At 71.5% G+C, this 57671-nt stretch carries 51 protein-coding genes, 2 pseudogenes and 1 riboswitch (1 of these 54 running past the window's edge); of the genes and pseudogenes, 38 read left to right on the forward strand and 15 right to left on the reverse strand.

The features are described from left to right. Positions 1-123 precede the first annotated feature (123 nt). On the reverse strand, positions 124-1914 hold the full coding sequence (locus ABGB21_RS22675) for a 5'-nucleotidase C-terminal domain-containing protein (protein ID WP_347679413.1): 1791 nt from the start codon (positions 1912-1914) through the stop codon (positions 124-126). Positions 1915-2077: 163 nt separating this feature from the next. On the opposite strand from ABGB21_RS22675, the gene ABGB21_RS22680 reads away from it, so the two are divergent. After that, on the forward strand, positions 2078-2968 hold the full coding sequence (locus ABGB21_RS22680; protein ID WP_347657185.1) for an isocitrate lyase/phosphoenolpyruvate mutase family protein: 891 nt from the start codon (positions 2078-2080) through the stop codon (positions 2966-2968). 121 nt (positions 2969-3089) lie between these two features. Then, positions 3090-4277 carry a M20 family metallopeptidase gene (locus ABGB21_RS22685; RefSeq protein WP_347657186.1) on the forward strand — a complete coding sequence of 396 codons (1188 nt, stop codon included), beginning with the start codon at positions 3090-3092 and terminating at the stop codon, positions 4275-4277. On the opposite strand, the gene ABGB21_RS22690 is transcribed toward ABGB21_RS22685, so the two are convergent. Next, positions 4267-5019 (reverse strand): hypothetical protein, encoded by a 753-nt coding sequence (locus ABGB21_RS22690; protein WP_347657187.1) that lies wholly within the window; start codon positions 5017-5019, stop codon positions 4267-4269. The two genes, ABGB21_RS22685 and ABGB21_RS22690, sit on opposite strands and share 11 nt — an antisense overlap. Positions 5020-5094: 75 nt before the next feature. On the opposite strand from ABGB21_RS22690, the gene ABGB21_RS22695 reads away from it, so the two are divergent. Further along, positions 5095-5979 carry a LysR family transcriptional regulator gene (locus ABGB21_RS22695; RefSeq protein WP_347657188.1) on the forward strand — a complete coding sequence of 295 codons (885 nt, stop codon included), beginning with the start codon at positions 5095-5097 and terminating at the stop codon, positions 5977-5979. Between the two features lie 686 nt (positions 5980-6665). After that, on the forward strand, positions 6666-7307 hold the full coding sequence (locus ABGB21_RS22700; protein WP_347679516.1) for a hypothetical protein: 642 nt from the start codon (positions 6666-6668) through the stop codon (positions 7305-7307). 79 nt (positions 7308-7386) lie between these two features. Here the strand turns inward: ABGB21_RS22700 and ABGB21_RS22705 are convergent, their stop codons facing one another. Together ABGB21_RS22705 and ABGB21_RS22710 are read right to left on the reverse strand one after the other, a co-directional pair. Further along, entirely contained in the window at positions 7387-8046 is a 660-nt protein-coding gene (locus ABGB21_RS22705; protein WP_347679415.1) for a nucleotidyl transferase AbiEii/AbiGii toxin family protein, read from the reverse strand. Then, positions 8043-8420 (reverse strand): hypothetical protein, encoded by a 378-nt coding sequence (locus ABGB21_RS22710; protein ID WP_347679417.1) that lies wholly within the window; start codon positions 8418-8420, stop codon positions 8043-8045. Before ABGB21_RS22710 ends, ABGB21_RS22705 begins: the two co-directional genes overlap by 4 nt. Positions 8421-8677: 257 nt before the next feature. Between ABGB21_RS22710 and ABGB21_RS22715 the strand changes: the two genes are divergently transcribed. Then, positions 8678-9568, forward strand: coding sequence for a hypothetical protein (locus ABGB21_RS22715; RefSeq protein ID WP_347657192.1), 891 nt, complete (start codon positions 8678-8680; stop codon positions 9566-9568). Positions 9569-9742: 174 nt separating this feature from the next. Here the strand turns inward: ABGB21_RS22715 and ABGB21_RS22720 are convergent, their stop codons facing one another. Together ABGB21_RS22720 and ABGB21_RS22725 are read right to left on the reverse strand one after the other, a co-directional pair. Continuing rightward, the gene (locus tag ABGB21_RS22720; protein WP_347679419.1) at positions 9743-10723 is read right to left on the reverse strand and encodes a magnesium transporter CorA family protein; all 981 of its coding nucleotides are present in this window, start codon (positions 10721-10723) and stop codon (positions 9743-9745) included. 327 nt (positions 10724-11050) lie between these two features. Beyond that, positions 11051-12319, reverse strand: a complete 1269-nt coding sequence (locus ABGB21_RS22725) for a cytochrome P450 (protein ID WP_347679421.1) — start codon at positions 12317-12319, stop codon at positions 11051-11053. Positions 12320-12546: 227 nt separating this feature from the next. Here ABGB21_RS22725 and fdh point away from each other — a divergent pair, with 227 nt between their 5' ends. From fdh to ABGB21_RS22760, 7 genes are all read left to right on the forward strand, one after another. Then, on the forward strand, positions 12547-15831 hold the full coding sequence (fdh, locus tag ABGB21_RS22730; RefSeq protein WP_347657195.1) for a formate dehydrogenase: 3285 nt from the start codon (positions 12547-12549) through the stop codon (positions 15829-15831). A gap of 2 nt (positions 15832-15833) precedes the next feature. Next, positions 15834-16877, forward strand: a complete 1044-nt coding sequence (locus tag ABGB21_RS22735) for a 4Fe-4S dicluster domain-containing protein (RefSeq protein ID WP_347657196.1) — start codon at positions 15834-15836, stop codon at positions 16875-16877. Next, positions 16874-17989 (forward strand): NrfD/PsrC family molybdoenzyme membrane anchor subunit, encoded by a 1116-nt coding sequence (nrfD, locus tag ABGB21_RS22740; RefSeq protein WP_347657197.1) that lies wholly within the window; start codon positions 16874-16876, stop codon positions 17987-17989. The genes ABGB21_RS22735 and nrfD overlap by 4 nt, the downstream gene beginning before the upstream one ends. A gap of 23 nt (positions 17990-18012) precedes the next feature. Continuing rightward, positions 18013-18909 carry a formate/nitrite transporter family protein gene (locus ABGB21_RS22745; RefSeq protein ID WP_347657198.1) on the forward strand — a complete coding sequence of 299 codons (897 nt, stop codon included), beginning with the start codon at positions 18013-18015 and terminating at the stop codon, positions 18907-18909. 684 nt (positions 18910-19593) lie between these two features. Next, positions 19594-21132 (forward strand): multiple monosaccharide ABC transporter ATP-binding protein, encoded by a 1539-nt coding sequence (gene mmsA / locus ABGB21_RS22750; protein ID WP_347679423.1) that lies wholly within the window; start codon positions 19594-19596, stop codon positions 21130-21132. Between the two features lie 4 nt (positions 21133-21136). After that, on the forward strand, positions 21137-22435 hold the full coding sequence (gene mmsB, locus ABGB21_RS22755; RefSeq protein WP_347657200.1) for a multiple monosaccharide ABC transporter permease: 1299 nt from the start codon (positions 21137-21139) through the stop codon (positions 22433-22435). 66 nt (positions 22436-22501) lie between these two features. Beyond that, positions 22502-23602: a sugar-binding protein gene (locus ABGB21_RS22760; protein WP_347657201.1), complete on the forward strand. Its 1101-nt coding sequence runs from the start codon at positions 22502-22504 to the stop codon at positions 23600-23602. A gap of 114 nt (positions 23603-23716) precedes the next feature. On the opposite strand, the gene selD is transcribed toward ABGB21_RS22760, so the two are convergent. Beyond that, entirely contained in the window at positions 23717-24721 is a 1005-nt protein-coding gene (selD, locus tag ABGB21_RS22765) for a selenide, water dikinase SelD (RefSeq protein WP_347657233.1), read from the reverse strand. Between the two features lie 159 nt (positions 24722-24880). Between selD and selA the strand changes: the two genes are divergently transcribed. From selA to ABGB21_RS22785, 4 genes are read left to right on the forward strand one after another with little or no spacing between them, the layout of a single operon-like run. Further along, positions 24881-26200: an L-seryl-tRNA(Sec) selenium transferase gene (gene selA / locus ABGB21_RS22770; protein WP_347657234.1), complete on the forward strand. Its 1320-nt coding sequence runs from the start codon at positions 24881-24883 to the stop codon at positions 26198-26200. Between the two features lie 43 nt (positions 26201-26243). Next, the gene (gene selB / locus ABGB21_RS22775; protein ID WP_347679518.1) at positions 26244-28148 is read left to right on the forward strand and encodes a selenocysteine-specific translation elongation factor; all 1905 of its coding nucleotides are present in this window, start codon (positions 26244-26246) and stop codon (positions 28146-28148) included. Positions 28149-28198: 50 nt separating this feature from the next. Next, positions 28199-28396, forward strand: a complete 198-nt coding sequence (locus tag ABGB21_RS22780) for a hypothetical protein (protein ID WP_347657202.1) — start codon at positions 28199-28201, stop codon at positions 28394-28396. Between the two features lie 12 nt (positions 28397-28408). Beyond that, on the forward strand, positions 28409-29107 hold the full coding sequence (locus ABGB21_RS22785) for an exo-beta-N-acetylmuramidase NamZ domain-containing protein (protein WP_347679425.1): 699 nt from the start codon (positions 28409-28411) through the stop codon (positions 29105-29107). A gap of 579 nt (positions 29108-29686) precedes the next feature. Here the strand turns inward: ABGB21_RS22785 and ABGB21_RS22790 are convergent. Next, positions 29687-30070, reverse strand: a pseudogene (locus tag ABGB21_RS22790) (SRPBCC domain-containing protein); the annotation flags it as partial. 158 nt (positions 30071-30228) lie between these two features. Here ABGB21_RS22790 and ABGB21_RS22795 point away from each other — a divergent pair. Then, the gene (locus ABGB21_RS22795) at positions 30229-30378 is read left to right on the forward strand and encodes an amidophosphoribosyltransferase (protein WP_347657236.1); all 150 of its coding nucleotides are present in this window, start codon (positions 30229-30231) and stop codon (positions 30376-30378) included. Positions 30379-30390: 12 nt separating this feature from the next. On the opposite strand, the gene ABGB21_RS22800 is transcribed toward ABGB21_RS22795, so the two are convergent. Beyond that, the gene (locus ABGB21_RS22800; protein WP_347657204.1) at positions 30391-31056 is read right to left on the reverse strand and encodes a hypothetical protein; all 666 of its coding nucleotides are present in this window, start codon (positions 31054-31056) and stop codon (positions 30391-30393) included. 283 nt (positions 31057-31339) lie between these two features. On the opposite strand from ABGB21_RS22800, the gene ABGB21_RS22805 reads away from it, so the two are divergent. Beyond that, positions 31340-31576 (forward strand): hypothetical protein, encoded by a 237-nt coding sequence (locus ABGB21_RS22805; protein WP_347657205.1) that lies wholly within the window; start codon positions 31340-31342, stop codon positions 31574-31576. A 53-nt stretch (positions 31577-31629) separates the two neighbouring features. On the opposite strand, the gene ABGB21_RS22810 is transcribed toward ABGB21_RS22805, so the two are convergent. Next, positions 31630-32157, reverse strand: a complete 528-nt coding sequence (locus tag ABGB21_RS22810) for a hypothetical protein (RefSeq protein WP_347657206.1) — start codon at positions 32155-32157, stop codon at positions 31630-31632. Beyond that, on the reverse strand, positions 32154-32363 hold the full coding sequence (locus ABGB21_RS22815; protein ID WP_347657207.1) for a phosphatidylethanolamine-binding protein: 210 nt from the start codon (positions 32361-32363) through the stop codon (positions 32154-32156). Before ABGB21_RS22815 ends, ABGB21_RS22810 begins: the two co-directional genes overlap by 4 nt. 261 nt (positions 32364-32624) lie before the next feature. On the opposite strand from ABGB21_RS22815, the gene ABGB21_RS22820 reads away from it, so the two are divergent. After that, positions 32625-33839 (forward strand): XdhC family protein, encoded by a 1215-nt coding sequence (locus ABGB21_RS22820; protein WP_347679427.1) that lies wholly within the window; start codon positions 32625-32627, stop codon positions 33837-33839. Between the two features lie 127 nt (positions 33840-33966). Here ABGB21_RS22820 and ABGB21_RS22825 read toward each other — a convergent pair. Then, positions 33967-34116: pseudogene (locus tag ABGB21_RS22825) on the reverse strand (hypothetical protein); the annotation flags it as partial. 227 nt (positions 34117-34343) lie between these two features. On the opposite strand from ABGB21_RS22825, the gene ABGB21_RS22830 reads away from it, so the two are divergent. The 15 genes from ABGB21_RS22830 (at position 34344) to ABGB21_RS22900 (ending at position 45684) form a co-directional block, all read left to right on the forward strand. Beyond that, positions 34344-35459, forward strand: coding sequence for an N-acetylmuramoyl-L-alanine amidase (locus ABGB21_RS22830; RefSeq protein ID WP_347679429.1), 1116 nt, complete (start codon positions 34344-34346; stop codon positions 35457-35459). A 105-nt stretch (positions 35460-35564) separates the two neighbouring features. Next, the gene (locus tag ABGB21_RS22835; RefSeq protein ID WP_347657210.1) at positions 35565-35957 is read left to right on the forward strand and encodes a DUF2267 domain-containing protein; all 393 of its coding nucleotides are present in this window, start codon (positions 35565-35567) and stop codon (positions 35955-35957) included. A 388-nt stretch (positions 35958-36345) separates the two neighbouring features. Continuing rightward, entirely contained in the window at positions 36346-37005 is a 660-nt protein-coding gene (locus ABGB21_RS22840) for a CDP-alcohol phosphatidyltransferase family protein (protein ID WP_347679431.1), read from the forward strand. Next, on the forward strand, positions 37002-37922 hold the full coding sequence (locus tag ABGB21_RS22845; protein ID WP_347657212.1) for a DUF881 domain-containing protein: 921 nt from the start codon (positions 37002-37004) through the stop codon (positions 37920-37922). The genes ABGB21_RS22840 and ABGB21_RS22845 overlap by 4 nt, the downstream gene beginning before the upstream one ends. Beyond that, positions 37919-38251: a small basic family protein gene (locus ABGB21_RS22850; protein WP_347657213.1), complete on the forward strand. Its 333-nt coding sequence runs from the start codon at positions 37919-37921 to the stop codon at positions 38249-38251. Before ABGB21_RS22845 ends, ABGB21_RS22850 begins: the two co-directional genes overlap by 4 nt. Positions 38252-38260: 9 nt before the next feature. Beyond that, the gene (locus tag ABGB21_RS22855; RefSeq protein WP_347679433.1) at positions 38261-39226 is read left to right on the forward strand and encodes a DUF881 domain-containing protein; all 966 of its coding nucleotides are present in this window, start codon (positions 38261-38263) and stop codon (positions 39224-39226) included. 63 nt (positions 39227-39289) lie between these two features. Next, positions 39290-39670, forward strand: a complete 381-nt coding sequence (gcvH, locus tag ABGB21_RS22860) for a glycine cleavage system protein GcvH (RefSeq protein WP_347657215.1) — start codon at positions 39290-39292, stop codon at positions 39668-39670. Between the two features lie 216 nt (positions 39671-39886). Beyond that, positions 39887-40339 carry an FHA domain-containing protein gene (locus tag ABGB21_RS22865; RefSeq protein WP_331215152.1) on the forward strand — a complete coding sequence of 151 codons (453 nt, stop codon included), beginning with the start codon at positions 39887-39889 and terminating at the stop codon, positions 40337-40339. Continuing rightward, a complete protein-coding gene (locus ABGB21_RS22870) occupies positions 40336-41097 on the forward strand; it encodes a MerR family transcriptional regulator (protein WP_347657216.1) in 762 nt (253 codons plus the stop codon). Before ABGB21_RS22865 ends, ABGB21_RS22870 begins: the two co-directional genes overlap by 4 nt. Positions 41098-41333: 236 nt before the next feature. Then, positions 41334-41798: a bifunctional nuclease family protein gene (locus ABGB21_RS22875; protein WP_331215150.1), complete on the forward strand. Its 465-nt coding sequence runs from the start codon at positions 41334-41336 to the stop codon at positions 41796-41798. 210 nt (positions 41799-42008) lie between these two features. Further along, entirely contained in the window at positions 42009-42617 is a 609-nt protein-coding gene (locus ABGB21_RS22880; protein ID WP_347679435.1) for a MerR family transcriptional regulator, read from the forward strand. 116 nt (positions 42618-42733) lie between these two features. Beyond that, entirely contained in the window at positions 42734-43423 is a 690-nt protein-coding gene (locus tag ABGB21_RS22885; protein WP_347679520.1) for an ElyC/SanA/YdcF family protein, read from the forward strand. Positions 43424-43634: 211 nt separating this feature from the next. After that, positions 43635-43811: a hypothetical protein gene (locus ABGB21_RS22890; protein WP_347657217.1), complete on the forward strand. Its 177-nt coding sequence runs from the start codon at positions 43635-43637 to the stop codon at positions 43809-43811. A 2-nt stretch (positions 43812-43813) separates the two neighbouring features. After that, a complete protein-coding gene (locus ABGB21_RS22895) occupies positions 43814-44989 on the forward strand; it encodes a globin domain-containing protein (protein ID WP_347657218.1) in 1176 nt (391 codons plus the stop codon). Then, positions 44986-45684: a DivIVA domain-containing protein gene (locus ABGB21_RS22900; protein ID WP_347657219.1), complete on the forward strand. Its 699-nt coding sequence runs from the start codon at positions 44986-44988 to the stop codon at positions 45682-45684. Before ABGB21_RS22895 ends, ABGB21_RS22900 begins: the two co-directional genes overlap by 4 nt. A gap of 81 nt (positions 45685-45765) precedes the next feature. Here ABGB21_RS22900 and mgrA read toward each other — a convergent pair whose 3' ends face one another. Then, positions 45766-46761, reverse strand: coding sequence for an L-glyceraldehyde 3-phosphate reductase (gene mgrA, locus ABGB21_RS22905; RefSeq protein WP_347657220.1), 996 nt, complete (start codon positions 46759-46761; stop codon positions 45766-45768). Positions 46762-46820: 59 nt separating this feature from the next. Next, positions 46821-51179 (reverse strand): S8 family serine peptidase, encoded by a 4359-nt coding sequence (locus ABGB21_RS22910; protein WP_347679522.1) that lies wholly within the window; start codon positions 51177-51179, stop codon positions 46821-46823. A gap of 332 nt (positions 51180-51511) precedes the next feature. Between ABGB21_RS22910 and ABGB21_RS22915 the strand changes: the two genes are divergently transcribed. Beyond that, positions 51512-52015 (forward strand): winged helix-turn-helix domain-containing protein, encoded by a 504-nt coding sequence (locus tag ABGB21_RS22915; protein WP_347657221.1) that lies wholly within the window; start codon positions 51512-51514, stop codon positions 52013-52015. Between the two features lie 200 nt (positions 52016-52215). Then, positions 52216-52845 (forward strand): carbonic anhydrase, encoded by a 630-nt coding sequence (locus ABGB21_RS22920; protein ID WP_347657222.1) that lies wholly within the window; start codon positions 52216-52218, stop codon positions 52843-52845. A gap of 262 nt (positions 52846-53107) precedes the next feature. Here ABGB21_RS22920 and ABGB21_RS22925 read toward each other — a convergent pair whose 3' ends face one another. Continuing rightward, on the reverse strand, positions 53108-54187 hold the full coding sequence (locus tag ABGB21_RS22925) for a Gfo/Idh/MocA family oxidoreductase (RefSeq protein WP_347657223.1): 1080 nt from the start codon (positions 54185-54187) through the stop codon (positions 53108-53110). 112 nt (positions 54188-54299) lie between these two features. On the opposite strand from ABGB21_RS22925, the gene ABGB21_RS22930 reads away from it, so the two are divergent. Together ABGB21_RS22930 and gcvP are read left to right on the forward strand one after the other, a co-directional pair. Further along, positions 54300-54878 carry a TetR/AcrR family transcriptional regulator gene (locus tag ABGB21_RS22930; protein ID WP_347657224.1) on the forward strand — a complete coding sequence of 193 codons (579 nt, stop codon included), beginning with the start codon at positions 54300-54302 and terminating at the stop codon, positions 54876-54878. A 323-nt stretch (positions 54879-55201) separates the two neighbouring features. Beyond that, a riboswitch (glycine riboswitch) is annotated at positions 55202-55300 on the forward strand. Between the two features lie 82 nt (positions 55301-55382). Further along, positions 55383-57671 carry the 5' portion of an aminomethyl-transferring glycine dehydrogenase gene (gcvP, locus tag ABGB21_RS22935; protein ID WP_347679438.1) on the forward strand. 531 nt of this gene lie beyond the right edge of the window, so the window shows 2289 of its 2820 coding nt (coding positions 1-2289); it begins with the start codon at positions 55383-55385; its stop codon lies beyond the right edge, outside the window.

Below are 57671 nucleotides of genomic sequence, written 5' to 3' on the forward strand. Positions count from 1 at the left end.
TCCGTGCAGATGGTTGTCTTGGTCGATAACCCATCTACCGGAGACCTCACCGCATCCCGGTCACCGACACGCCCAGCCGATCTACCTCACAGCCAGGACCACAGGGCACTTATGACACACGGCCTAGAAGACCGGTACGCCCTCCCGGACCAGCCGCCAGTTCGGCTGGAAGAAGTCGGCCGGGTCGATGCTGCCCCGCTCCTGCGCCCAGTCGATCAGCAGCTGGCGGATCTCCTGCTGCGCGTTGTAGACCTGGGTCTTGACGATGCCCGGGAAGTTGCCGCCGCCGCTGCGCCGGTAGTTGTTCACCGCGACCACGAACTGGTCGGTGTCGGCGACCGGGGTGTCGGTGCCTGACCGGACGAGCCGGGTGATCCGGTGCCCCACCGGCCGGCTGATGTCGATGTCGTAGTCGACGCCGGAGAGGGTGTCGTAGTTGTAGTCCGGCACCGCCGGGTCGCTGATCTCCGCCGGGTCGACCGGTGCGCCCGGGCCGAGGGTCCGGAAGTACTTCGCCGAGTACTCCAGATAGGCCCGTACCTCGGCGCCGCTGAGCACCACCGCTTCCAGCGTGTTGTCGTAGATGTAGAGCCCGGCCACGTCCTTGATCCGTACGTCGCCGGCCGGGAAGACCGCAGTACGGCTGAACGGCGCGGCGATCGACAGCACCGGCAGGCTCGCGTACTGACTGCCGGCCAGCGCGGCGGTGACCACGTCGGTCTGCACCTGATTGATGTAGTCGAGGATCGGGGTGTCCTTGTACCGGGACTCCGCCGCCGACAGTTCCACCGCCGAGGTGGCGACGACCTGGTTGACGTAGGCGACGGTCTTGTCGTGCTGCCGGCGGACGGCCGCGAGTACCAACGGATGCTCCGGCACCGTGTTGGTGTTCAGCATGGTGGCCCGCTTGCCGGTGATCCGCCAGCGGCCGTGCTGCCGTTCCAGGGTGAAGTCCATCCGGGTGAGCCGCTGGCCCCACTTCGACGGCTCCGACATCAGCACCCGTTCGCCGGTGACCCGGTTGACGACAAACCGCTCGACCACCTCGGCGTGGGCGTGTCCGAACAGGATCGCGTCGATCCCGGGCACCTGTTCGGCGATGAGCGCGCACGGGTTCTCGTTCGGCAGTTCCGGGCCGTAGCTGGAGGTGCCGCTGTCGCCGCCGTGCGCGGAGATCAGTACGACGTCGGCGCCACGTTGCCGCATCACCGGCACCCAGCGCGCGGCGGTCGCCACCATGTCCTCGAACCGGAGTCTGCCCTCGACGTGGGCCCGGTCCCAGATCGCCGTACCCGGGTTGGTCAGGCCGAGGATGCCGACCCGCAGGGTCGGGGCGCCGGGTCCGAGCGAGACCTTCTTGATGACGTACGGGGTGAACGCCGGCTTGCCGGTCCTCTCGTTGACCGCGTTCGCGGCCAGCGCCGGGAAGCCGAGCTGCCGGATCCACCGGTCGAGCAGCGGCAGCCCGTAATTGAACTCGTGATTGCCGAGCGTCACCGCGTCGTAGTCGAGGATGTTCATCGCCCGGGCCATCGGGTGCGTCTCACCGGTGGAGGTGATCGGTTCCTGCTTGGCGTAGTACGTGGCCAGCGAGGTGCCCTGGATCGTGTCACCGGCGTCCAGTACCAGCGTCGCGCGACCGCGCCGTTCGGCCCGGATCCGCGTGACGAGGCTGGCCAGCTTCGCCACGCCGACGTCGTTGTGTGCGCTGTCGTCGTACTCCGCGTCCCGGTAGTAGTCCCAGTTGTAGACGTTGCCGTGGGTGTCGGAGGTACCCAGCACGGTGAGGTCGTAGGTTTTCGGCCTGGTCGGACCGTGGGCCTGTGCCGGTGCCGCGGCGACAAGCGGCGCTGTCGCGGCGGCGGCGGCGACCGCGAGCACCTGGCGCCGGGAGGGGCCGGTGAGAGGGGACATGCCGAGCCTTTCTCAGGGGTTGACGAGCGCCTGGTGGGCGCCGAGGGCACCCTAACCATCGGCTCCGCCTCCTGCCAGCTCACCCGTTACCCGGCGGTGCCCCGAGCCCTCGTCGCCGACACTGTGGTCGGCACCGAAGTGTCCGGGACCTACCGTCGATGACATGGAAGAACCCCGTACCCGGCGCCGCCCCGGACCGGCCGAGACCTTCGCCGCGCTGCACCACCGCGTCGGCCGGCCATTCGTCCTACCCAACGCCTGGGACGTCACCTCCGCCCTGCTGCTGGCCGACGCGGGCTTCCCGGCGATCGGCACCACCAGTCTCGGCGTCAACGCCGCCGCCGGTTCCCCCGACGGCGACGGCGACGGCGCCGACCGCGCGGTGGAACTGGCCCGACGGCTCGTGCCCCGGCTTCCGGTGCCGCTCACCGTCGACCTGGAGAACGGCTACCACGACGACGCCGCCACGATCGCCGCGCTCGGTGCCGAACTCGCCGCGCTCGGCGTCGCCGGAATCAACCTGGAGGACGGCCGGGCCGACGGGCGGCTGCGTACCCCGGACGAGCAGGCGGCCATCATCGGCGCGGTCGTCGCCGCCGCGCCCGGACTCTTTGTCAACGCCCGCACCGACACCTACTGGCTGCGGACCGGGGCGGACGAGAACAGCAGGTTCGACGAGACCCTCCACCGGCTGACCCGGTACCGGGCCGCCGGCGCGTCCGGGGTCTTCGTACCCGGCCTCACCGACCCCGGCCGGATCGGGGTGGTGACGGCCGCGGTGCCGTTGCCGCTGAACATCCTCTGGTATCCCGGTGCCGACCTCGCCGGGCTCGGTGCCGTCGGGGTGGCCAGGGTCAGCACCGGCTCCGCCCTCTACCGGCACGCCCTGGCGGCCGCACTGTCCACCGCGGCCGCCGCCCGTACCGGGGCGGTGCCACCGGTCGACCCGGTCGACTACCACCGGATCCAGGAGCGGCTCCACCTCGCCGACGGGGCCACCGCCGAGCCCGGCGGGTCAGGAACCGTACCGGGAGCTGTTTCCGAGCAACCCTGAAAGCGCTGGTCACCACCGGGATGCGTGGCCGCCGCGACTGTCGGACCGGCCGGCCGGACGGATAGGATCTTGGGGATCGGTCGGACGAGCCGGCGGGGCGGCCGGAGAGGGCGGGGACACGATGGGCCTGCGAGCGGACGCGGCGGAGATCCAGGACGAACTCGCCATCCTGCGGCGGGAGTTGCACCAGATCCCGGAAATGGGGCTCGACCTGCCGCGTACCCAGGAACGGGTGCTCGCCGCGCTCGAACCGTTGCCCCTGGAGGTGAGCACCGGCAAGGGGCTCAGTTCCGTCACCGCCGTGCTGCGCGGCGGCCGCCCCGGTCCGGTGGTGCTGCTCAGGGGCGACATGGACGCGCTGCCGGTGACCGAGGAGACCGGTCTCGACTTCACCTCCCGACACCCGGGGTTCATGCACGCCTGTGGGCACGACCTGCACACCGCCGGCCTGGTCGGGGCCGCCCGGCTGCTCGCCGCCCGCCGCGCGGACCTCGCCGGCGACGTGGTCTTCATGTTCCAGCCGGGTGAGGAGGGCTACGACGGCGCCCGCCACATGATCGAGGAGGGCGTGCTGTCCGCCGCCGGGCGCCCGGTCGAGGCCGCGTACGGCCTGCACGTGCTGTCGTCGATCCTGGAGCGGGGGGTCTTCTCCTCCCGACCCGGGCCGTTGATGGCCGCCTCGGCCGGTCTTTTCGTCCGGGTGATCGGGGCCGGTGGCCACGGGTCCCGGCCGGAGTCGGCCCTGGACCCGGTGCCGGTCGCCTGCGAGATGGTCACCGCGTTGCAGACCATGGTGACCCGCCGGTTCAGCGCGTTCGAGCCGGTGGTGGTCACCGTCGGCACCTTCCATGCCGGTACCCGTCGCAACATCATCCCGGACGAGGCGGCGTTCGAGGCGACCGTCCGGACCTTCGATCCCGCCGTCGACGCACAGGTCGGGGCGTACGCGGTGCGGCTCTGTGAACAGATCGCCGACGCGCACGGTCTGCGGGTCGAGGCGCGGTACGAGCCGGAGTACCCGGTGACCGTCAACAACGCCGCCGAGCACGAGTTCGCCGCCGACACCGTCCGCGAGGTCTTCGGCGAGGAACGGTTCACGCCGATGGAGCACCCGATGACCGGCTCGGAGGACTTCTCCCGGGTGCTGGCCCGGGTGCCCGGGGCGTTCGTCTTCCTCGGCGCCTGCACCACCGACGACCCGGCCACCGCGCCGTCCAACCACTCGCCCCGGGCGGCGTACGACGACAGCGTGCTCGCCGACGGTGCGGCGCTCCTCGCCGAGTTGGCGGTACGCCGGCTCAGCCGGTGACCGGTGCCGGTCGCGCGGTGTGGCCCTCGGCGCGCACCGCCGCCGCGGCCGCGAAGGCTCGGATCGCCGGGTGCGGGACGGCCCCGTCCCCGGCCAGTTCCGGTTGGAAGAGGGTGGCGAGGAAGAACGGGTGTCCGGGAAGTTCGGCGATGCGGAGGTCACCGTCGGCGTCGAAGCCGCTGAGCCGAAGGCCGTACTCCTCGAGGGTCCGGAGATAGGACCGGTTGATGCCGTACGAGCAGTGGTAACGCTCCTGGCTGCGGCTGGTGCCCAGCACCCGTTCGGCGAGGGTGCCCGGTGTGGTCAGCACCGTCCCCTCCCGCCCGACCAGGGAGCAGGACAGCGCCTCGACCAGCAGGTTCTCCCCGTCCGGGGCGTTCTCGGCGTGCGCCACGTCGACCAGCCCGCAGACGTTGCGGGCGTACTCCAGCAGGGCGTGTTGGAAACCGCCGCAGGTGCCGAGGAACGGGACGGCGCTCTCCCGGGCGACCCGGACGGCGGCGACCGCGCCGGCCTCGCTGCGGTACGGGCTGCCCGGCACCAGCCAGATCCCGTCGAATCCGACCAGCGTCGTCGGGTCCTCGACGTCCGAGGTGGCGACCCAGTAGACGTCGAGGTCGAGTCGGTCGCGTTCACGGAGCGTGTCGAGCAGGGCGGGGATCCGGGCGTGTGCCCGTACGTGCGGGGAACGGTCGCCGACCAGGGCGATCCGGGCGCTGAACGCGCTGTGGTGCTCGGTCATGTCCCCATCCTCGGCGCTCCGGCCTGTACAGCGCAAACGATGATCCGTGCATGATCGATAAGCGATACTGATGGGGTGGACCCCCACCTGTTGCGTACCTTCCTGGCGGTGGCCCGGTGCGGCTCCTTCTCCGCGGCGGCGCACCAGCTCGGCTACACCCAGTCGGCGGTTTCCCAGCAGATCGCGGCTCTGGAACAGGACCTGGGCGTGGCCCTGCTGCACCGCCGACCGGTGGGCCCGACCGGCCCCGGCGAACGGCTGCTCGAGCACGCCGCGACGATCCTGCTCCGGCTGGACGCGGCCCGGGCGGACGTCCGGCGGGCCGGCGCCGAGCCACCCGGGCGACTTCGGCTCGGCGTGACCCCGCTCGCCGTACCGGAACGGGTGGCTCGGGCGCTCGCCGTCGTACGCCGGTCCCGGCCCGGCCTGGCGGTGACGATCGGCTCGGGCGGCCGGTCGGCGGTCGCCACCGGGTTTGTCACCGGCGAGTACGACGTCGGCCTTGTCACAGGTGTGGTCGCGCCCAGTGACCCGCTGCCGCTGGCCGACCTCGGCGTCACCGCCGGCGTCGCGATTGCCGAGGAACCACTGACGGTGCTGCTTCCCGACGGCCACCCGCTGGCCGGGCGCGCCGAACTCCGGTTGGACGACCTGCTGGACGCCCGCTGGATCGACGCCCCCGACGTGGCCGCGCCCCTGTCGGAACTGGGCGCCGCGGCCCGCTCCGACAGCCCGCGTTCCACCATCTGTTACGACGGCACCGACCTGCGGAATCTGCTCGTCCTGGTCGCGGCCGGCCACGGTCTCGCGGTACTGCCCGGGTCAGCGGTACCGGGTCTCGCCGGGGTCTGCATGGTGCCGCTCACCGCTCCGCGGCTGGTCCACCGCACCGAACTGCTGCGGGCGGCAGCGGAGGCGCCGGCGGTGGGTGCGTTCGTCAGCATCCTCATCGGAGCGTGACGGGTAGTGATGATATCTGGCCGGGCGGTAAGGTGTCCCGGTGTCCGAAGGGGAGGACGTGTCGGGGCCGCGACCGAACCCCTCACCGTCCGGTTCGCCCGTCCCGTCGATGCGGGTGAGAGTCGCCTCAGCCACCGTGTGGGGTTGGTGTTCCTGGAAACGATCCCGGGAGTGAATCGACGCTGCCGATCCGCTGTGGGCTGACCGGCCGTGCGCTGGGCCGGCGGGCAGATACCGACCCGACTGTCCGGTCTGCCCGCGCGGTTACGCTCCGGGGGGGAACTGAGATGTTCGGGTGCGGAGTCCGGTCTCCGGGATGCCCGCCCCGGAGGCGAGTGGTTGCCGGCCGGTCGTTCCCGGTGTCCGGTTCCGGTTGATGATCAACTCGATCCGGTGGAATGTTGGCGGGCTGGGGGTCGTTACATTACGCGTACGGCTGAGTAGCACGGCCGCTGGGCTGGGCTGATGGGTTCGGGTCTGGGAATGATCCGGGGTTGCCGGTCGTTACATATGGCGTTCGCTTGAGTGCCTGCCCCTCTTTGGTACGTGGCGATCGAGCTTCTGGTCCCCGGGAGAGTGTTGGTTCTTCTGGTGTGGGCCGTTCTCTTTCTCTGGCACCGCACACATGCCCCCCGTGTGTGTGGGTGTTCATCCCCGATTGGAAGGAACGAACGATCATGAACAGGATGCTGTTCGGTCGGTGGATTCCGGCCATCGCTGAGACTTCTCTGGTTCGTAGGACGGCGCTGGGTCTGACTGGTCTGGCGTTTGTTGGTGGCGCTGTCGCTGGTCCGGCGGTTGCCGCGCAGGCCGCTCCTGAGCATCACGGGGTGAACCTGGTGGCGCAGTCCGTGGTCGTGGACAAGGGCGATCACAAGCCGTCGCGGGACCGGCTGGTTCCGCATGGTGTGCAGGGTGCGCAGGCGTCGATTCCGATCTCGCCTGAGCAGGCGGACAACGTGAAGGCGATTGTGAAGGCGACGAAGAAGGCTGGTCTGGACGAGCGGGCCGCGGTGATCGCCGTGGGTACGTCGCTGCAGGAGTCGAAGTTGGAGAACCTGGGTGACCTGGGTGCCAACAACGACCATGACTCGCTGGGTCTGTTCCAGCAGCGTCCGAGTTCGGGTTGGGGTTCGCCGGACCAGATCATGGACCGGGAGCATGCCACGACCGCGTTCCTGGACGGGTTGAAGCAGGTGGATGGTTGGCAGGATCTGCCGCTGACCGTGGCCGCGCAGAAGGTGCAGGTGTCGGCGTACCCGGACGCGTACGCGAAGTGGGAGAACCAGGCTGCTGACCTGGTCGCCAACGCCTGGAACAACAGCTAAAGAGCAAGGCTGAACGATCCGCCGGCCGGGTCCCCACCACGGGGACCCGGCCAGCGGCGTACCCGTGGGCCGACCCCGGTCAGCGTGGCCAGTCGGCCAGCTTCTCGCGGATCTGCCGTACCTGCTCGGCGTCCCGCCCGTAGCGGGCGAAGCGTCGGTCGGGCAGCCTGTCCAGGTAGCGGCCGACCGCCGGAACGTCCTCCGGGTCGATCGCCGGGTCGTACTCGTGGGCGAGCCGGAGCAGGTCGGCGATCGTGTAGCGGTCCAGCGCGGCGGCGATGTCGATGTAGTCCCGGACCTCACGCCGGGTGATCAGCGCGGCGGTCTTGCTGGCCACCAGGTCCTGGACGTGCATCACCGGGCCGAGGTCCATCACCACGGGGCTGCGGTGCCGGTCGAGTCTGCCCAGGCTGAGCCGCAGCCGCCGGCCGCCCTGGCCGACCAGGAAGTCCTTCATGTCGAGCGCGAACCCGTCGAACAGTCCGGCAAGATCGGCCGACGGGTCCTCGTCGGCGACGGTGAACCCGGCCGCCGTCAGGGCGGCCCGGACCTCCGCCGCCGCGTTCGCCGCCGCCCCGTCGATGTCGGCGAACAGGTCGACGTCCTCGGTGGGGCGGCTGACCAGCCCGTGCGCGGCCCAGGCGATGCCGCCGCCCAGGACAAAACCGTGTTTGTCAGCCACGGAGAGGGCGACCCGGGCGACCTGGCGGTAGAAGTCGTCGAGATGGCTGGTGGTCATGCCGCCCGGCGGTCGCCCGACGATTCGGCGGCCGGGCCGGCGGCCAGCGACGGGTGCCGCGACTCCCAGGCCATCCGTACCCCACGGGGCAGGTTGAGCGCCGGCCACACCCGGCGGAGCAGGTGGCCGTTGAGGTAGCGGCGCAGGTCCTCGGTGCGGGTACTCTCCCGCAGCACGTTCTCGTACATCCAGAGCAGTTGGTCCGGGTCGGCCAGCTCGAAGACCCGGTCCGGGCCCCACATCAGTCGCAGCGGCAGGGTCACCCGGCCCCGGGTCGGCCCGGTCAGCTCGGTCACGGTCGGCGTCACCACGGCCGGCCGGCCCGGTCGGGCGAGCGGGGTCACGGTGGTCGACGCCCCGGCGGCGTACTGCATGCGCTCAGGGTAGCCCGAAGGTCGCGGAGCCGGTTGATCCCTACCCGAATTCGCCGCGCCGTCCGACTCGGGGCGCCGGCCCGGGCCACACGACGGCCAGGGTGGCAAATCCGGAATGCCGGACCCGCCCGCCTGGTTATGCCTGCTGGTACGCCCGCGAGCTCCGCCCCCTGGATCGCGGGCGTACCTCTTGCGTGCTGGGGCCCGTTGCGCCCAGCGCCACCTCCCGGAATCCAGATCGAAAGGGCAACCATCAGATGAACCCGATCTTCGGGCGATGGCTCCCCGCCATCGCGGAGACCGTCACCACGCGATGGCTGCCGGCCGTCGCACAGAATCCGGCCGTACGCCGCATCCCCGCCGCCGCGGAGACCGTCACCGCGCGGTGGCTGCCCGCCATCGCGTCGAGCCCGGCGGTACGTCACCTGCCCGCCCTCGCCGAGAAGCCGGTTGCCCGGCGTACGGCGCTGGCCGTCGCCGGCCTGACCTGCGCGGTCGCCTGCTCCGCCGTCGGCGGTGGGGTGTCCGGAGCGACGACGACCGCCGCCCCGGGCCAACCGGCGACCCCGGCCGGGTACACCCAGACGATGCCGGCGGACGCCCCGCAGGGCGGTGCGGCCCAGGACCGGCCCACCCAGGACCACAACACCGCCCCGGACAGGTCGGACGACGGGCGCTCGAACCCGGACGACAACCCGGGCCGGGACACGCTGGTCCCGCACGGGGTGCAGGGCGCCCAGTCGCACGTCGACCTGGACGACGACCAGTGGGACAACGCGCGGGAGATCGTGCGGGTCGCCCGGCGGCAGGACGTCGGGCCGCGAGGCGCCGTGATCGGGGTGGCCACCTCGCTGCAGGAGTCGAAGCTGCGTAACCTCGGCCACCTGGGCGCCTGGAACGACCACGACTCGTTGGGCCTGTTCCAGCAGCGGCCGTCATCCGGTTGGGGTGCGCCCGACCAGCTCACCGACCGGGACTACTCGGCGGGTGCGTTCTTCAACGGGCTGAAGCGGGTCAACGACTGGCGGGACCTGCCGCTGACCGACGCCGCCCAGGCGGTGCAGGTCTCGGCCTACCCGTTCGCGTACGCCCAGTGGGAGGACCAGGCCGCGGACATCGTCGCGCACGTCTGGCGGGACGCGCGCTGAGCAGCCCCGGAAACGCGACATGGAGCAGTCCGGGAACGGACTGACCAGCCAGGAAAGGGGCCGGCCGGAGTCGGCCCCTTTTCGTGTCGCCGGCCGCCGCGACCCGCCGGTCCCGGAGGCAGATCCACTCCTTCCTTGCGGAAGACTCAGATCCACTCCTTCCTTGCGGAAGACTCAGATCCACTCCTTCTTGCGGAAGACCAGGTACAGCGCGATCGCCAGGCCGAACGTCGCGACCAGCGAGACGATGAACTCGCCGTGGGTGTGCCGCCAGGGAAAGGCGAGGTTCTGGCCGAAGAACCCGGTCACCGCGGTCGGCACGGCGATGATCGCCGCCCACCCGGTGACCTGCTTGACGATCAGGTTCAACTGGTTGTTCTGCAGCGTCAGGTTCGTCTCGAGCATCGTGGTGTCGAGGTCACGCAGTGATTCACTCCACTCGATCACCCGCAGCACGTGGTCGTAGAGGTCCTGGTAGTAGGGGAGCATCTCGGTGTCGACGGCGTGCATCGTCGGCCGCATCAGCGCGTTCACCACCTCGCGCATCGGCAGGGTGACCTGCCGCAGCCGGACCAGGTCCCGGCGGGCCAGGAAGATCCGCTTCTGCACCTCGTTGCGGTTCATCGCCTGACGGTGGAACATCGCGTCCTGCACCTGTTCCAGCGACGCGTCGAGTTGCTGTACGGCCGCGAAGTGCCCGTCGATCAACGTGTCGAGCAGCCCGTGGAGCAGGAAGGCGACCCCGTACCGGGCCAGTTCGGCGCCCTCGTCCCACCGGGCCAGCACCTGACTGATGTCGAACCCCTCGTCGTAGCGGACCGTCACCAGCACCCGGGGCTTGATGAACGCCGACACCTCGACGTGCTCCAGGCCGCCGGACGCCTCGAGGCGGACCATGTAGGTGTTCAGGAACAGGTGGGTGTCGTACCGGTCGAGTTTGGCCCGCTGGGCCTGCTGGACCACGTCCTCCAGCGCCAGTTCGTGCATGCCCAGCTTCTCGGCGAGCAGCCGCAGGTCACGTTCCTCCGGCCGGCAGATGTCCAGCCAGGCAAACGTCTGGTCGTCGCGGTCGAGCCGGTCGCCCACCTCCTCGGGCGGGAAGTTCTCCTCGACCAGGGCGCCGTCGCGGTAGAGCCGGGTCAGGAAGGCGCCCACTCGTCGCCCCTCCGCTCCAGGTCCGGTTCCGGGATCCGCCCGGGGACGCCGGGCCGCGGCGTCGTCGCCTCGTCGAGGCAGGGCGGGACGACGCCGCGCGGCGCGTGGTCGGGCATGCGCCGGGATAGCCGGTGGCGAAAGCCCTAAACCACGAGCGGCCCGGAACTCCTCGAACGGTCGACAGCGGGCCCGGACGTACCCGGTCTCCCGACGCCGGGCCGGGCGGCCCGACCCCGGCCCGGCGGCCTGGTCGGGCGATGACCGGGAGACGGTCACCGCCCGACCGCGGCGTCCGACGTTTCTTGGCGTTCGGCTCCCGGCTCGGGGTCAGTCCGGCATCGCGACGCCGAGCGGCGCGCTCGGGGTGAACGTGCTCGGCATCGTCACGTAGCCGTTGATGATGCCGACACTCTCGTTCTGCCGGGTGCCGGCCTGGTCGATCACGTAGTCGGGCATCCGTTCCAGCAGCCGCTGCGCCATCAGCCGGAACCAGAGTCGGGCGTACTGCAGCCCCATGCAGCGGTGGATGCCGACGCCGAAGCTGGTGTGCCGGTTCGGTGTCCGGTCGAGGCGCACCTCGTCGGGCTCGGTGAAGACCGACGGGTCGCGGTTCGCGGCGGCGAAGGACATGAAGACCCGGTCGCCCTCCCGGATCTGCTGGCCGTTGACCACGGCGTTGCGGGTGGCGGTCCGGGCGAAGCCCATCGCCGGCGGGAAGATCCGGAGGAATTCCTCGGTGGCGTGCTCCCACAGGGCCGGGTCGACGCGCAGCCGCTCGCGGTGCTCGGGGTGTTCGGCCAGCCAGTTCATCGCGTGGGCGAAGAGCGCCGTGGTGGTGTGCACCCCGCCCTGGATGACCAGCAGCGCGATGATCACGACCTCCTCGTCGGGCAGCGCCCGACCGTCGATGCTGCCGTTGGCCAGGGCGCTCAGCAGACTCTCGTCGGGGGTTTCCCGCAGTCGCGGCAGCAGGGCGGCGATCGCGCCGCCGAGCTGACCCACCACCTGCACGTTGTGGGCGAAGTCGGGGTCGCTGGGCGGGCACGCGGCGAGTCGGTGCATCGGCTCGGCGTACGTCTGCCAGTCGTCCAGCGGCAGCCCGAGCAGCTTCATCGTGGCCAGTGCCGGCATCGGGTTGCCGAGGTCGAGGACGAGGTCCATCCGGCCGCCAGCGCAGACCCGGTCCAGCAGGGCGTCGACGGCCTGCGCGGCGAACGGCTCGCTGGCCCGGGCCGCGGTCGGGCTGAAGAACGGGTTCAGGATCCGGCGGTACGCGTTGTACTCCGGCGGGTCCAGTTCCAGCGGGATCTGCGGCAGCGGGTTCGGCGGGATGACGATGCCCTGGCGGGGATCCGACGGGTCGGCGGTGTTGCGGCCCGAACTGAACGTGGCGTCGTCGCGCATCACCTGGTTGAGGCTGGCGTGGTCGGAGACCACCCAGAAGCCGCCGTAGGCGTCGGTCCGGGCCACCGGGCAGCGGGTCAGCAATTCGTCTGAGATCTTCCGCCAGTTGGTGCGGTACTCGGGGGAGTGGTGGTCGAAGTCGATACGTGGGGGAGTGGCCGGATCGGCATCGATAGATTGATCGACAGACATCGCGACAGCGTACTGCCGGAAACCGCTCCGCGGTGACCATCGTCCGGGCTACGGTCTGGGTGGGTTTCCGCGCTTCATCCCTTCTCGCAGGTCACGGCGTTTCCGGAACCGGACGGGGGTTTCCCGGTTCGGGGCGGGTCGCCGGGTTCCTGCCACCTGGACGGCGGGAACCGTGGGACGACCGGTGGTCGGGGCTGACCGACATTTCCTGGAGGGGGTGCTGGGCAATGGGGATCCGCACCTTCATCGAAGGGTGGCCGGTGTACCGGCAGCTCACCGGCACCGATCCGCTCGGCCGGGGGGCGGCGGCGCAGTCTCCCCGCTCCGCCGGGCTGACCCCGCGTACCGACACCGCCGACTCGGTGGCCCGCTCGGTCTGCCCGTACTGCGCGGTCGGCTGCGGCCAGCGGGTGTACGTCTCGGACGGCCGGGTCACCCAGATCGAGGGCGACCCGGACAGCCCGATCTCCCGGGGCCGGCTCTGCCCCAAGGGTTCGGCCAGCCTGAACCTGGTCACCAGCGAGCTGCGTCAGCAGAAGGTCCTCTACCGGCGCCCGTACGGCACCGAGTGGGAGGAACTCGACCTGCCGACCGCGATGGAGATGATCGCCGACCGGGTGCTCGCCGCCCGGGACGCCACCTGGGAGGACGTCGACGACCAGGGCCGCCCACTGAACCGCACCCTGGGCATCGCCTCGCTCGGCGGCGCCACCCTGGACAACGAGGAGAACTACCTCATCAAGAAGTTGTTCACCGCGATGGGGGCGATCCAGATCGAGAACCAGGCCCGGATTTGACACTCCGCCACCGTCCCCGGTCTGGGGACCAGCTTCGGTCGCGGTGGCGCGACGGCCTTCCAGCAGGATCTGATCAACAGTGACTGCGTCATCATCCAGGGCTCTAACATGGCCGAGGCCCACCCGGTGGGCTTCCAGTGGGTGATGGAGGCGAAGGAACGCGGCGCCAAGATCATCCACGTCGATCCGCGGTTCACCCGGACCAGCGCGCTGGCCAACAGCTACGTACCGATCCGGGCCGGCACCGACATCGCCTTCCTCGGCGGGATCGTGCACCACATCCTGGAGAACGAGCTGGACTTCCGGGAGTACGTGCTGGCGTACACCAACGCCGCGACCATCGTCAGCGACGACTTTCGGGACACCGAGGAACTCGACGGCCTCTTCTCCGGCTACGACCCGGAGACGGCCAGCTACGACCAGCGCAGCTGGCAGTACCGGGGGCAGGAGAGCAACGGGAAGAACGACACCGTCACCGAGCGGGAGAGCGCGGCCGGACTCCGGCACGAGTCGCACGGCGCGCCGATCTCCGGAAACACGATGCGGGACGAGACCCTGCAGCACCCGAACTGCGTCTACCAGATCCTCCGGCGGCACTACGCCCGCTACACCCCGGAGATGGTGGAGCGGGTCTGCGGGGTGCCCCGGGAGAAGTTCGAGGAGGTGGCGAAGGCCTGGACGGAGAACTCCGGTCGGGACCGGACCACCATGCTGGTCTACTCGGTCGGCTGGACCCAGCACACCGTCGGGGTGCAGTACATCCGGACCGGGGCGATCATCCAGTTGCTGCTCGGCAACATGGGCCGACCCGGCGGCGGCGTCCTCGCGCTGCGCGGGCACGCCAGCATCCAGGGGTCGACCGACATCCCGACCCTGTTCAACCTGCTGCCCGGGTACCTGCCGATGCCGCAGCATGAGCAGCACCAGACATTCGACGACTGGGTCACCGCCATCGCGCACCCCGGCCAGAAGGGCTTCTGGGGCAACGCCCGGGCGTACGCGGTCAACCTGCTCAAGGCGTACTGGGGCGCGGCGGCGACCCCGGAGAACAACTTCTGCTACGACCACCTGCCCCGGATGACCGGCGACCACGGCACCTACCAGACCGTGTTCAACATGATCGACGGCAAGGTCAGGGGCTACTTCCTGCTCGGACAGAACCCGGCGGTCGGGTCCGCGCACGGCCGGGCCCAACGCCTCGGCCTGGCCAACCTGGACTGGCTGGTGGTCCGCGACCTCTTCCTGATCGAGAGCGCCACGTTCTGGAAGAACAGTCGGGAGGTGGAGACCGGCGAGATCGTCCCGGAGCGCTGCCGTACCGAGGTCTTCTTCCTGCCGGCCGCCTCGCATGTCGAGAAGGAGGGGACCTTCACCCAGACCCAGCGGCTGCTGCAGTGGCGGGAGAAGGCCGTCGACGCGCCCGGCGACGCCCGCTCCGAGCTGTGGTTCTTCTACCACCTCGGCCGGATCGTCCGGGACCGGCTGGCCGGTTCGACCCGGCCCCGGGACCGGGCCCTGCTGGAGCTGGTCTGGGACTATCCCACGCACGGTCCGCTGGCGGAGCCGAGCGCCGAGGCGGTGCTGCGGGAGATCAACGGGTACGAGATCGCCACCCGCCGCCCGCTGGCCAGCTTCACCGAGATGCGCGACGACGGTACGACACTCGGCGGCTGCTGGATCTACACAGGTGTCTTCGCCGACGGGGTCAACCAGGCGGCCCGGCGCAAACCCGGCCGGGAGCAGAGCTGGGTCGCCCCGGAGTGGGGCTGGGCCTGGCCGGCGAACCGGCGAATGCTCTACAACCGTGCCTCCGCCGACCCGGAGGGCCGGCCGTGGAGCGAACGCAAACGCTACGTCTGGTGGGACGAGCAGGCCGGCCAGTGGGTCGGTGAGGACGTACCGGACTTCGAGAGGACCAAACCGCCGTCGTACCGGGCGCCCGAGGACGCCACCGGGGTCGCCGCGCTCGACGGCACCGACCCGTTCATCATGCAGGGTGACGGGAAGGGCTGGCTGTACGCGCCGGTCGGCGTACTGGACGGGCCGCTGCCCACCCACTACGAGCCGGCCGAGTCACCGGTGCGTAACCCGCTCTACGGCCAGCAGGCGAACCCGACCCGCAAGCTCTACCGTCGCACCGACAACCCGACGAACCCGAGCCCGCCGCAGCAGCACAGCGACGTCTTCCCGTACGTCTTCACGGTCAGCCGGCTCACCGAGCACCACACCGCCGGCGCGATGAGCCGGATGGTGCACCACCTCGCCGAACTGCAGCCGGAGATGTTCGTGGAGGTCTCGCCGGAGCTGGCGGTCGAGCGGGGGCTGACCCACCTGGGTTGGGCGCACATGGTGACCAGCCGGGGCCTGATCGAGGCCCGGGTGCTGGTCACCGACCGGATGGCCCCGATCCGGCTGGAGGGGCGGGTGATCCACCAGCTCTGGCTGCCGTACCACTTCGGCACCGAGGGACTGGTCCGGGGCGAGCCGGCCAACGACCTGTTCGGCGCCACCCTGGACCCGAACGTGCTGATCCAGGAGAGCAAGGTCGCCACCTGCGACGTACGGGCCGGGCGACGGCCGACCGGCCCCGCGCTGCTCGACCTGATCGCCGACTACCGCCGCCGGGCCGGCCTCGACGGTCACCACCCGCCGGTCGTCACCGCCGCCGAGCGGCCGGGCGACGGCGCCGACGACGGCACGGACCGGAAGGAATGAGCATGGTCGAGATCCGACCGGCCGTCGCGGTGAACCCCGCCGAACGGGCCGGGTACGTGGACCCGCCGCCCCGGATGGGGTTCTTCACCGACACCAGCCTCTGCATCGGTTGCAAGGCCTGCGAGGTGGCCTGCAAGGAGTGGAACCTGGTGCCGGTCAGCGGTCTCGACCTGCTCGGGATGTCATACGACAACACCGGAGCGCTGACCGCGAACTCGTGGCGGCACGTCGCCTTCGTGGAGCAGTCCCGTCCGGTCGGCTGGCAGGCGTCGGCGCCGCTGGCCGGTACCCCGACCGGGGCGCCGGTCGGGGTGGCCACCGCCGAGACCGGGGCCGGGACCGTCGTCGACACCGGCACGGATCCCGGGGTCCCGTCGGCGCCCGACCCCGCCCCGGCCGGCCGGATGGTCGACGGTACGCAGTTCCTCGGCATGCCCGGCACCGAGCTGCCCGGTCGGGGCGACCGGGGCGGGCGGGCCGACCTGCGCTGGCTGATGATGTCGGACGTCTGCAAGCACTGCACCAACGCGGCCTGCCTGGACGTCTGCCCGACCGGGTCGCTGTTCCGCACCGAGTTCGGCACCGTGGTGGTGCAGGAGGACATCTGCAACGGCTGCGGCTACTGCATCCCGGCCTGCCCGTACGGCGTCATCGACCAGCGCCGGGGCGACGGCCGGGCCTGGAAGTGCACCCTCTGCTACGACCGGACCAAGAGCGGCCGGACCCCGGCCTGCGCCCAGGCCTGCCCCACCGAGTCGATCCAGTACGGCGAACTCGACGAGCTGCGTGAGCGGGCCCGGGCCCGGGTCGAGCGGCTGCACGCCGACGGGATGCCGGAGGCCCGCCTCTACGGCCACGACCCGACCGACGGGGTCGGCGGGGACGGCGCCTTCTTCCTGCTCCTCGACGAACCCGAGGTGTACGGTCTGCCACCCGACCCGGTGGTGACCACCCGGGACCTGCCCCGGATGTGGCGGTGGGCCGGAGCGGCCGCGTTGACCATGGCGGCCGCCGCGGTGGCCGCGTTCGTCGGGCGGCCGTCGTGACCGGCCGCGGCCTGCCCGGCGAGCCGCTGGGGGAGCGGTTCCGGCAGTTCCGGGCCCGGCTGGAGCAGCCGAACGGCGGTGGGCTGCGTCGGGGCGCCCGCCGGGGCGGCTCGGCCGGGCCGGGCCTGGTGGCCGGTGAACCGCGGCCGGTGCCGCCCGCCGGGTTCGCCTCCTACTACGGTCGGCCGATCCTCAAGGCTCCGGTGTGGCGACACGACATCCCGGCGTACCTGTTCACCGGCGGGCTGGCCGCCGGGACCGCGCTGCTGGCCGCCGGTGCCGACCTGACCGGTCGTCCGGCGCTGCGCCGGTCCGGCCGGCTGGTGGCGCTCGGCGCGGTCGCCGCCAGCACCTACTTCCTGATCAACGACCTCGGCCGGCCCGCCCGGTTCCACCACATGCTCCGGGTGGCGAAACCGACGTCGCCGATGTCGATGGGTACCTGGATCCTCGCCGCGTTCGGTCCGGCCGCCGGGCTGGCGGCGGTCAGTGAGGCGGCTCCGCTGCTGCCCCGGCACGGGGTGTCCGGGCTGGCCCGCCGGCTGCTGCCGGTAACCGGTCGGGCCGCCGGTCTGGCCGCCGCCGTCACGGCGCCGGCCCTGGCGACGTACACCGGGGTGCTGCTGGCGGACACCGCGATGCCGGCCTGGCACGACGCCCACCCGGATCTGCCATTCCTGTTCGCCGGCAGCGCGCTGGTGGCCGGCGCGGGTGCCGGCCTGGTCGCCGCCCCGGTCGGCCAGGCGGGCCCGGCGCGCCGGCTGGTGGTGGCCGGGGCCGTGGTGGAGACGCTGGCCGAGCACCGGATCTCCCGGCTGGGGCTGACCGGCGAGCCGTACCGGGTGGGACCCGGCGGGCGGATGCTGCGGAGCAGCCGGCTGCTGCTCGCCGTCGGGACCGCCGGGGCGTTGCTCGGCCGGCGCAGCCGGGTGCTCTCGGTGCTCTCCGGTGCCGCCCTGCTGGCGTCGTCGGTGCTGACCCGGTTCGGGGTCTTCGAGGCGGGGGTCGTCTCCGCCCGCGACCCGAAATACACGGTCGTGCCACAGCGGGAGCGGCTGGAGCGACAGGCGTCGACGTCGGCCGGTGGGCCGGCGGCGGCGCCGGGTGGGTGAGCGTCGAACCATCAGGGGGAACCATGGGCTTCAAGACACCCGACCAGATCGCGACCACGGCGGTCAACGCCGGCGTGGTCAAGGCGAACCTCAGCCCCGACCGCATGCTCGTGGGCGGGATCCTGGCCGGTGCCTACATCGCCTTCGCCGGCCTGCTCGGCGTTGTCGTCACCGCCGGCATGCCCGTCGCGGTCTGGGGGAACCTCTCCACCCTGATCTTCGGGGCGGTCTTCGCCGCCGGCCTGATCTTCGTCGTGATCGCCGGCTCCGAGCTGGTCACCGGCAACATGGCGCTGCTACCGCTGGCGCTGACCTCCGGACGGACGACAGTCGGACGGGCCGCGACCAGCCTGCTGCTGGTGACCGTCGGCAACCTGATCGGTTCGCTGTTCGTCGCCTACGTGCTCGCGATCCGGACCGGCGTCATCGGCGACGCGGGTTCCGCCGCCGGGACCGGGGGAGCGCTCACCTTCGCCAAGCTCGCCGCCATCGCCGAGGGCAAGGCACTGAACGAGGACAGCGTCCAGATCTTCCTGCGGGCGCTCGGCTGCAACTGGCTGGTCTGCCTCGCCGTCTGGATGTCCTACGCGGCCGAGGACATCGCCGGGAAGATCCTGGCGATCTTCTTCCCGATCATGGCGTTCGTGGCGCTCGGCTTCGACCACGTGGTCGCCAACATGTTCTTCCTCCCGGCGGCGATGTTCGCCCACGTCCCGGGGATCGGCGCCTGGGATGTCGTGCACAACCTCCTGCTCGCCTTCGCCGGCAACCTGGCGGGCGGAGCGCTCTTCGTCGCGGGCTTCTACTGGTTCCTCTACCTGCGCGGGCAGGCCCGGCCGCTCGCGCCGGACGGGGTCCAGGTCACCCCGACCCCGGACAAGCGCAGCAAGGGCGGCCAGGACGCGGCCGGCCCGCGCTGACCACCGGACGGCCCACCGCGACGACGCCGTCCGGCCGAGTCCGGTCACCGATCGTCCGACACGCCATCCGGCCAACGGTACGCCGCGGGTCACCGTTCCCGGTGCTTCCGGTGCCGGTGCCGGTGTATCCCCGGTCACCGGAGGCCGGCCGGCCGGCAACCCCGGGCCGGACGACCGGGTGACCGGGGTCTGACCTGGGCCACCCGACGTGATCGGGTTCAGGTGCACCCGATATGGTCCGGACGAGTCGCCACGGGTGCTTGTGGCGGCTGAGCGGACCAGCAGCACGTCCCCGGGGCGTCCCGCCCTTCGGAGGACGCGCCGCCGGGCGTGTTCTTGCTCTCTTTTCCGCCCCGGCGGGCCGCCACAACCGACCCGCTGGCCTGCGCGTGCCTCGCTACTCACAGTAGTTGCATGTCTGGTGGTGTTGACCACTGGATTGACGCCCAGGACACGGCACCGAAATGTTGCGAAACAAGTTCGCCTCCAATAAGTTTCACGCGGCAACAAAACAGTGTCAGCGATGACGAGCTGCCCGGAGGCAACAATGATGTTGGTGACGTGGCGCGGCCACCGGCCGCCGGACGCGTCCGGATCCCTCCGGCGCCGCGGTGACGGAGGCCACGCGGTTCCGGCCACGAGCGGTCCGTACGTCGTACGGGCCCGGCTCGGGGAGCGTGTGTCATGAGCCCCGCACCTGTCCTGCTGGAGATGCGCGGGATCACCAAGGAGTTCCCGGGGGTCAAGGCGCTCTCCGACGTCAACCTGGTGGTCCGCAAGGGCGAGATCCACGCGATCGCCGGCGAGAACGGGGCCGGCAAGTCGACCCTGATGAAGGTGCTCAGCGGGGTCTATCCGTACGGCAGCTACTCCGGCCAGATCCTCTACCAGGGCGCGGAGAGCCGGTTCTCGGACATCCGGGCCAGCGAACAGGCCGGCATCGTGATCATCCACCAGGAACTCGCCCTGGTACCCGGCATGTCGATCACCGAGAACATCTTCCTCGGCAACGAGCCCGGCCGGGCCGGCGTGATCGACTGGAAGGCCGCCAACCGCCAGGCGCTGGAGCTGCTGGCGCGGGTCGGTCTCCAGGAGGACCCGGACACGCTGATCAAGGACATCGGCGTCGGCAAGCAGCAGCTCGTGGAGATCGCCAAGGCCTTCGCCAAGAACGTCAAGCTGCTCATCCTCGACGAGCCGACCGCCGCGTTGAACGAGGCGGACTCCCAGCACCTGCTGGACCTGCTCCTCGGCTTCAAGCAGCGGGGCATCACGTCCATCATCATCTCGCACAAACTGAACGAGATCGCCCAGATCGCCGACTCGATCACCATCCTGCGTGACGGTCACACCATCGAGACCCTCGACATCAAGGCGGACGGGGTCGACGAGGACCGGATCGTCCGGGGCATGGTCGGCCGGGAACTGCACAGCCGGTTCCCGGACCACACCCCGAAGATCGGCGAGGTGTTTTTCGAGGTCCGCGACTGGACCGTCCGGCACCCGATCTCGTCCGACCGGCTGGTCGCCAAGGGCTCCAGCTTCTCCGTGCGGCGGGGCGAGATCGTCGGCTTCGCCGGGCTGATGGGCGCCGGCCGGACCGAACTGGCGATGAGCCTCTTCGGCCGCTCCTACGGGACGTACGTCTCCGGGCAGATCTTCAAGGACGGCCGGGAGGTCGTGCTGCGGACGGTGGCGGACGCCATCGACCACGGGCTGGCGTACGTCAGCGAGGACCGCAAGTCGCTCGGGCTGAACCTGCTCGACGACATCAAGACCTCGGTGACCGCGGCCAAGCTCGGCAAGATCACCCGCCACGGCGTGCTCGACCACGTCGCGGAGCACCGTGCCGCCGAGGGCTACCGGACCAGCCTGCGGGTCAAGACCCCGACCGTCGACGAGGGCGTCGGCAAGCTCTCCGGCGGCAACCAGCAGAAGGTCGTGCTGGCGAAGTGGATGTTCACCGATCCCGACCTGCTCATCCTCGACGAGCCCACCCGGGGCATCGACGTGGGTGCCAAGTACGAGATCTACGGCATCATCCAGCAGCTCGCCGACCAGGGGAAGGGCGTCATCGTCATCTCGTCCGAGCTGCCGGAGCTGATCGGCCTCTGCGACCGGATCTACACGGTCTTCGAGGGCGCGATCACCGGCTGCATCGAGCGGCGGGACGCCGATCCGGAACTCCTGATGAAGCAGATGACCTCAGCGAAGAAGGCATGACGCCATGAGCCGCGTGAAAGAACTCCAGAAGTCCCTCTTTGCCGGGACGCAGTCCAACGCCCGCCAGTTCGGGATGATCTTCACGCTGGTGGCGATCGTCCTGCTGTTCCAGATCCTCACCGACGGGCTGACGCTCAACTCCAGCAACCTGATCTCGCTGGTGAGCCAGTACTCGTACATCCTGATCCTGGCCATCGGCATGCTGATGGTGATCGTCGCCGGCCACATCGACCTGTCGGTCGGCTCGATCGCCGCGGTGGTCGGCATCATCGTCGCCAAGCTGATGCAGGACTACAACGTCCCCTGGCCGCTGGCCATCGTCCTCGGCCTGGTGGTCGGCGCGGTGATCGGTGCCTGGCAGGGCTTCTGGGTGGCCTACATCGGGGTACCGGCGTTCATCGTCACCCTGGCCGGCATGCTGCTCTTCCGGGGCATGAACCAGTACATCGGCAACGCCAACACCATCCCGGTGCCCGAGGGGTTCCGCGAGATCGGTGCCGGCTACCTGCCGGAGGTGGGCCCGAACACCGGCTACAACAACCTCACCCTGCTGCTCGGTCTGCTGGTCAGCGCCGCGGTGGTGGTCCGCGAGTGGCGGCTGCGCCGGACCCGCCGGGAGATGGCGGCTGACGTCGCCCCGATGTGGATCTCGCTGATCCGGGTCGCCGTGCCGGTCGTCGTGATCCTCTTCGCGGCCTTCCGGTTCGCCGGCGGTCGGGTCGGCACCAGCTTCCCGATCTCCGGCATCATCCTCGGCGTCCTGGTGGTGTTCTACTCCTTCGTCACCCGGAACACCGCCGGTGGTCGGCACATCTACGCGGTCGGCGGCAACGCCCGGGCCGCCGAGCTCTCCGGGGTGAAGCTCAAGCGGGTCAACTTCCTGGTCATGATGAACATGTCGATCCTGGCCGCGCTGGCCGGCATGATCTTCGTCGCCCGGTCCGCCGCCTCCGGCCCGCAGGACGGCCTCAGCTGGGAACTCGACGCGATCGCCGCGGTCTTCATCGGTGGCGCCGCCGTCTCCGGCGGTCTCGGCACCATCAGCGGTTCGATCGTCGGTGGCCTGGTGATGGCGGTGCTCAACAACGGCCTGCAGCTGATGGGCGTCGGCATCGACCGGGTCCAGATGATCAAGGGTCTGGTTCTGCTGCTCGCGGTCGCGCTCGACGTCTACAACAAGAACCGTGGCCGCTTCTCGATCATCGGGAGCATCACGCGGCCATTCCGCCGGGAGGCACCCGCCACCCCGGCGACGCCGGTCGAGACGGGCCACGAGCCCGCCAAGACTCCGGTGGCCGGCTGACGGCCACCCGGCAGGGGACCGGAACACCTCCGATCCCGGTCCAAATCCAAAGAAGGGCAACCTGAAATGCGCAAGTACCTTGCCAGGGGTGTGGCCGCTGGTGCCATCGCCCTGCTGGCACTGACCGCCTGCTCCGAGCGCTCGGACTCCTCCGGCGGCGGCTCGGCCGACTCCGGGAAGGGCTTCGCGGCCAACTCGCTCATCGGCGTGGCGCTGCCGGCGAAGACCTCGGAGAACTGGGTGCTCGCCGGTGACCTGTTCAGCAACGGCCTCAAGGAGGCCGGCTTCCAGTCCGACGTCCAGTACGCCGGTGCCTCCAGCACCGTCGCCGACCAGCAGGCGCAGATCTCCGCCATGGTCACCAAGGGTGCCAAGGTCATCGTCATCGGCGCGACCGACGCCGCCCAGCTGAGCACCCAGGTCAAGCAGGCCAAGGAGGCCGGCGCGACGGTCATCGCCTACGACCGGCTGATCAAGAACACCCCGGACGTGGACTACTACGTCGCATACGACAACTTCAAGGTCGGCGAGCTCCAGGGCCAGGCCCTGCTGGACGGCATGAAGGCCAAGAAGCCGAACGGCCCGTACACGGTCGAGCTCTTCTCCGGCTCGCCGGACGACAACAACTCGGCGGTCTTCTTCGACGGCGCGATGAGCGTGCTCAAGCCGGAGATCGACAAGGGCAACGTGGTGGTCGGCTCCGGCCAGACCGACATCAAGCAGACCGCCACCCAGGGCTGGAAGGCCGAGAACGCCCAGCAGCGGATGGACTCCCTGCTGAACTCGACCTACAGCAGCAAGACCCTGGACGGCGTGCTGTCGCCGAACGACACCCTGGCCCGGGCCATCCTGACCTCGGTCAAGGGCGCCGGCAAGCCGGTGCCGGTGGTCACCGGTCAGGACTCCGAGGTCGAGTCGGTCAAGTCGATCATGGCTGGCGAGCAGTACTCGACGATCAACAAGGACACCCGCAACCTGGTCAAGCAGACCATCGAGATGGTGAAGGCCCTGCAGGCCGGCAACACCCCGCAGGTGAACGACACCGACTCGTACAACAACGGGGTCAAGGTCGTCCCGTCGTACCTGCTGCCGCCGCAGATCGTCACCAAGGCGAACGCCGCCGAGGCCTACGCCAACGACCCGACCCTGGCGCCGCTCACCAAGTAAGCGCACCAGGACACGACCGCCACCCGGCAGCCGTCGGGCACGGCAGCCACGGGCCCCCGGAACTCCAGTTCCGGGGGCCCGTGTCGTGCCGGCCGTGGACCGGCGGGCCGGGCCTCAGCCGCGGACCAGCAGGGTCGTACCGTCAGGTCGGGCCGGCAGCAGTTCACCGACCACCGGGTGGCCGGGCAGTTCCCCGGCGACCAGCAGCCCGCCGGAGGTCTGCGCGTCGGCGAGCAGCAGCAACTCGGGCTCGTCGACGCCGTCGGCCAGCAGGTGCGGCGCCACCCAGGCCAGGTTCCGGCGGCTTCCGCCGCTGACGTGACCGTCGGCCAGTGCCTGCCGGGCCCCGTCCAGGTACGGTACGGCCGCGGCGTCGATCCGGGCGGTCAGCCCGGACGCCCGGGCCAGCTTGTGCAGATGGCCGAGCAGGCCGAAACCGGTCACGTCCGTCCCGCACCGGATCGCGGCGGCGACCGCTGCCGCCGACGCCGCCCGGTTGAGTTCCGTCATCGTCGCCACCGCCTGTGGGAACACCTCCCCGGTCCGCTTGTGCCGACTGTTCAGCACACCGATGCCGAGCGGCTTGGTCAGGGTCAGCGGCAGCCCGGCCTCGCCGGCGTCGTTGCGGATCAGCCGCTGCGGGTCGGCGATCCCGGTGACCGCCATGCCGTACTTCGGTTCCGGGTCGTCGACACTGTGCCCGCCGGCCACGTGGCAGTCGGCCAGCCGGGCCACGTCCAGACCACCGCGCAGCACCTCGGCGGCGAGTTCCAGCGGCAGCACGTCACGCGGCCAGGCGAGCAGGTTCACCCCCACCACCGGGGTGCCGCCCATCGCGTAGACGTCGGAGAGGGCGTTGGCGACCGCGATCCGCCCCCAGTCGTACGGGTCGTCGACGACCGGGGTGAAGAAGTCGGCGGTCGCCACCACCGCCGTACCGGACTCCAGCCGGACCACCGCCGCGTCGTCGCCGTCGTCGAGGCCGACGAGCAGTTCGCCGGGGCCGGCCGGGAGGGCCGGGCCGAGCAGGCCGGCGACCACGCTCTCCAGCTCACCCGGCGGGATCTTGCAGGCACAACCACCGCCGTGCGCGTACTGGGTCAGGCGGTACCGCTCCATCGTGGTCACCGGACCACTGTCCCATCCGACCGCGCGTGATCGCAGCTGCCGCGGTTTCGGCAGCCGCCCGACCTGACGGTCGCATCGGACATTCCGCCCACACCGAGCGGTCACCCGTGGTTAAGTGCCCAGGGTGAAGGAGCGCGGAACGAGGTGGCGATGAACGGGGCCGGCGACCCTCGACGGCGGGTGCCACGTACCGACGTGCTGCTCGCCGACCCCCGACTGGTCGCCGCCGAGGCGACCCTCGGTCGGACCCGGCTGCGGGAGATGGTCGGCGAGGTCCAGAACCGGGCCCGCCGCGGCGAGATCCCGCCGGAGCAGGTGCTCGCGGTCGCCGTCGCCGAACTGTCCGACACCGCCGCCGGACTGCGCCCGGTGCTCAACGCGACCGGTGTCGTCCTGCACACCAACCTCGGCCGGGCACCGCTGTCGGCGGCGGCGGTGAACGCCGTCGTCGCCGCCGCCGGGCACACCGACGTGGAACTCGACCTGCGGACCGGGCGTCGCGCCCGCCGCGGTCGGGGCGCGCTCGCCGCCCTCGCCACGGCCGTGCCGACCGCCGGCGGGGTACACGTGGTGAACAACGGCGCCGCCGCGCTCGCCCTGGCCGCCACCGTGTTGGCCGGCGGCGGACGGGAGATCGTGGTCAGCCGGGGTGAACTCGTGGAGATCGGCGACGGGTTTCGGCTGCCGGACCTGCTGACCAGCACCGGAGCCCGGCTGCGTGAGGTCGGCACCACCAACCGCACCTCGCTGGCCGACTACGCCGCCGCACTCGGACCGCAGACCGCGTTCCTGCTCAAGGTGCACCCGTCCAACTTCGTCGTCCGGGGATTCACCACCGCCGTACCCGTCGGGAGGTTGGCGACCCTCGGCGTACCCGTGGTGGCGGACATCGGCTCCGGACTGCTGGCTCCGGATCCGCTGCTGCCCGCCGAACCCGACGCCGCCTCCGCGCTGCGGGCCGGCGCCGCCCTGGTCACCGCCAGCGGTGACAAGCTGCTCGGCGGCCCGCAGGCCGGGCTGCTGCTCGGTGACACGGAACTGGTCGAGCGGCTGCGCCGGCACCCGCTGGCCCGGGCGTTGCGGGTGGACAAACTGACCCTGGCCGCGTTGGAGGCGACCCTGACCGGCCCGGAGACTCCCACCTGGCGGGCACTGCGGACCACCCCCGGCGCGCTGCGACTGCGGACCGAACGGCTGCGGGACCAGTTCGCCGCGGCCGGGCTGCGCACCGAGGTCGTCCCCACCACCGCCGTCGTCGGTGGCGGGGGCGCCCCGGACGTCACGCTCGAGTCGTGGGCACTCGCCCTGCCCGAGACGTACGCGGCCGCGCTGCGCCGGGGTGACCCACCGGTGATCGGCCGGGTGGACCGGGGTCGGCTGTTGCTCGACCTGCGTTGCGTACCCGCCGGGTACGACGACGCGGTGCGCAGCGCCGTGCTGCGGGTACCCGGGTCGTGGCGGGAGAACTGACGTGCCGTCGGGCCCGTCGCGCGGCTGTGTCGGCAGCGGTGACATGCGGGTCGTCGCCACCGCCGGCCACGTCGACCACGGGAAGTCCACCCTGGTCCGGGCGCTGACCGGGATGGAACCCGACCGGTGGGCCGAGGAACGGCGCCGGGGCATGACCATCGACCTCGGGTTCGCCTGGACCACCCTGCCCTCCGGCACGGCCCTCGCCTTCGTCGACGTACCCGGACACCAGCGGTTCGTACCGAACATGCTGGCCGGGGTCGGTCCGGCGCCGGCCGCGATGCTGGTCGTCGCCGCCGACGAGGGATGGAAACCGCAGTCTGCCGAGCACCTGGCCGCGCTGCACGCGCTCGGGGTCCGGTACGGCCTGTTGGTGGTGACCCGCACCGACCTGGCCGATCCCGCCGCCGCGATCACGCAGGCCCGGGCGGAGATCGCCGGCACCTCGCTCGGGGTGGTCGAGACGGTCGCGGTCAGCGCGGTCACCGGCGCCGGTCTGCCGGAACTGCGGCGGGCGCTGGACCGGCTCGCCACCCGGCTGCCGGTGCCGGACCCGACGGCGCCGGTACGGCTCTGGGTGGACCGGGCGTTCACCGTCAGGGGCAGTGGCACGGTGGTCACCGGAACCCTCGGCGCCGGCGAACTCCGGGTCGGTGACGAGCTGGAACTGACCGGCACCGGGACGCGGGTTCGGGCCCGGGGCCTGCAGGCGCTGGGCGCGGCGCTACCCCGGGTGACCGGGGTGGCCCGGGTCGCGGTGAACCTGCGCGGTGTGTCGAGGGAGCGGGTCGGCCGGGGCGACGCGCTGCTCACCCCGGAACTGTTCCGGCACACCGACCTGGTCGACGTCCGGTTGGCCGGCGACCCGGTGCGGGACCTCCCGGCGGAGGTGATGCTGCACGTCGGCTCGGCCGCCGTACCGGCCCGGGTACGTCCGCTCGGTCCGGACACCGCCCGGCTGCGGTTGGCCCGGCGACTGCCGCTGCGGGTCGGTGACCGGGCCCTGCTGCGGGATCCGGGGCGGCGGCACGTGGCCGGCGGGGTGACCGTGCTCGACGTCGTACCTCCCGGGCTGGCCCGGCGCGGCGCGGCGGCGCTGCGCGCCGGTGTCCTGGCCGGGTTGGACGGCCGCCCCGACGAACACGGCGAGCTGCGCCGTCGTGGCCTGGCCCGGCGGCGCGACCTGGAACGGATGGGGGTCACCGTGACCACGGCTCCGGTGGCTGGGGACTGGCACGCCGACCCCGGACACTGGCACGACCTGCGCCGCCGGCTCGGCGCCGAGGTGGCCCGGTGGTCGGCGGCCCACCCGCTGGAGTCGGGAGTGCCGGTCGAGACCCTGCGCCGGCTGCTCGACCTGCCCGACCGCTCGCTGGTCGAGGCGCTGGTGGTCGCGCCGTCGGTCGGTTCGCCGTTGGCCGTCCACAACGGCCGGGTCGGGCCGGGGGCGGCGGCCGGACCGCCCGAGCAGGTCGTCCGGGCGGTCCGGCGGATCGGGACGGAGTTGGCTGATCGGCCGTTCGTCGCCCCGGAGGCGGCCCGGCTCGCCGAGGTCGGCCTCGGACACCGGGAGATCGGCGCGGCGGTCCGGGCCGGTCTGCTGCTCCGGCTCGCGGACAACGTCGTGCTGCTGCCGGACGCGGCCGACAGGGCGGTGCGGGTGCTGGCCGGACTGCCCCAACCGTTCACCCTCAGCACCGCCCGGCAGGCGCTCGGTACGACCCGCCGGGTCGCCGTGCCACTGCTGGAACTGCTCGACCGCCGGGGCGCCACCCGGCGCCTGCCGGACGACGCCCGGATCGTGCTCGCGGAGTCCGGATCCGGGCCGGAATCGGCGTCCGGGTCCAGGTCCGGGCCGGAGCACGGGCCGGAGCACGGGTCGGAGTCCGAGTCCGGGCCAGGCCCGGCCTTCGTCGCCGACCGCGTCGAGGTGGGCCGCGCGGGCTGAGCCCGGCCGAACCCGGCCGGGTCGGGCGGTGCGGGCGTTAGCGTGGGGGCATGGATCCGTCGGCGGTCTGGCGGGACCGGACCCACCGGTGGCGGATCGAGGCGTACCGCGCCCCTGACCTGCGGTTCGCCATCTACGCGACGAACGGCACCACCGAGTCGGCGCCGCTGTGGCTGTACGGCATGACGGCGCTGGCCCGCTGGCTGATGCTCCAGAACATCGCGCTGGACGATCTCGAGGTGGTCTGACGGGACGACCCGGTGGACCTGACGGTCATCCGGTGCCGACGCTGGCGGCGCGACCAGATGGCCGCCGAGACCGGCGTGCCGTGGGTACTGCCCAGCCCGAACATGCCGACCCCGGACACCGCCCTGGTCTATCCCGGCACCGGGATGTTCGAGGGCGTCGCGTCGATGACCGAGGGGCGGGGTACGACCCGGCCGTTCGAACTGGTCGGCGGGCTGGCCACCGAGTTCGACTACCACTGGGCGGACCGGCTCGCCGCCCGGAACCTGTCGGGGGTGGAGTTCCGCGAGGCGTACTTCTCCCCGACCATCGCCGGGCAGAAGCCGGACCTGCTCAACAAACTCTGCGCGGGAGTGGAGGTGAAGGTTGTCGACCCAGCCCGGTTCGACCCGATCCGTACTGCGGTGGCGATGCTGGTCGAGGCCCGCAGATATCCGGCGTTCGCCTGGCAGGCGGACAGTTGGGACGCGACCCGGCCGTACTGGATCGACAAGCTCAGCGGTTCGACTCGGCTGCCTACTGACCGTAACGGCCGGGTTTCACAGTCCGGTGCACTCCCGGTCCGCCACGACGCAGCCGGAGGGCTGTTTCGGGCCGAGCAGCCCGTCCTGCTTCACCTCGAACCGGATCGTCACCGCCTCGTCGGCGGCGAGCCGGGGACCGCTGAAGGTCACCCGCCGGTCCTCCTGCCGGTAGTCGGCGCCGGTGGCTGACGACACCTCGGCGGCGCCGGGCAGCGTGATCACGACGGTCCAGCCGGTGGCCGCCCCGTCGCCCTCGTTGGTCACCACCACCTCGCCCTGGTAGTCCAGCAGGTCCCGGTCGACGGTGGCGTACCGGGCGGCGAGCCGGGGCTGCCCGGTACGGCCCGGGGGCCGGGAGGCGCCGGCGCCCGGGGTGCGGCGCGGCGTCGGCGTGGTCGATCTGCTCGGCTGGACCGGGGCGACCCCGACCGCCGGGGTGCGTGGCGCCGGGCTGCCCGAACCGGCTCCGCCGGTCGCGTCCCCGTCGGCGGCGCGCGGCGCCCCGCTGGGGGACTGGGCCGCCCGGCCGTTGACCAGACCCACCGCGACCACCACGCCGCCGACGAGTAGTGCGACCACCGCCAGTCCGGCGCCGAGACGGTGCCGGGAGCGGCGGGCGGACGTGGCCGGTCCACGACCCGTCGGGGCGACCGCCGCCCCGGCGGTCAGCGTCGGCGCGGCGAGGACCGATCCGGCGGCCGGGTCCGGTCCGGACGGTGGGGCCGGGAAGTCGACCTCACCGAAGGCCAGCCAGTCCAGGACGGCCGGCAGCCTGGTCTCGAGGACCCGCTGGTAGCAGCGCTCCCGCAGGTCCGGGTCGGCGAGGTCCCACGGCTCCTGGTCGTCGGACTGGGTGACGGTGAGCTGACAGCCGTCGCCGGTCGGGGTCAGTTCGCACACCAGCCGGGTGTGCTGCCCGGACTCCGGCCAGCGCAGCTCGAGACGCCGGGGCGGGTCGAGTTCGACCAGTTCGACGGTGACCCGCTCGGCCAGCTCGGGCAGGTCCACCGGTCGCAACTCGAAGCGGCTGATCGACGAGGGGCGCGGCTGTACCGAGGCGAACCACTTGGGCAGCAGTTCGGGGTCGGTCAGGGCCTGCCAGACCCGGTCCGCGGGGTGGCGGAGGTCGACGCTGGTCCGGAGTTGGGTCACGGCGTGACTGTACGACGGCGGGTCCGGGCGCCACGACGGGCCCCGTGACCCCCGCCACGGTCCGTCACCCGGACCGGGGGTGGTCCGGCGACGGGCGGATTCCGACGCGCGGGAACCCTAGGGTGATTTGCGTGAAAAACAAGGGATTGCGGACGGTGTTGTCGATCGGTGCCGCGCTCGCGGTCATCTACTTCGGCAACCGGCCGGAGGACGGACGCGGCGTCACCAACACCGTCCTGCTCCTGGCGGTCCTGGTCGGACTGGCCGTCTGGTACCTGACCCGCCCCGGCGGCAAGCCGGTGAGCTGACCGCCGGTCCGCTCACCGGACTGCCGCCGAACCGCCGGCGGCCCTGGTCAGTTCGCCGACCGACGCCTGGCCCAGGGAGACCCGGACCAGCGCGGAGACCAACCGGGGAAAGTCGTTCCCGCCGGCCAGTCGGGCCAGCCGGTCCGGCGCGGACGGCAGCCCGAGCCGCTCGGCCGCCCCGGCCACCCGACGATCGGTGTACGGGCGCAGGTCCGTCCACACCGCCTGCGCCTCACGCAGGAAGATGTCCGCACCGGTGGGGCCGATGCCCGGAAACTCCGTCAGCAGCCGACGCAGTCCGGACCGGTCACCGGCGGCGGCCCGACGCATTCGACGCAGGTCGCCACCCCAGCGCTCCAGGCACAGGTCGGCCGACCTGCCCAGCATCGTCGCGGTCCGCTCGTCGTACCGCCGGTAGTGGCCCCGGCCGAGCGCGTCGACCCGTTCCTGCCAGCTGGTCGCCGCCGTGCCCTGCGGCGTACGACACCCGGCGGCGAAGAGTTCCCGGGCGGCGGCGACCGCCACCCCGGCCCGGATCCGGGTGCTGAGCAGCGTGGTCAGCAGCAGCAACTGGTACAACGGTCCCGGCCGGTCGACGAGCCGGATCCCGGCCTCCTCGGCGTAGCTGCGGCCCTCCCGGTCGAGCAGGACCCGGACCAGTGCGCGTTGACGATCCACCCGTTCCGGCTACCCACCAGCCGCCCCGGCACACCGTACCGCCGGCACGCCGTTGAGCGGGCACAGCGGCCACCGACGGCCGAGGGCGCTGGCGGCCCCGGCGGCGGGTCCGGGGCGCGGGCGAATGCCGCCACCGGCGTCGGGTAACCACAGCGTGGGCGTGCCGGAGGTGTGATCGGACGGTCCGAAACCGTACACACCGCGCGGCGACCACCAGGTCGTCGGATGCCTCCGCCGGACGGCGGACGGCGAGCGACCGGCGCGCCGGCGGAAGGGGATGACGATGACCAACGTGCAGCAGCCGGAGATGCGCCGCAACGGGCTGAACCCGACGGTGCAGGACAGCAAGGGTCCACGACCGGGCGAGCCGACCCGGACCAACGGCGGCGGCGGGCGACGGATGCCCCCTGACCAGGTCTCCCCGTACGGCCAGGCGTCGCGCCCGGTCGCGGAGGACCCGGACCGACGGGCAGCCGGCCGCAGCACGGCCCGTCCGGCCGCCGGCGGCGGTCGTGACTGACCGGCCCAGGTCCAGCGTGCCGGTCCGGAGCACGGCCGGCCGGGCGACGACGGTCAGGCGGCCCGACCCTGGCTCAGCTGGTGCAGGGTGGCCACCGCGGCGACCCCGTACGCCAGGTGCGGCACGATGTCCGACCACCAGTCGGCGGCGCTCCAGCTCCGCGGATCGGTGACCCGCAGGGCGGTCAGGAATCCGTCCGCGGTCGCCATCACGCCGGCACCGAAGAGCGTGGCCGCGACCGGTGTCGGTAGCCGCCGGAGCCCGAGCGCGGTGAAGGCGGCACCGCAGAACAGACCGGTGGCATAGCCCAGGAGGGGTCCGAGGCCCGAGCGGCGGTTCGCCGCCCGGTCCTCGGGCCCCAGACCGATGTGCAGAGCCTGGGTCAGACGCCCGGCGCTCTCCTCCGGGGTGCTGCTCGCCGGCCGTGCCCGCACCGTCATGTCCAGGTACGTCACGACGTTCAGCGCGACGCTGCCGACCGCACCCGCGATCAGCCCGTCGACGGCGTGCTCACCGACCGACGCCCGTTGAGGCCGGCCGCCCAGTAACGGCAGGATGGCCATCTTCGCCCGGCCGGTCATCTCGGCTCTCCCCGGCCACGCTCACCCTTCGGGCCGAGCCCTCGCTCACCGCGGACGAAGCCGGGCCGGTCCTGCTGTTCCCGCAGCTCACGGTTTGCCGCCTCGTCGGCCTTCTTGTCGTTGGCGCGTCCCGAGTTCTCGATGCGTTTGCGCAGTCGCGCACGTTCCACGTCGTACGCGTTGCTACCGGGTCGTGGTCCTGGCATCAGGCCGCCTCCGTCCGTCGTGTCGGCGCCGTACCGGGGCGGTCTACCCGCCCGGCTCCGGGCCATTCGCCGATCAGGTGTCCGGGACGAGGTCGGACAACGTCGTACTCTCGTCGATGAATCCGAAGGACGGTGTGGAACCACTACTCCGGCCGGACAGATGCGGCGTTATGGGACGATTGAGTGGAATGTCCGTCGGGGACGGCGGAGGGCGGCGGGACCCGGCGACCGCGGACAGGAGGGGCGACCCGGTGATCGGCCGTGCGTGACGTGTTGGACGAGTTGGCCCACTGGTGGCGGGCCGGCGAACCGGTCGGGTTGGCCACGGTCGTGGGCACTTGGCGCTCCGCGCCCCGCCCCGCCGGGGCGACGATGCTGGTCGGCCCGGACGGCACCGTGGTCGGGAGCGTCTCCGGCGGATGCGTGGAGGGCGCCGTCTACGACCTGGCCCGGGAGGTGGCCCGTACCGGCGTCCCCGCGCTGCGCCGGTACGGCGTCACCGACGACGACGCCTTCGCGATCGGTCTGACCTGTGGCGGCATCCTCGACGTGTACGTCGAACGGGTCGACCCGACCGGCTTCCCGCAGTTCGCCGAGGTCGCCTCGGCGATCCGGGCGGGCCGGCCGACGGCGGTGGTCAGCTGCGTGGAGAGCACCGGCGGCGATCCGGCGGACCGGGTCGGCCGGCGGCTGGTGGTCTGGACGGACCGGACGATCGGCTCGCTCGGCACCGACCGGTTGGACGCGGCGGTCGCCGACGATGCCCGGGGGCTGCTCGCGCTCGGCCGTACCGGCACCCTCCGGTACGGGTACGACGGCCAGCGGCGCGGCGACGACCTGCGGCTCTTCGTGGCGACGTACGCGGCCCCGCCCCGGATGGTCGTGTTCGGGGCGATCGATTTCGCCGCCGCGGTGGCCCGGATCGGCACGTTCCTCGGATACCGGGTGACGGTCTGCGACGCCCGGGCGGTCTTCGCCACCGCCCGCCGGTTCCCGGACGCGGACGAGGTGGTGGTCGACTGGCCACACCGGTACCTGCGGGCCGAGGCGGAGGCGGGTCGTGTGGACGGCCGGACGGTGGTCTGCGTCCTGACCCACGACCCGAAGTTCGACGTACCGGTGCTGGAGGTGGCGTTGCGGCTGCCGCTGGCGTACGTCGGCGCGATGGGGTCCCGGCGGACCCACCTGGACCGGCTGGCCCGGCTGCGGGCCGTCGGGCTGACCGAGGCGGAGCTGGAGCGACTCTCCTCCCCACTCGGCCTCGACCTGGGGGCACGGACCCCGGAGGAGACCGCGGTCAGCATCGCGGCGGAGATCGTCGCCGGCCGGTGGGGCGGCAGCGGCGGTCGGCTCTCGGCGCTGGACGGTCGGATCCACCACGACACCCCGGCCCCCGGTGAGGGCCGGACAGAACCACCGGACGAAGTGCCGGTCCCACCGACCGCAGCCGTGAATCCACTGCCGGCACCGGGCTGAACCACGGCGGCCCGGACCGACGGCGTCCACGGATCGGCCGCACGCCGCCACCAGGCGGGACCGGGTCGCGGTCACCAGGGCCGCCACCACCGCGACGGAGCCGGTGTGGCCGGCAGCGCGGCGATTCTGGGTCCACGTCGAGTACGGCGAGCGCGTCGGGCCGGGTCGCGGCGCGGTCGAAGGCCGCGACGTAGGCCAGTTTCTCCGCTGGCGTGCCGAGGGCGTCCCGGGGTGAGGCGTAGCGGCTGGAGTCGGAGGTCCTCCCGGAGCGGGCCAGGCCTCGAGCTACCGCCTACCGAGCCCATCGACAAGGTCAGATTCGATGGAGGTCGATCCCGATCGCCGGGGTACGCGGGACGCGCCGAGTCGCCGGCGCGGTGTGGGCGGGCGGACCCCGGGTCGACCGGTCGCGGATCTAGCGGCGTGCGTCGATGGTCTGGTAAGAATTCCTTCAACATCGCTCGGTTGTATCAAGGAATCCTTCATCCCCCTCTGGAGGTCCCCGTGACCGGCAACCCCCTGTCCCGCCGTGACGTCGTACGCGGCGCGGTTCTGCTCGGCGTCGGTGCCGCCACCGGTGGTCTGTCCCTCGCCGGCACCAGCCCCGCCCTGGCCGCGCCCGACACCGGCGCCCTGCTCGCGGTCGAGCCGCCGACGATCGCCAGCTGCGCCACCTGGGGCGCCCGCACCCCCGGCTCGCTCAGCGTGATCTCGTCGAACCCGGACAAGATCCTGATCCACCACACCGCCGGCCCGAACAGCACCACCTACACCCAGGCCCACGCGTACTCGGTGGCCCGCAGCATCCAGAACTTCCACATGAACGACAACGGCTGGTCCGACTCGGGGCAGCACTTCACCATCAGCCGTGGCGGCTACGTGATGGAGGGCCGACACAACAGCCTCACCCGGCTGCGGGCCGGCAGCGGGATGGTCGTCGGGGCGCACTGTCCCGGCCAGAACGACAAGGCGATCGGCATCGAGAACGAGGGCACCTACACCAGCGCCACCCCACCGGCGGCCCTCTACGACCGGCTGGTGCAGTTCTGCGCCTACATCTGCGACCAGTACGGCATCGCCGCCTCCCGGATCTACGGCCACCGTGACTACGTCGCCACCGCCTGCCCGGGCAACGTGCTCTACGGCATGCTTCCGCAACTGCGCGCCGACGTCGCCGACGCGCTCTCCGGCGGCGGCACCCCGCCACCGGCGTTCAGCACCATCGTCGACAACACCACCGCCGGCCGGTTCACCGCCAGCGCGAACTGGCTGACCTCCTCGTACTCCGCCGAGCGCTACGGCGCCGACTACCGGTACGCCAATCCGGAGCCGATCAGCGACGTCGCCTGGTACAAGGCGAACATCCCGGCCGAGGGGACGTACCGGGTGGACGCCTGGTATCCCGGTATCGCCGGCTACAACACCGCGACGCCGTACATCGTGGTGACGAAGAGTGGTAACCAGACCGTGGTGGTCGACCAGAGCACCGGCGGCGGCGCCTGGCGCTCGCTGGGCACCTTCACCCTGACCGCCGGGGACCGCAACGTCGCCGGGGTGAGCCGGTGGAGCGGCGCCAGTGGGTACGTCGTCGCCGACGCCATCCGGATCACCCGGGTCTGAGCCGGCCACCCAGGTCCGGAGCCGGTACGCATCATCACCGTCACCCCGGGTAACGACCTGCGGTGGCCGGTGTGGTGCCGGGTCGCGGACGCCGGAGGTGGGGGAGTGCGGTACGACGAGTTCCTGGCCAAGGTGCGGGATCGTGGCGAGTACGCCGACCCCGCGGAGGCGGAGCGGGTCACTCATCTGGTCCTCGGCATCCTGGCCCAGCGTCTGCATCCGGACGAGGCCGAGGACCTGGCCGCCCAGCTGCCCGGACCACTGGCGGCCACGCTGATCTCGGCGGCGCAGGGCGGCCCGGCGGGGTTCGGGGCGCGGGAGTTCCTGGGGCGGGTGGCGACGGGTGCCGGGGCGACCGCCCGGACCGCCGAGTGGGACGCCAGCGCGGTGCTCTGCACGGTCGCCGAGGCGATCTCCGGCGGGGAACTGAACGACGTGCTGACCCAGTTGCCCTCCGGGTACGCCCCGCTGTTCGGCCGGGCCAATCTGAGCGGCTGATCCGCATTCGCCGGCCCTCTCCTCGGTGTCGAGGAGAGGGCCCCGCCAGCAGTGGGCACATCGAGGGCGGCGCGACAGGACAGCCCGACCAAACACGCTAGCATCCTAGGATGCCGTACGGGGTGTGGCCCACCCCACATCCACCAGCCGCCACGAACCGACACCGTCTCGGCGCGCGCGGCGGAGGGAAAACACGAGGCCGGATATAGTGGCTCAGCGTTGAGCAGCCCGGGGTCGAGATGTCTGGATCCCGGGCCGCTGTCAGAACACCGGCGTCCCCGGTCGGCCTCGTCGTCCAGGGGAGGGCCGGCCGGAGCGCGTACCGGTTCCTGGATCGCCGCCCGTTGACGCGGGCGGGTCGATCGGGCCAGGCGCGGAGGGAGGATCGGTGGCGCGTCGGCCGGCGCGGGCGTCTGAGGCCCGGTCAACCGGTGGTGACGGCTCCGAGCAGACCGCCGCGATGGGCCGGATCCTCACCGTGCCCAACCTGATCAGCTTCGCCCGGTTGCTCGGCGTACCGGTCTTCCTCTATCTGTTCCTGGTCGTCCGGACCGATGCCGCCGACGGCGCCGCCGTGGTCATCCTGGCGGTCGGCGGGCTGACCGACTGGGTCGACGGTTACGTCGCGCGTCGGCTGCGGCAGGTCAGCCGGCTCGGTGAGCTCCTCGACCCGGTCGCGGACCGGCTCTACATCCTGGCCACGCTGGTCGCGTTGACCGTCCGGGAGGTCGTGCCCTGGCAGTTCACCGTGGCACTGCTGGCCCGGGACGTGGTGATGACGGTCAACCTCGCGGTGCTGCGGCGGTACGGCTACCAGCCACCACCGGTCCACTACCTCGGTAAGACGGCGACGTTTGTCCTGCTGCTCGCGTTTCCGGTGCTGCTGCTGGCGCACACCGTGTCGGGGGCGGCGGCGACCGCCGGGGCGATCGGGTGGGGGCTGGCCTGGTGGGGTCTGGCCCTCTACTGGCTGGCCGGCGTGCTCTACCTGGTGCAGGCGGCGCGGCTGATCCGGTTGGCCCGGTCCGTTCGGGCAGGGGCGGGATGACCGATCGCGGCGGGCGGACCTTCACGCCGGACTTCCTCACCGAGTTGTTCCGTAATCCGCTCGACCCGGGTTACGCCGCGGCGGCGGAACAGCGGCGGCGCAACGCGGCCGCTGGGCGTACCGTCGCCGGGTGGCGGCGGCCGTCGATGCGGGTGGTGAGTGTGCTGACTCTGGTCGCCCTGGGTTTCCTGCTGGCCGTGGCCTACCGCCAGACGGTCGCGGCGGAGCCGGGTCGTAGTGCGGCGCGGGCCGGGCTGGCGGAGCAGATCAAGCAGCGGGAGGCGGAGAACGCGGCGTTGACGGCGCGGGCCGAGCGACTCCGTGCGGAGGTGAACCGGCAGCGGGACGCGGCGCTCTCCGGTAGTGCGGTGGCGAGGCTGCGGCAGTTGGAGGCGGCGACCGGTCTGGGTCGGGTTCGTGGGGATGGTGTGGTGGTGCGGGTCGCGGACGCGCCGTCGAACGCGGATGCGGTGACCGGGGCCGGTGGGACGAATCTGGGTCGGGTCCTCGACCGTGATCTTCAGGACATCGCGAACGCGTTGTGGAGTGTCGGAGCGGAGGCGATAGCGATCAACGGTCAACGGCTCACCAGTACGTCGACCATCCGGGCGGCGGGTGGGGCGATCCTGGTGGATTTCAAGCCGGTCATCGGGCCGTACGAGGTGTCGGCGATCGGGCCGGGTCGGATGGGTCGGCGGTTCGAGGACAGTGCCGCCGCGCGGTTGTTGCGTAGTGTCGCGGAGGAGTACGGGATGTCGTTCGACGTCCGTGATGCTGACGATCTGACGTTGTCGGCCGCGACCGAACCGCAGTTGCGGTATGCGGTGCCTGATGTCGAGCCCTCCGCCTCCTCGTCCGGGGTGCCGTCGTCGTCCGGTTCCGGGGTGTCGCCCCGACCGTCCGGGGGTGGCCGATGATCCCGGTGGTGGCGTTGCTCGTCGGGGTGGTTCTTGGCGTCTGGCTGGACCCGTCGGTGCCGTCGGCGTTGCAGCCGTATCTGCCGATCGCGGTGGTGGCCGCGTTGGACGCGGTTTTCGGTGGGGTGCGGGCGAAGCTGGACGGGATTTTCGACGACAAGCAGTTTGTCGTCTCGTTCATCTCGAATGTGCTGGTGGCGGGGATCATCGTGTATCTCGGGGACCAGCTCGGGGTGGGGGGCCAGCTGTCGACGGGTGTGGTGGTCGTGCTGGGCGTGCGGATCTTCGGCAATGTGGCGGCTATTCGTCGTCACCTGTTCCGGGCGTAGGTTGGCACGATGGTGGAGAAGGGCGAGGGCGACGTCGGTGGTCCGACGGGGTCGGGGGATTCCGTCGGGTCGGTGGGTGTGGACGGTGTGGTGTCGGGTCCGGATGCGGTGGGCTCCGCCGATGGTGTGGTGTCGCCGTCCGGTGACGTCGGGTCGGATGCCGAGGTGACGGTGCCGGTCAGCGCCGGCGAGGTGACGGTGCCGCTCGGGTCGGCGGACCGGGCGGAGGCCGTGGGCGGGGAGTCGGTGGCCCAGGCGGCGGTGCCCGGGGCGGCCGGTCGGTCGCGGTTCAGTTCGGCGAGCGTGATGATCGCGGTGCTGTTGGCGGTGCTGGGGTTCACGCTGGTGGTGCAGTTGCGGACGAATTCGACGGACGCGTCGTTGGAGTCGGCCCGGCAGGAGGATCTGGTACGGATCCTGTCGGATCTGGACGCGCAGGAGGAACGGGTCCGGCAGGACATCGCCGGGTTGGAGGAGAGTCAGCGGCAGCTGAGTTCCGGGGCCGAGGGTCAGCAGGCGGCGTTGGACGAGGCGACCCGCCGGGCGGACGAGTTGGGGGTGTTGGCGGGGACGTTGCCGGTGCGGGGTCCGGGGTTGGCGGTGACGTTCCGGTCGGTGGGTAAGCCGATCGCGGCGTCGCGGGTGCTGGACGCGGTGCAGGAGTTGCGTGGCGCGGGTGGTGAGGCGATGCAGATCACCGGTGGTGACGGTGCCGCGGTGCGGATTGTGGCGTCGACGTACTTTCTTGATGCCGACGGTGGGATTTCGGTGGGTGGGCGGCGCCTTGTCGGGCCGTACACGATCCTGGTGGTGGGTGATCCGACGACGATGCGGACCGCGTTGAACATCCCGGGCGGGGTGGTGGCGTCGGTTGGTGGCGACGGCGGTAACGTGACGATCGAGGAGCGGGACGTGGTCGAGGTGACGGCTGTGAGCCCGCAGAAGGACCTGCAGTATGCGCGACCGGTCTCGTGACCGGCGTTGCCGGGTCGGGTGGTCCGGCCTGGTGGATCGGTGCGATGGAGAAGGACGCGTCTGGTGATTCCTGAGGAGCTGCGCTACACCGCCGAGCACGAGTGGGTGGCGGGTGACGGTAGTGGGCCGGTGCGGGTGGGCATCACCCACTTCGCGCAGGACGCGTTGGGTGACATTGTGTACGTGCAGCTGCCCGAGGTGGGGGCGGCGGTGGAGGCCGGGGAGTCGTTCGGCGAGGTCGAGTCGACCAAGAGTGTGTCGGAGTTGTACGCGCCGGTGAGCGGTACGGTGGTGGCGCGTAATGATCAGTTGGTTGATACTCCTGAGGTAATCAACACCGACCCGTACGGGGCGGGCTGGTTGGTTCAGCTTGCGCCGAGTGATCCGGCCGCGGTGGCCGGGTTGCTCAGTGCGGAGGCGTACCAGGAGCTGACCGGGAGCTGATGGCGGTGAGGCCGGCGTGTGGTTGTGTCCGCGCGTCCGGTTGCTCTGTTTTTCGGCGCTGGCTAGGCTCGCCCAGTCGACCGAGAACCAAATAGTTGCGCGTTGCGGAATTGCCTTCCCGGGCACGGGGGAGCCAGCCGCTGGGCTCGGAGACGGCCCGGCGGCCAGACCCGTCACACCCGACGCCGACCGAACAGATCCGTGAGGTGGTCCTGAATGACGCGCCCAGACGACGAGTTCCCCCCACTCGACGTCACGTCGACGCTCAACCTTGGCTCGCTCGACGAGATGCTGGAGGGCCCGGAGACCGATGTGGTGCCGAGCCGCATGTCGGGCTCGTTGCCGCCGGGTATGGCGCTGCTCGTGGTACGCCGGGGTCCGAACGCGGGTGCCCGGTTCCTGTTGGACCATGACGTGACGACGAGTGGGCGGCATCCGGACAGTGACATTTTCCTGGACGATGTGACGGTGTCGCGTCGTCATGCTGAGTTCCATCGGGACGGCGGTACGTTCACTGTTCGGGATGTCGGGAGTTTGAACGGTACGTACGTGAATCGGGAGCGGGTCGAGGCGGCGACGCTCAGTAATGGTGATGAGGTGCAGGTCGGTAAGTTCCGGCTGGTGTTCATCGCTGGTCCGCGTGCGGAGGAGGGGGCCTTCCGGGGGTGAGTGAGCGCGCGGCGGCGGCTGTTCCCGGGGCGGGGGCGGCCGCTCGGGGCCAGCCACTGATGAGTATCGGTGAGGTGCTGGCGCAGCTACGGGTGGAGTTTCCCGACACGACGATTTCGAAGCTGCGCTTTCTCGAGTCCGAGGGTCTGGTGGAGCCGCAGCGCACCCCGGCGGGTTATCGGAAGTACAGCTGGGATGACGTGGCGCGGTTGCGGTTCGTGTTGACCGCTCAGCGTGACCAGTATCTGCCGTTGCGGGTGATCCGTGAGCAGTTGGCGGAGGCGGATCGGGAGGGGTTGCCGGGGCCGGAGCGGCCGCGTCCGTCGTTGGTGGCGGTGGGGCCGGATGGTGAGGTGCCGGGCCGGGAGCCGGTTGTCGAGTCGTCGGATGGTCGGTTGGGTCGGGGCGAGTTGGTGTCGCGGAGCGGCATTGACGAGTCGTTGTTGGCGGAGTTGGAGCGGATGGGGTTGGTGGTGTCCCATCCGCCGGGTTGGTATGACGGGGACGCGTTGTTGATCGCGCGGGCGGTGGCGGGGTTGGCGGGTTATGGCCTGGAGCCGCGGCATCTGCGGGGTTACCGGACGGCGGCGGACCGCGAGGTGGGGTTGTTCGCGCAGTTGGTGGCGCCGTTGGTGCGGCAGAGTGATCCGGCGGCGCGGGCTCGGGCGGCGGAGGTGGCGCGGGAGTTGGTGGGGTTGTCGCAGCAGTTGCATGCCGCGTTGGTGCGGGTGGGGTTGCGGGGGACGGTGGGTCGCTGACGGGTGGTCGGCGGTGGTGTGGGTTGGTCGGGGTGGCGGGAAAGATCTGTGGCGGTGGGCGTGGCGTAGGCTTCCGGGGGTAAGCCCTGGTGGGTGCGGCGGGGTGGGCGGCGCGCGTGGGGCGTCGGTATCCCGGTCCGTGTACCGTGCAGGGCAGGGGCATGCCGGCGTTGGCGGTGGAGTTGTCTGTCGCCGTTCGTCGGTGGTGGGAAGACGACGACGACACGGAGGCTGCGGTGCGCGAGCTGAGCGTGGTCGGGGTTCGGGTGGAGTTGCCCACGAACCAGCCGATCGTGTTGCTCAGGGAGGTCGAGGGCGACCGTTACCTGCCGATCTGGATAGGTGCGGTGGAGGCTACGGCGATCGCGTATGAGCAGCAGGGGGTCAAGCCGGCGCGACCGTTGACGCATGATCTGCTGCGGGACATCCTGGCCGCGTTGCAGGCGCCGTTGCGGGCGGTGGAGATTGTCGAGTTGAAGGAGAACGTCTTCTACGCGGATCTGTTGATCGGTGACGGGGTGCGGGTGTCGGCTCGGCCGAGTGATTCGATCGCGTTGGCGTTGCGGGTGGGTGCGCCGATCCGGTGTGCGGAGCAGGTGCTGTCGGAGGCGGGCATCGTGATTCCGGATGAGCAGGAGGACGAGGTGGAGCGGTTCCGGGAGTTCCTGGAGCAGGTGCGTCCGGAGGATTTCGCGGGCTGACCCTCGGGTGGTCTGTTGCCCGGTCGTGTCTGGCCGGGTTCGGTGTTGTTTCCGGTGTTCGCGGTGGGGTGCGCGTGGGGTGACGGCTGCGGTGCGGCGTGTCGTGGCTTCTTCTGCGGGGTAACCCTCCAGCCGGGCTATAGGGTTGGCGTGTCGAGGGGTGCGCGTCCCGGAAACGACGTGTCACCGCACGGGCGGGGAGGTTGTCCGATGCTTGAGTCGCGGGACCCTGATCCGGGTGTGTCAGATCATCAGCGTCTGGTGGAGGGGCGTGCGCTGGCGGACGGTGGAGTTGCTGGTTCGTCGGTGGAGGATGGTGCGGTCGGCTATCGGGGTGTGACGGCGTGTCATGCCGTGGGCATCAGTTACCGGCAGTTGGATTACTGGGCGCGTACCGGTCTGGTGGTGCCGAGTGTGCGGGACGCGTCGGGTTCGGGGACGCAGCGGCTGTATTCGTTTCGTGACCTGGTGGTGTTGAAGGTCGTGAAGCGGTTGTTGGACGCCGGTGTGTCGTTGCAGAACATTCGTCGGGCGATTGAGACGTTGCGGTCGCGTGGGGTGGCGGATCTGGCGGGTATCACGCTGATCTCGGACGGGACGACGGTGTACGAGTGCCGGTCGCCGGAGGAGGTTGTTGACCTTCTGCAGGGTGGGCAGGGGGTTTTCGGGATCGCGATCGGTGGGGCGTTCAAGGAGATCCAGGGTTCGTTGTCGCATCTGCCGGCGGAGCCGGCGGGTGAGTTGCCGGTGTCGGTTGAGGACGGGCCGGGGGCCGGGGACGAGTTGGCGGCGCGTCGGGCGCGGCGTCGGGCTGGTTGATCGTCGCCGCCTGGTGGACCGTGCGGCCCGGGTGGGGTGTTCTGTTGTTCGCCTGGGGGTTGCTCCACGGGGGGCCGGCTGCGGCGTGTGACCGGATAATCGGCTGTGTGGCTGAGATGGTGTCGTTGGTGCCGCCTGACCGGGGTCGCCGTTGGCGGCGGCGGATTCTGGTGTTGACGCTGGTGGTGGTGCTGTTGTCGGCGGCGCTGGTGGTCGGCAGCGGGATGTGGGTGCGTCGGTCGGCGCAGGGGTACGTCTACGACGTGGCGGGGGTTCCGGCGGCGCCGGTGGCGTTGGTGCTCGGGGCGCAGGTGTATCCGGATGGTTCGCCGTCGCCGTTTCTGGCGGCCCGGTTGGGGTTGGCCAGACAGTTGTGGGCGGCCGGGAAGGTTCGGGTGATCCTGGTTTCCGGGGATCATCGGCGGTGGGACTACGACGAGCCGGGTGCGATGCGGCGGTGGCTGGTCGACCGGGGGGTGCCGGCGGGGCAGGTGGTCGAGGACCATGCGGGTTTCGACACCTATGACTCGTGTCTGCGGGCGCGGCGGATTTTCGGGGTGGAGCGGGCGGTGGTGGTGACGCAGGGTTTCCACATTGATCGGGCGGTTGCGGTGTGTCGGCGGGTGGGGGTTGACGCGGTGGGGGTCGGGGATCAGAGCGTGCGTCGGTTCGAGCGGGCTTGGGCGTGGGGTGCGTTCCGGGACCGGTTCGCGGCGGTGAAGGCGGTGTACGACGTGGTGAGTGGTCGTGATCCGGTGTTTCTGGGGCGGCCGGAGTGGGGTGTCCGGGACGCGTTGCGGGGGTGACCGTCGTGGGTGGATGGTCGGTGTGGGCAGCGGGTATCGACAGTTGTTGACGAACAACTGTACGGAAGACCCGATTCGGGTTTGATGACACGGTACGGGTGGGCGCGGTAGTGTTCCCTCCCAGTGCCGCTCGGCGGCGGTCGCCGGGTGGGCCGAGTTGTGTGTCAGCGACCCCGCGCCGCGCGACCCGTCTCGCGCTGGAAGGATGACCGTGACGGAACCACAGGACAGCGTCGTGTCGCCGTCGGCGACCGACGTCAGCACCGTCCGCGACGGCAGGGCCCCGCAGCCGTCGTACCACGGACGGATCGGTGGGGCGGCGGCGGTCAGGCAGGCCGTGTGGCTGTCCTGCGGCCGGGTGTCGGCCGGCATGGTGGCGGGCGTCTGATCGTGGACGTCGCCCGTCTCAAGCAGAGCTGGCAGATGGTCGCCGCGCACGGGGATCAGGTGCCGCTCTATTTCTATTCGACTCTGTTTCTCGCCCATCCCGAGACCCGGCAGATGTTCCCGACGAACATGGCGGGTCAGCGGGACCGGCTGGTGACCGCGTTGGGTCACATCGTCTCGCATGTGGACCAGGTGGAGCAGCTTGTCGGGTTCCTGCAGTCGCTCGGTGCGGACCACCGCAAGTTCGCGGTGCGGCCGGAGCACTATCCGGCGGTCGGGGAGGCGCTGCTGGCAACGTTGCGGCATTTTCTCGCCGAGCACTGGTCCGAGGACTTGTCCCAGGACTGGGCGGCGGCGTACGGGCTGGTCGCGAAGGTGATGGTGGACGGCGCTTCGGCGGCGGAGAACGTCAGCCCGCCGTGGTGGGTCGGCGAGGTGGTGGCGCACGAGCCCCGGACGTTCGACGTGGCGGTGTTGACGCTGCGTCCGCAGTATCTGTTGCCGTTCGAGCCGGGGCAGTCGATCGGGGTGTCGAGTCCGGCGACCCGGGCGTGGCGGTACTACTCGCCGGCGAACGCGCCCCGGTCCGACGGCACGATCGAGTTGCACGTGCGGGCGGCTCCGGGTGGGGCGGTCAGTTCTCGGCTGGTGTACGGCACGAGTGTCGGTGATCAGGTGCATCTGGCGGCTCCGGTGGGGGAGCGGTTGACGTTGCGCCAGGCGGGGGCGGGTGACCTGCTGTTGATCGGCAACGGTACCGGTCTGGCGCCGTTGAAGGCGCTGGTGGAGCAGGTGGCGGCGGAGGGTGGTGGCCGGCGGGTCGACCTGTTTGTCGGTGCCCGGTCCCGTACGGAGTTCTACGACGTCGACGCGTTGGAGAAGCTTGCCGCGGCGTGTCCGTGGCTGCGGGTGTCGTACGTGGTGAACGCGGATCCGGCCCGGCCGGGTGAGTTCACGCAGGTGGTGGACCGGGTACTGGCCGAGGGTGACTGGCGCGGACGGCACGTCTTCCTCTGCGGCTCGGATCTGATGGTGTCGAGTGCGGTCAGTGGGTTGGCCCAGGCGGGTTTCCACGCGGGGCAGGTGCACTACGAGGCGCTGGGTGGGCAGTGGTATTCGCCGGGGCGGCGGGTCGGTGCCGGGCAGGAGCAGAGGCCGGCAGATGGAGGTGCGCAGTGAGCGTCAGCCCGATCAGCGAGTACGACCGGGCCACCGCGGTGACCGGCCAGCGCGTCCGGTTGACCGCGGACCGGGTGCGGCGGTGGGAGTTCTCGTCGTCGTCGTTCACCCGGCGGGGGTACGACGACCGGGACGTGGACCGGTTCCGGCATCAGGTGGCCGACGAGTTGGATCTGTTGGCGTCCCAGTTGGCGGATCTGCGGGCGGAGAACGAGCGGCTGCAGGACCGGGTGGAGTTGCATCGGCACGGGGTGTTGCCGAGTGCCAGTGGTGTGGCGCAGTTGCCGGGGCCGAAGGAGGTGAATCTGCTGTCGGCGGCGCAGCGGGAGGCGGAGCAGATTATCGCCCAGGCGCACGACTATGCCCGGCGGGTCGCCGAGTACGCGCGGACGCAGTACGAGAACTATCTGCGGGCGGCGGCGGAGGAGGCCCGTAACGAGGCGGAGCGGGCGGTGCAGGAGTATCGGGCGTCGGCGGGGGCGACGTTCGACGACACGGTCGCGACCCGGGAGGCGTTGCGGATCTTCGGCGAGATGATGATCTCGCACATGCAGGCGGCGGCCCGGCATCTCGACGACGGCAGTGAGCATCTGGCGCGGACGATGGACCGGATCGTCCGGGAGGCGGGGCCGGGGGTCGCGGCGGCGGCCGGTGACCGGCCGGCGTTGTCGCCGCGTCCGAGTCCCGGACGCTGAGGCCGGTCCGCCGGTTGGCGCGGACCCGGATCGTGTGGGGCGTCGGTGGGCCGGGCGAGGTCGCCCGGCCCACCGGTGTGGTCAGGCGGCGCCGAGGTGGCTTTCGATCTCGGTCAGTTCGGCGTCGGTGAGGGTGAGGTTGTCCAGGGCGGCGACGTTGGTCTCCAGTTGGGTGACGCTGCTGGCGCCGATGATGAGGCTGGTCATCCGGGGGTCCCGCAGCGCCCAGGCGAGTGCCAGCTGGGCCAGGGTCTGGCCGCGGCGGGTGGCGATGTCGTGCAGGGCCCGTACGGTGGCCATCGTCGAGTCGGTGAGGTCGCTCTCGTTGAGGAAGACGCTGGTGCGGACGCGGGAGTCGGCCGGGATGCCGTCGAGGTAGCGGTCGGTGAGCACGCCCTGGGCGAGGGGGCTGTAGGCGATGCAGCCGGCGCCGACCTGTTCGAGGGTGTCGAGCAGGTGGTCGGCCTCGGTCCAGCGGTTGAGCATCGAGTACGACGGTTGGTGGATCAGCAGCGGGGTGCCGAGGTCGGCGAGGATCGCGGCGGCCTGTGCGGTCTGGGCCGAGTTGTAGTTCGACAGGCCGACGTAGTGGGCCTTGCCGGCCCGGACGACGGCGTCGAGGGCGGTCATCGTCTCCTCGATCGGGGTGTCCGGGTCGGGGCGGTGGTGGTAGAAGATGTCGACGTGGTCGAGTCCCAGCCGGCGCAGTGACTGGTCGAGGGAGGAGACGAGGTACTTGCGCGATCCCCATTCGCCGTACGGGCCGGGCCACATCCGGTAGCCGGCCTTGGTGGAGATGACCAGCTCGTCGCGGTAGGGGGCGAGGTCGGTGGCGAGGATCCGGCCGAAGTTCGACTCCGCGGTGCCGGGCGGCGGGCCGTAGTTGTTGGCCAGGTCGAAGTGGGTGACGCCGAGGTCGAAGGCGCGTCGGCAGATGTCCCGCTGGGTCTGCCAGGGGCGGGCGTCGCCGAAGTTGTGCCACAGGCCGAGCGAGATCGCGGGCAGGTGGAGGCCGCTGCGGCCGGTCCGGCGGTAGGTCATCGTGTCGTAGCGGTCATCCGCGGCAACGTAGGTCACGATCCACAGACTATGCCGCTGCTGGTGGCCGATGGCCCGGGACCACGGTCGGCGGCCGGTCAGATGCCGGTCGCCCGGGTGCCGCAGGGCACCAGCGGTGCCAGACCGAAGTCCAGCGTCTCGGTGACGCCGGCGGTGACCCGGTGCCGCAGCGTCTCCGGCAGCCAGCCGTCCTTGGCGACGATCACGTCGTAGCGGCCCTGGGGCAGCCAGTAGGCGTATGCCCCGGCGGAGTCCGCGACGATCGTGTAGCCGATCGACGGGTCGGCGAGGTTGACCAGCCGGACCGTCGCCTTGAGCCGGGCGGGTGCGCCGGTGCACGGCTCCGAGGTGACGGCGCCCCGCACCTTGCCCCAGTTGTTCGGCGGCGTGACCAGCATCGTCACGTCGACCTCGGGGGCGGTGTACGGGGTGTTCGCGGCGGCGGTCAGACCGGCGGTGAGGGTGCCGGGTTGGGTGACGCCGGCCTCGGCGGTGGCGGTCAGGGTGACCTGCACCGTCCGGGACGCGCCCGGCTCGAGGGTGAACTCGGCGGGGTTGGCGGACAGCCACGGCAGGTCGCCGACGTTGCCGCACTCGTCGAGTCCGGCGAGCTGTTCGGCCCTGGGGGTGCCGGTCCACGGCTGCACCATGCCGCCGACCTTGTACACCCCGCAGGCGCCGGCGCCCCGGTAGACCGCCAACTGGGCGTTGGGCAGGTCGGTCCAGGCTCCGGTGACCGGGTCGTAGGCGATCGACCGGTTGGTGATGGTGTTGGAGTTGTTCGTCACGCCACCGCTGATGACCAGCAGGCCGCTGGCCGCCGTGTACGCCGAACCCCACAGGTCGAGCGGCAGGTCCGGCAGCCGGGTCCAGCTGTCGCCGGCCGGGTCGTACACCCAGGCGTCGGTGACGGCGGTGTCGCCGGAGAGGCCGCCGCCGCAGTAGACCTTGCCGCCGACGCCGCCGCAGGACATCCACGACGTGCTGTGCGGGTAGCCGGCCACCTGGCCGAAGGTGCCGGTGGCGGCGTCGAAGACGACCACCTTGTCGGATTCGGCGCAGGTGTTGGTGAGGCAGCCGCCGACCAGGTACACCTTGCCGTCGGCGACGGCGGTGCCGGCGGCCGCGGCGGGTGTCGGGTTGGTCGTCGGCAGGGTGCTCCAGGTGCCGGCCGCCGGGTCGAACACGTCGACGGTGTTGACCGGGGTGCCGCCGGGTGCCCAGCCGCCGAAGACGTACAGCTTGCCGCCGAGTTCGACGGCGGAGGGGCGGGCCCGGCCGGTCGGCAGGTTCGGCAGGGCGTCCCAGGTGCCGTCGGCGGGGTCGTACGCCCAGGCCCGGGTGTGGTGGCCGACGTCGGTGCCGCCGCCGACCGAGTACACCCTGTCGTCGACGGTGGCGGTCGCGTTGTCGTACAGGTTGACGGGGAGGTTGGCGACGTTGGTCCAGGTGTCGGCCGCCGCGGTGACGGCGGCCGCCGGGCTGGTGCCGGTGACGGGCCGGCCGGTCTGGGCCGGGCTGATGCCCTTGACCCAGTGTTCGACCAGCGGTGCCCCGGCCCGGCCGAGGAGGCTGAAGTCGCCGGCGCGTTCCAGCATCTGCACGGTCGCCGGGGCGCTGCCGGTGTTGCGGACGGTGACCGTGGCGGTGCGGGACTTCCCGTACTGCTGGGTGGTCTCGACGGTGCCGGTCAGGGTGACCCGGCCGGCGGTCAGGGTGTGGTCGGCGTCGGTGACGCGGTCGGCGGTGACGGTGACGGACCGGGTCGCCGGCTGGTAGCCGCCCCGGGTGGCGGTGAACTGTTGGCTGCCGACCTGGTCGGTGAAGAGCCAGTAGAAGCCGTCGCCGAGGGCCGGGTCGGCCGGGGTGGCGGCGGAGACGGCCGTGTCGGCCGGGTCGGTGACGCTGGCGACGGTGACGCCGTTGACGCCGCCGCCGGTGTTGCGGTCGGTGGTGGTGCCGACGACGAGTCCGCCGGGGACCGGTTCGCAGGCCCGGTTGACGATGCTGATGTTGTCGAGCTGCCACCACCAGGCGAAGCTGCCGGTGTAGTGGAACCGGACGCGGACGTCAGCGGCGCCGCCGGCGCCGGTGAGGGCAAGTTCCTCGACGACCGGGCCGCGGCGGCTGGCCGTGGTCCAGCGGCTGAGGTTGGTCCAGGTGGTGCCGCCGTCGGTGGAGACGTCGACGTCGGCGCCGCCGTTGCCGAACCCGTTGTAGTCGCTGTTGAACCGCAGGACCGGGTTCGGTACGCCGGTCAGGTCCAGCGGCCGGGTGACGAGTTCGGTGTCGAGGCTGGTGCCGCTGCCGGCGGTGTCGCTGTCGGCGATGGCGAAGCGGCCACTGCCGCCGGTGTTGTTGCCGCGCGAGCCGGGGTCGGTGAAGCTCCAGCCGCCGTGCGGGGTGTGGTTGACGACCGTCCAGCCCTGCGGCGGGTCGGTGCCGTCGAGGGACTCGGCGACGACCGGGTCGCCGTAGTCGACGGCGTAGCCGGTGGCGGTGCAGCCGGCGTCGACGGGGACCGCGACGTCGACGGTGGCGCCGGTGTCGCCGACGGTGACCTCGGTGCTCACCGTCTGGTAGGCCGGGTAGACCGGGGTGGTGGTGACGGTGTAGGTGGCGTTCGCCGGCACCTCGACGGTGTATTCGCCGGTGACCGGGTTGGTGTGGACGGGGTCGCCGGGGCGGCCGCTGACCTGGACACGGGCGTAGAGCGGCCAGCCGTGTCCGGAGCCGTCGGTGACGGTGCCGGAGACGGTGACCGCGGCGGCGGAGACGAGGGCGAAGTCCTCGGTCGAGGTTTCGCCGTTGACGACGGTGACGGTCGCGGTGCGGCTGTGGTAGCCGTACGCGGAGACGGTCAGTTCGACCTCGCCGGCGGGGACCCGGACCTGGTAGCGGCCGGTCGCGTCGGTGGTGGTGGAGCGGGTGCCGTGGTCGACGGTGGCGCCGGCGACCGGGGTGCCGCCGTCGGCGGCGGTGACGGTGCCGACGATGGTGCCGGTCTCACCGCGCGGGGCGAGGGTGACGGCCTCGTACGCGTCGAGGCGTCCCTCACCGAAGTTGTTGTTGTCGTCGACGGTGCCGCCGCAGCCGGTGGAGTCGACGTCGATCGCGGTCTCGTCGAGCAGGGCCCGGGTGGCGGTGATGTCGCCGTGTACGGCCGGGGCCGCGGACCAGAGCAGCGCGACCGCGCCGGACAGGTGCGGGGTGGCCATCGAGGTGCCGGTGAAGGCGGCGTAGCTGTTGCCGGGGATGCTGGAGCGGACGTTGACCGCGGGTCCGGAGATGTCGGGCTTGGTGGCGCCGTCGACACCGGAGCCGCCGCGGCTGGAGTTGACGTAGATGTTGTTGTTGATGTCGTAGCCGCCGACGGCGTACGAGTTCGGGTAGTCGCCGGGGGAGCCGGCGGTGTTGCAGCCGGGTCCGGCGTTGCCGTTGGCGAAGGACGGGAAGATGCCGGCGGCGACCCAGGCGTCGACGATCTGCTTGTACCACAGGTCGCCGCCGTCTCCGCCCCACGAGTTGTTGACGATGTCGGCGTGCAGTTCGGGGCGGGGGTTGTTGCCGGCGAGGTCGGTGGGGGCGAGGACGAACTGGCCGGCGGCGAGCAGGGCCGCGTTGGAGCAGAACTGGCCCTCGCAGCCCTTGGCGGCGATCCAGGTCGCGGCGGGTGCGACACCGATCTGGTTGCCGGCGCCGTCGTCGCCGACCATGGTGCCCATCGTGTGGGTGCCGTGGCCGTTGTTGTCACACGGGGTGTTGTTGGCGCACAGTCCGGTGGGGTCGAACCAGTTGTAGTGGTGTTCGACGGTGCCGCCGGTGTTGCCGCGGTAGCTGGCGGCGAGCGCCGGGTGGTCGTACTGGACGCCGGTGTCGATGTTGGCGACCACGATCCCTTCGCCGCGGACGCCGTACTCGGACCAGACCTGGGGGGCCTTGACGCTGGTGACGCCCCATTCGGCGGCCTGCGGGGCGGCGTCGGCGGCGGTGGTCGCGGTCGGGGTGACCAGCGGGACGTGTGTGATCTCCTCGATCCGTTCGACGGCGGCGTCGGCGGCGATCGTGTCGACCAGGGCGGCGTCGCCGGTGACCTTGAGCGCGTTGGCGATCCAGTACGCCTGGTAGCGGATCTTCTTCGCGTCGAGTTGGCGGCGCAGCTCGGACTGGCTGCGGCTGGCGGTCGTGGTCAACTGCCGGTAGACGCCGGCGGCGCGGGCGTCGGTGTCCCGGGCGCTGGCGGCGGCGCTGAGGTCGGCGCGGTCCTTGAGGTAGACGATGAAGTCGGTGGTGCCGCCGTCGGTCAGTTCGGCGCGTAGTGCCGGGCTGACGGCGGCGGGGTCGGCGCCGGGTGGTGCCGCGGCGGCCGGTTGTGCGGCGATTCCGACCAGGAGCGCCGACGCGGCGGCGACGAACGCCGCCGCTGTTCGGTGCAGCCCGGCTGGCCGGGATCGGTGTTGATGGACCACGTACTCCTCCTCAGGTCGCGGATTCGGCCTGGTGGGCCGGTTCCGGTACGGCGTCGGGCTGTCCGGGCGCCGTGGACGTGCGGGGAGTGGATCGTGTCTGTGTGTCGCCTCCCCGCCACACCCTGCACACATGCTCGGTGGGCGGAAGGACTTGATCAATGACTGTGGCTGGGCAATCATTGATCATGTTCTGGGTCGTTGTGTTGCGGTGACATGAAACCGACGAGTCGCTGTCGCGTCCGGCGATACGTGCGACGTCAGGGCCGCGGCACCGGCCGACCATGGGGAGGCGACTGTCGGTGACGGGTTCCGAGGTGCCGTTGGTGGTGTGTGTCTCGTCGGACACGAAGTTCCGGGAGTGGCTGGTGCGGCAGGTCGACCGGCGTACGCCGGTGCTGGTCTGCGCCGACCTGGACGAGCTGCGGGCGATGCTGTTCCGTCCGTTGTCGCCGGTGGCCGTCGAGCACCGCCGGCCGCCTGCGGTGGAGAGCCGGCCGGCGCCGGCGGTGTCGTTCGGTGACCTCGTCGTTGACGCGGCGGCCCATCAGGTGACGTGGCGGGGTGACCTGCTGACCACCACCCGCCGCGAGCGGGAGCTGCTGGTGCGGCTGGCCGGGCGGCCGTTGACGGTCTGGTCGTACGAGCGGCTGTTCGCCGAGGTGTGGGGTGGGGCGTATCTCGGTGACACGTCGATCCTGCACTCGGCGGTGAAGCGGCTGCGTCGCAAGCTGGCGGCGATCGACGGCGGGCCGTCGGTGGAGACGGTGCGTGGTGTCGGCTACCGCCTGGTGGGTCTCGCCTGATCCGACGATCCGCCCGCCGGCGGTGACCGGCGGTGTAGCGGTGATGGACAGCCTGTGATGCTCGATGTTCCATGGCTCACGGGACGCCCTGTCATCCCCGGATTTTCCGACGAACCGTGATATCTGATCGGTACGCCCCGGGTCGCCGATGATTGTCGACCACGCTTGCCGCCGAGTCTGGCGCCGTCGGAAGGAACGTCATGGCATACCTGGACAACCGGCCCGCCACTCCGGCCGAGGCGCTGGACGAGCTGCTTGCCGGCAACACGCGGTTCGTCGACGGTACCCGCGTGCATCCGCACCAGGACGCCGAGCACCGGGCCGTGGTCGCCGCCGTCCAGCGGCCGTTCGCGGTCGTGTTCGGCTGCTCCGACTCCCGGCTCGCCGCCGAGATCATCTTCGACCGGGGGTTGGGTGACCTGTTCGTGGTCCGCACCGCGGGTCACATCGTCGGCGTCGAGGTCACCGCCAGTCTCGAGTACGGCGTCACGGTGCTCGGCGCGCCCCTGGTCGTGGTCCTCGGCCACGACTCGTGCGGGGCGATCCAGGCCACCCACGCCGCGATGACCGGCACCCGGCTGCCCGGGCGGGAACTCGGGGCGATCGCCGAGCGGGTCACCCCGAGCATCTGGCAGGCGAACGCCCGGCAGGTCACCGACTACGACGAGGTCGGGATGATCCATGTCCGGCGGACCGTCGAGATGCTGACCCGGCCCGGCACCGAACTCGGTGACGCGGTGGCCGCCGGACGGTGCGACGTGGTCGGCATGTTCTACCGGTTGGCCGACGGGCGGGTCAGCGTGCTCGCCGCCGAGTCGGCCGGGGAGTAGCCGGCGCGTCCCCGCGTCGGCACCCCGGCGGCGCGGACACCACCACACGCCCGGTCAGGCGGTTGATTCGCCGGCCGGGAGCACTGGGGGGTGCAGCCGGCCGGCGTTGACGTCGCCCCGTCCACGATCCGCGTCCGGAGCCGGGGACCAGCCGCCCGTCGTTCTCCTGGACCGTCCGGTCGCCGGCGCCGCCGGTCAGGATGAGTGGGTGTGTGTGGGCCGCCGCGCCCAGCCGCGGGTGGGCATGATGGTGCGGGAGGGCTCAGGGGATGTGCTGTGGGGTCGTGGTGGCCGCCGCGCGTTCGATGGCGGCAAGGAGCCGGTGGTGACGCAGGGCGGCCTCGAAATCAGGGTCAGGCCGACGCCCTTCGGCGATGGCGGCGGCGACCTCCTGGTAGAGGGCCGCGATGTTGGCGGGTGGGCCCGCGGGGATGCCGGCGGGCACGGTCCGGTAGGAGTCGGGCACCGCCAGGAGGTCACCGTCGACCCGAATCTCCCAGTCGCTCCAGTGCATGAACGACCCCCGTTCCGTGGGGGTTGCGGTCAGTGTGCCGGCGCTGCCCGCGAGCTTGACCAGGAACTCGTCCCGGATACGTCGGTTGCCGCCGTGGATGGTCACCGACGCGGTGGCGCCGCCCTCCAGCAGCCCGTGCACCAGTACCTGGTCGGGAGTGGCGTTGGCCTGGGTGCGCTCCGTGCCGGCGACCCGGACGCGTTCGTGCAGGCGGGGCAGTCGCGCGGAAACCTCGGTGAGCCGGCCCGCGGCCCGTTCCAGGGTTGCCAGGAAGTGGCCAGCCATGATCGTGAGTATCGAGTTCCCCGCCGCGGGGTCGAGGCTCCAGGCCAGGTCGGCCGGGATGCTGCTACCGCCAAAGGGGTCGCCTGCCGCGACGACCACGGCCGACTCGAGCGTGCCGATCCGCCCCTCGGCGAGCAGGTCGGCGGTGAACCTGGCGCTCGGGGAATGGCGGCCCTGCAGGACGACCGCATGGCACACGCCCGCCGCCGAGGCGGCATCGGCCAGTCCACGTGCCTCCTTTTCGTCGACGGCCAGCGGCCACTCGGACACGACGTGCTTGCCCGCGTCGAGCGCGGCGCGGATCACTGCGGCGTGCCCGGTCACACGCACCGAGACGACGACCAGGTCGACATCGGGGTGAGCGGCGAGCGTGGCCGCGTCCGCGAAGGCGTGCCGGACGCCGTACACCGCGGCTACGCGATTCGCGCTGGCCTGGTTGGTCGTCGCGACCGCGCTCACCTCGTACTCGGGAAGCGCGGTGAGCGCGGGCAGGTGTGAGCCGTCCGCCCATCCGCTCGCCCCGACCACTCCGACTCGGATCATGTACCACCCCTTAGTTATGTACCTTCCGGTAAAAAACTAGAGGCGCCGAGGCGTGGACGCAAGAGGTAACCTACCGATAGGTACAAAACTTTCGGGAAGCGCGGAGGACACCATGCCCGGCGGACGCCCACGCTCGTTCGACGCCGACGCCGCACTGGACCGCGCTCTGGAGGTGTTCTGGCGCCAAGGCTACGAGGGCACCTCGCTGACCGACCTGACCACCGCGATGGGCATCAACAAGCCCAGTCTCTACTCCGCCTTCGGCAACAAAGAGGAACTGTTCGGCAAGGTGCTCGCCCGCTACCTGGAGGGCCCCGGCAGCTACGCCGCCACCGCACTGGACGCGCCCACCGGCCGCGAGGTCATCCGGCTCCTGATCCATGGGGCCGTCGACCTCACCGCAGGGCAGGACGCGCCGCAGGGATGCCTGTGCGTCAAGAGCGTCCACGCCGGCGGGCCCGACTCGGAGCCGGTGCGGCGGGACGCGGTCGCGGTGCGCAAGGCCGGGGAGACGGCGCTGCGCAGACGACTGGAACAGGCCGACGACCTGCCGACCGGCTACAGCCCGGCCGACCTCGCCGCACTCGTCCACACCATCTCCGACGGCATCGCCGTCCAGGCGGCCGCCGGGCGCACCCGCAACGAACTGAGCCGAGTCGCCGAAACGGCGCTGCGCGCCCTCCTCGGCTGAACATCCCGGCAACCGGTGTACCGGAAGTGGGCCCGGCCTCGACCTCCGTTCCCGGTACGGCGGTTCGTCCGCATCGTCGAGGATCGCCGCCGCCGAATGTAGGCGATCGCCGGTCGAACGGGGCGAACCGGCCAACTACGGAACAAACAGCCACGGTCCGACCGGAAACTGTCCCTACCTGATCGCTCAACCGGTTCTGTCGACCCGCGCCGGACGAGGCCGCACCGGCCGGCGCCGACCTCCCTGCCAGCATCGGCGGTGATCTTCCCGTGCCGGGCGAAACCCGACCGAAACCCGGCCACTGGTACCGTTGCCAGCGCCGACCACCTCGCGAGCGAGAGACCGCCGGGTATCCGCCCGGATGGCGCCGAAGGGGCAAATCCTCCCCGGAACCTCTCAGGCAAAAGGAGTTCGCGGGCAGGCGACTGTGGAGCGCCCCGCGACGCCGCGTGGACGTGACAGAGGGGGAGGTTGCCCCGTCGACCTCGCCCGGGAGTGCCGCCCATGACCGCACCACGCTTCGCCGACCGCCACATCGGCCCCGACGCCGCCGCCCGAGGGCGCATGCTGGAGACCGTCGGATACGACACCGTCGACGACCTGATGGACGCCGCGATCCCCGAGGTGATCCGTTGGACCGGCGCCCTCGACCTGCCGCCGGCCGCCACCGAGGAGGAGGTGATCGCCGAACTGCGCGCGGTCGCCGCCCGCAACACCGTCGCCGTCTCCATGATCGGCCTCGGCTACCACGGCACCCACACCCCGGCGGTGATCCGCCGCAACGTGCTGGAGAACCCGGCCTGGTACACCGCCTACACCCCGTACCAGCCGGAGATCAGCCAGGGCCGGCTCGAGGCCCTGCTCAACTTCCAGACCGTGGTCACCGACCTGACCGGGCTCACCACCGCGAACGCCTCCATGCTCGACGAGGGCACCGCCGCGGCCGAGGCGATGACCCTGGCCCGCCGCGCCACCAAGGTCAGCAGCCCGGTGTACGTCGTCGACGCCGACACCCTGCCGCAGACGATCGCCGTCCTGGCCACCCGCGCCGAACCCCTCGGCATCGAGGTCCGGGTCCTCGACCTGGCCACCGAACCGCTGCCGGAGGCGTTCTTCGGCCTGCACCTGCAGTACCCGGGCGCCTCCGGCGCGGTCCGGGACCACACCGCGCTGGTCGAGGCCGCCCACGCCGCCGGCGCCCTGGTCACCGTCGCCGCCGACCTGCTCGCCCTGACCCTGCTCCGCCCGCCGGGTGAGATCGGCGCCGACATCGCCGCCGGCACCACCCAGCGGTTCGGCGTACCGATGGGCTTCGGCGGCCCGCACGCCGGCTACCTCGCGGTCCGCGCCGGCCTGGAGCGGATGCTGCCCGGCCGGCTCGTCGGAGTCTCCCGCGACGCCGCCGGCGAACCCGCCTACCGGCTCGCCCTGCAGACCCGCGAACAGCACATCCGCCGGGAGAAGGCGACCAGCAACATCTGCACCGCCCAGGTGCTGCTCGCCGTGATGGCCGGCATGTACGCCGTCTACCACGGCCCGGACGGTCTGCGGGCGATCGCCACCCGGGTCCACGAGCGGGCCACCACGCTCGCCGCCGGCCTGCGTACCGTCGACGGCGTCGACGTCGTCCACGACACGTTCTTCGACACCGTGCTGGCCCGGGTCCCCGGCCGGGCCGCCGAGGTCGTCGCCGCCGCCGAACGCCACGGGATCAACCTGCGGCTCGTCGACGCCGACCTCGTCGGGATCTCCTGCGACGAGACCACCACCGCCGAGCACGTCGCCACCGTGTGGCGGGCCTTCGGCGGCGTGGCCGGCGACCCGGCGGCCACGCCGGCCCTGCCGGCGGCGCTGCGCCGCACCGGCGACTTCCTCACCCACCCGGTCTTCCACAGCCACCACTCGGAGACCGCGATGCTGCGCTACCTGCGCCGCCTCGCCGACTTCGACTACGCCCTGGACCGGGGCATGATCCCACTCGGCTCCTGCACCATGAAGCTGAACGCGACCACCGAGATGGAGCCGGTCAGCTGGCCCGAGTTCGCGAACCTGCACCCGTTCGCCCCGGACACCCAGACCGCCGGCTACCGCGACCTGGTCGCGTCGCTGGAGGGCTGGCTCGCCGAGGTGACCGGCTACGACGCGGTCAGCGTGCAACCGAACGCCGGCTCCCAGGGCGAACTCGCCGGACTGCTCGCCATCCGCGGCTATCACCGCGACCGGGGCGAGGCGCACCGCGACGTCTGCCTGATCCCGTCGTCGGCACACGGCACCAACGCGGCCAGCGCGGTGATGGCCGGGATGCGGGTCGTTGTCGTCGGCTGCGACGTCGACGGTGACGTCGACCTCGCCGACCTCGACCGCAAGATCGAGGCGCACCGGGACAACCTCGCCGCGATCATGGTCACCTACCCGTCGACCCACGGCGTGTACGAGGGCGGCATCGCCGCCCTGTGCGCCAAGGTCCACGACGCCGGCGGCCAGGTGTACGTCGACGGCGCCAACCTCAACGCCCTGGTCGGCTTCGCCAAGCCGGGCCGGTTCGGTGCCGACGTGTCCCACCTGAACCTGCACAAGACGTTCTGCATCCCGCACGGCGGCGGCGGTCCCGGCGTCGGCCCGGTCGCGGTCCGCGCGCACCTGGCCCCGTACCTGCCCGGCGACCCGGTCGGCGACGACGGCCGGCCGGCGGTCTCGGCCGCCCGCTACGGCTCGGCCGGCATCCTGCCGATCCCGTGGGCGTACCTGCGGATGATGGGCCCGGACGGGCTGCGGCAGGCGACCGGCACGGCG

Source organism: Plantactinospora sp. B24E8, assembly GCF_039871735.1.
GTDB lineage: Bacteria > Actinomycetota > Actinomycetes > Mycobacteriales > Micromonosporaceae > Plantactinospora.

What these genes read in the sequence shown, in the direction of transcription:
- ABGB21_RS22675 (WP_347679413.1), bottom strand. Translation starts at nt 1,914, where the DNA reads ATGTCCCCTCTCACCGGCCCCTCCCGGCGCCAGGTGCTCGCGGTCGCC.
- ABGB21_RS22680 (WP_347657185.1), top strand. Translation starts at nt 2,078, where the DNA reads ATGGAAGAACCCCGTACCCGGCGCCGCCCCGGACCGGCCGAGACCTTC.
- ABGB21_RS22685 (WP_347657186.1), top strand. Translation starts at nt 3,090, where the DNA reads ATGGGCCTGCGAGCGGACGCGGCGGAGATCCAGGACGAACTCGCCATC.
- ABGB21_RS22690 (WP_347657187.1), bottom strand. Translation starts at nt 5,019, where the DNA reads ATGACCGAGCACCACAGCGCGTTCAGCGCCCGGATCGCCCTGGTCGGC.
- ABGB21_RS22700 (WP_347679516.1), top strand. Translation starts at nt 6,666, where the DNA reads ATGCTGTTCGGTCGGTGGATTCCGGCCATCGCTGAGACTTCTCTGGTT.
- ABGB21_RS22705 (WP_347679415.1), bottom strand. Translation starts at nt 8,046, where the DNA reads ATGACCACCAGCCATCTCGACGACTTCTACCGCCAGGTCGCCCGGGTC.
- ABGB21_RS22710 (WP_347679417.1), bottom strand. Translation starts at nt 8,420, where the DNA reads ATGCAGTACGCCGCCGGGGCGTCGACCACCGTGACCCCGCTCGCCCGA.
- ABGB21_RS22715 (WP_347657192.1), top strand. Translation starts at nt 8,678, where the DNA reads ATGAACCCGATCTTCGGGCGATGGCTCCCCGCCATCGCGGAGACCGTC.
- ABGB21_RS22725 (WP_347679421.1), bottom strand. Translation starts at nt 12,319, where the DNA reads ATGTCTGTCGATCAATCTATCGATGCCGATCCGGCCACTCCCCCACGT.
- ABGB21_RS22735 (WP_347657196.1), top strand. Translation starts at nt 15,834, where the DNA reads ATGGTCGAGATCCGACCGGCCGTCGCGGTGAACCCCGCCGAACGGGCC.
- ABGB21_RS22745 (WP_347657198.1), top strand. Translation starts at nt 18,013, where the DNA reads ATGGGCTTCAAGACACCCGACCAGATCGCGACCACGGCGGTCAACGCC.
- mmsA (WP_347679423.1), top strand. Translation starts at nt 19,594, where the DNA reads ATGAGCCCCGCACCTGTCCTGCTGGAGATGCGCGGGATCACCAAGGAG.
- mmsB (WP_347657200.1), top strand. Translation starts at nt 21,137, where the DNA reads ATGAGCCGCGTGAAAGAACTCCAGAAGTCCCTCTTTGCCGGGACGCAG.
- ABGB21_RS22760 (WP_347657201.1), top strand. Translation starts at nt 22,502, where the DNA reads ATGCGCAAGTACCTTGCCAGGGGTGTGGCCGCTGGTGCCATCGCCCTG.
- selD (WP_347657233.1), bottom strand. Translation starts at nt 24,721, where the DNA reads ATGGAGCGGTACCGCCTGACCCAGTACGCGCACGGCGGTGGTTGTGCC.
- selA (WP_347657234.1), top strand. Translation starts at nt 24,881, where the DNA reads ATGAACGGGGCCGGCGACCCTCGACGGCGGGTGCCACGTACCGACGTG.
- selB (WP_347679518.1), top strand. Translation starts at nt 26,244, where the DNA reads ATGCGGGTCGTCGCCACCGCCGGCCACGTCGACCACGGGAAGTCCACC.
- ABGB21_RS22780 (WP_347657202.1), top strand. Translation starts at nt 28,199, where the DNA reads ATGGATCCGTCGGCGGTCTGGCGGGACCGGACCCACCGGTGGCGGATC.
- ABGB21_RS22805 (WP_347657205.1), top strand. Translation starts at nt 31,340, where the DNA reads ATGACCAACGTGCAGCAGCCGGAGATGCGCCGCAACGGGCTGAACCCG.
- ABGB21_RS22810 (WP_347657206.1), bottom strand. Translation starts at nt 32,157, where the DNA reads ATGACCGGCCGGGCGAAGATGGCCATCCTGCCGTTACTGGGCGGCCGG.
- ABGB21_RS22815 (WP_347657207.1), bottom strand. Translation starts at nt 32,363, where the DNA reads ATGCCAGGACCACGACCCGGTAGCAACGCGTACGACGTGGAACGTGCG.
- ABGB21_RS22845 (WP_347657212.1), top strand. Translation starts at nt 37,002, where the DNA reads ATGACCGATCGCGGCGGGCGGACCTTCACGCCGGACTTCCTCACCGAG.
- ABGB21_RS22850 (WP_347657213.1), top strand. Translation starts at nt 37,919, where the DNA reads ATGATCCCGGTGGTGGCGTTGCTCGTCGGGGTGGTTCTTGGCGTCTGG.
- ABGB21_RS22855 (WP_347679433.1), top strand. Translation starts at nt 38,261, where the DNA reads ATGGTGGAGAAGGGCGAGGGCGACGTCGGTGGTCCGACGGGGTCGGGG.
- ABGB21_RS22865 (WP_331215152.1), top strand. Translation starts at nt 39,887, where the DNA reads ATGACGCGCCCAGACGACGAGTTCCCCCCACTCGACGTCACGTCGACG.
- ABGB21_RS22880 (WP_347679435.1), top strand. Translation starts at nt 42,009, where the DNA reads ATGCTTGAGTCGCGGGACCCTGATCCGGGTGTGTCAGATCATCAGCGT.
- ABGB21_RS22885 (WP_347679520.1), top strand. Translation starts at nt 42,734, where the DNA reads ATGGTGTCGTTGGTGCCGCCTGACCGGGGTCGCCGTTGGCGGCGGCGG.
- ABGB21_RS22920 (WP_347657222.1), top strand. Translation starts at nt 52,216, where the DNA reads ATGGCATACCTGGACAACCGGCCCGCCACTCCGGCCGAGGCGCTGGAC.
- ABGB21_RS22925 (WP_347657223.1), bottom strand. Translation starts at nt 54,187, where the DNA reads ATGATCCGAGTCGGAGTGGTCGGGGCGAGCGGATGGGCGGACGGCTCA.
- ABGB21_RS22930 (WP_347657224.1), top strand. Translation starts at nt 54,300, where the DNA reads ATGCCCGGCGGACGCCCACGCTCGTTCGACGCCGACGCCGCACTGGAC.